The 57,671-nt window shown below is 43.8% G+C and carries 45 protein-coding genes (2 of these 45 only partly in view); 26 read left to right on the top strand and 19 right to left on the bottom strand.

The features are described 5' to 3' along the window. A protein-coding gene (locus DBK98_RS20505) for an alpha-L-fucosidase (RefSeq protein WP_005807843.1) crosses the window boundary here: on the top strand, window positions 1-1,252 show its 3' portion. Its footprint begins 53 nt before the window's first position; 1,252 of the gene's 1,305 nt are visible here — the last part of the coding sequence; its start codon lies beyond the left edge, outside the window; it ends in the stop codon at window positions 1,250-1,252. Between the two features lie 117 nt (window positions 1,253-1,369). Further along, window positions 1,370-2,056 (top strand): zinc metallopeptidase, encoded by a 687-nt coding sequence (locus DBK98_RS20500; RefSeq protein ID WP_005780840.1) that lies wholly within the window; start codon window positions 1,370-1,372, stop codon window positions 2,054-2,056. A gap of 151 nt (window positions 2,057-2,207) precedes the next feature. Here DBK98_RS20500 and DBK98_RS20495 read toward each other — a convergent pair whose 3' ends face one another. Then, window positions 2,208-3,596, bottom strand: a complete 1,389-nt coding sequence (locus tag DBK98_RS20495) for a transglutaminase domain-containing protein (RefSeq protein ID WP_032535610.1) — start codon at window positions 3,594-3,596, stop codon at window positions 2,208-2,210. Window positions 3,597-3,691: 95 nt separating this feature from the next. Between DBK98_RS20495 and hisS the strand changes: the two genes are divergently transcribed. Beyond that, window positions 3,692-5,056 (top strand): histidine--tRNA ligase, encoded by a 1,365-nt coding sequence (gene hisS, locus DBK98_RS20490; protein WP_005780834.1) that lies wholly within the window; start codon window positions 3,692-3,694, stop codon window positions 5,054-5,056. A 255-nt stretch (window positions 5,057-5,311) separates the two neighbouring features. Here hisS and DBK98_RS20485 read toward each other — a convergent pair whose 3' ends face one another. Both DBK98_RS20485 and DBK98_RS20480 read right to left on the bottom strand, forming a co-directional pair. Then, the gene (locus DBK98_RS20485) at window positions 5,312-7,849 is read right to left on the bottom strand and encodes a S9 family peptidase (protein ID WP_032535611.1); all 2,538 of its coding nucleotides are present in this window, start codon (window positions 7,847-7,849) and stop codon (window positions 5,312-5,314) included. A gap of 23 nt (window positions 7,850-7,872) precedes the next feature. Continuing rightward, window positions 7,873-10,056, bottom strand: a complete 2,184-nt coding sequence (locus DBK98_RS20480; RefSeq protein WP_032535612.1) for a GH92 family glycosyl hydrolase — start codon at window positions 10,054-10,056, stop codon at window positions 7,873-7,875. Window positions 10,057-10,460: 404 nt separating this feature from the next. On the opposite strand from DBK98_RS20480, the gene DBK98_RS20475 reads away from it, so the two are divergent. The 9 genes from DBK98_RS20475 (at window position 10,461) to DBK98_RS20440 (ending at window position 17,841) form a co-directional block, all read left to right on the top strand. Beyond that, window positions 10,461-12,047 carry a hypothetical protein gene (locus tag DBK98_RS20475; RefSeq protein ID WP_032530711.1) on the top strand — a complete coding sequence of 529 codons (1,587 nt, stop codon included), beginning with the start codon at window positions 10,461-10,463 and terminating at the stop codon, window positions 12,045-12,047. An 85-nt stretch (window positions 12,048-12,132) separates the two neighbouring features. Further along, the gene (locus DBK98_RS20470) at window positions 12,133-13,284 is read left to right on the top strand and encodes a glycosyltransferase (protein WP_005807832.1); all 1,152 of its coding nucleotides are present in this window, start codon (window positions 12,133-12,135) and stop codon (window positions 13,282-13,284) included. A gap of 26 nt (window positions 13,285-13,310) precedes the next feature. Beyond that, complete coding sequence (locus tag DBK98_RS20465) at window positions 13,311-14,330, top strand: lysylphosphatidylglycerol synthase transmembrane domain-containing protein (RefSeq protein WP_032535613.1); 1,020 nt, start codon at window positions 13,311-13,313, stop codon at window positions 14,328-14,330. Between the two features lie 82 nt (window positions 14,331-14,412). Beyond that, window positions 14,413-14,574, top strand: coding sequence for a hypothetical protein (locus tag DBK98_RS20460; RefSeq protein WP_005780825.1), 162 nt, complete (start codon window positions 14,413-14,415; stop codon window positions 14,572-14,574). A 626-nt stretch (window positions 14,575-15,200) separates the two neighbouring features. Then, window positions 15,201-15,431 (top strand): hypothetical protein, encoded by a 231-nt coding sequence (locus DBK98_RS23435; RefSeq protein WP_032542965.1) that lies wholly within the window; start codon window positions 15,201-15,203, stop codon window positions 15,429-15,431. Window positions 15,432-15,566: 135 nt separating this feature from the next. Beyond that, a complete protein-coding gene (locus tag DBK98_RS20455) occupies window positions 15,567-16,040 on the top strand; it encodes a sigma-70 family RNA polymerase sigma factor (RefSeq protein ID WP_005780820.1) in 474 nt (157 codons plus the stop codon). Window positions 16,041-16,049: 9 nt separating this feature from the next. After that, on the top strand, window positions 16,050-16,628 hold the full coding sequence (locus DBK98_RS20450; protein ID WP_005780818.1) for a hypothetical protein: 579 nt from the start codon (window positions 16,050-16,052) through the stop codon (window positions 16,626-16,628). A 129-nt stretch (window positions 16,629-16,757) separates the two neighbouring features. Further along, the gene (locus tag DBK98_RS20445) at window positions 16,758-16,919 is read left to right on the top strand and encodes a hypothetical protein (protein WP_005780817.1); all 162 of its coding nucleotides are present in this window, start codon (window positions 16,758-16,760) and stop codon (window positions 16,917-16,919) included. A gap of 40 nt (window positions 16,920-16,959) precedes the next feature. After that, complete coding sequence (locus DBK98_RS20440; protein ID WP_005780815.1) at window positions 16,960-17,841, top strand: polyphosphate kinase 2 family protein; 882 nt, start codon at window positions 16,960-16,962, stop codon at window positions 17,839-17,841. Between the two features lie 91 nt (window positions 17,842-17,932). On the opposite strand, the gene DBK98_RS20435 is transcribed toward DBK98_RS20440, so the two are convergent. From DBK98_RS20435 to DBK98_RS20405, 7 genes are read right to left on the bottom strand one after another with little or no spacing between them, the layout of a single operon-like run. Beyond that, window positions 17,933-18,475 carry a DUF3575 domain-containing protein gene (locus DBK98_RS20435; protein WP_005807828.1) on the bottom strand — a complete coding sequence of 181 codons (543 nt, stop codon included), beginning with the start codon at window positions 18,473-18,475 and terminating at the stop codon, window positions 17,933-17,935. Between the two features lie 3 nt (window positions 18,476-18,478). Next, the gene (locus DBK98_RS20430) at window positions 18,479-20,515 is read right to left on the bottom strand and encodes a M48 family metallopeptidase (RefSeq protein ID WP_032535616.1); all 2,037 of its coding nucleotides are present in this window, start codon (window positions 20,513-20,515) and stop codon (window positions 18,479-18,481) included. Window positions 20,516-20,539: 24 nt separating this feature from the next. Beyond that, a complete protein-coding gene (locus tag DBK98_RS20425) occupies window positions 20,540-21,472 on the bottom strand; it encodes a hypothetical protein (protein WP_032535617.1) in 933 nt (310 codons plus the stop codon). Further along, entirely contained in the window at window positions 21,439-22,521 is a 1,083-nt protein-coding gene (locus DBK98_RS20420) for a hypothetical protein (protein WP_005821335.1), read from the bottom strand. The genes DBK98_RS20425 and DBK98_RS20420 overlap by 34 nt, the downstream gene beginning before the upstream one ends. Window positions 22,522-22,535: 14 nt before the next feature. Next, window positions 22,536-23,669 (bottom strand): DUF5031 domain-containing protein, encoded by a 1,134-nt coding sequence (locus DBK98_RS20415; RefSeq protein ID WP_032535618.1) that lies wholly within the window; start codon window positions 23,667-23,669, stop codon window positions 22,536-22,538. A gap of 13 nt (window positions 23,670-23,682) precedes the next feature. Next, window positions 23,683-24,816: a hypothetical protein gene (locus DBK98_RS20410; protein WP_005807822.1), complete on the bottom strand. Its 1,134-nt coding sequence runs from the start codon at window positions 24,814-24,816 to the stop codon at window positions 23,683-23,685. Window positions 24,817-24,849: 33 nt separating this feature from the next. Continuing rightward, a complete protein-coding gene (locus tag DBK98_RS20405; RefSeq protein ID WP_032529987.1) occupies window positions 24,850-26,049 on the bottom strand; it encodes a FimB/Mfa2 family fimbrial subunit in 1,200 nt (399 codons plus the stop codon). A 678-nt stretch (window positions 26,050-26,727) separates the two neighbouring features. On the opposite strand from DBK98_RS20405, the gene DBK98_RS20400 reads away from it, so the two are divergent. From DBK98_RS20400 to DBK98_RS20380, 5 genes are all read left to right on the top strand, one after another. After that, complete coding sequence (locus DBK98_RS20400; RefSeq protein ID WP_005780804.1) at window positions 26,728-27,000, top strand: co-chaperone GroES; 273 nt, start codon at window positions 26,728-26,730, stop codon at window positions 26,998-27,000. A 42-nt stretch (window positions 27,001-27,042) separates the two neighbouring features. Further along, the gene (gene groL, locus DBK98_RS20395) at window positions 27,043-28,680 is read left to right on the top strand and encodes a chaperonin GroEL (protein WP_005780800.1); all 1,638 of its coding nucleotides are present in this window, start codon (window positions 27,043-27,045) and stop codon (window positions 28,678-28,680) included. A gap of 145 nt (window positions 28,681-28,825) precedes the next feature. After that, the gene (locus DBK98_RS20390; protein WP_022011761.1) at window positions 28,826-29,983 is read left to right on the top strand and encodes a 6-bladed beta-propeller; all 1,158 of its coding nucleotides are present in this window, start codon (window positions 28,826-28,828) and stop codon (window positions 29,981-29,983) included. A gap of 21 nt (window positions 29,984-30,004) precedes the next feature. Further along, window positions 30,005-31,288: a carboxypeptidase-like regulatory domain-containing protein gene (locus DBK98_RS20385; RefSeq protein ID WP_032535619.1), complete on the top strand. Its 1,284-nt coding sequence runs from the start codon at window positions 30,005-30,007 to the stop codon at window positions 31,286-31,288. A 155-nt stretch (window positions 31,289-31,443) separates the two neighbouring features. After that, entirely contained in the window at window positions 31,444-32,022 is a 579-nt protein-coding gene (locus DBK98_RS20380) for a flavodoxin family protein (protein WP_032535620.1), read from the top strand. A 107-nt stretch (window positions 32,023-32,129) separates the two neighbouring features. On the opposite strand, the gene DBK98_RS20375 is transcribed toward DBK98_RS20380, so the two are convergent. Next, a complete protein-coding gene (locus tag DBK98_RS20375) occupies window positions 32,130-33,869 on the bottom strand; it encodes a thiamine pyrophosphate-dependent enzyme (RefSeq protein ID WP_032529991.1) in 1,740 nt (579 codons plus the stop codon). 240 nt (window positions 33,870-34,109) lie between these two features. Between DBK98_RS20375 and DBK98_RS20370 the strand changes: the two genes are divergently transcribed. Next, window positions 34,110-34,328: a winged helix-turn-helix domain-containing protein gene (locus tag DBK98_RS20370; protein ID WP_005780792.1), complete on the top strand. Its 219-nt coding sequence runs from the start codon at window positions 34,110-34,112 to the stop codon at window positions 34,326-34,328. Window positions 34,329-34,396: 68 nt separating this feature from the next. Here the strand turns inward: DBK98_RS20370 and DBK98_RS20365 are convergent, their stop codons facing one another. Next, window positions 34,397-34,822: a DUF6249 domain-containing protein gene (locus DBK98_RS20365; protein ID WP_005807813.1), complete on the bottom strand. Its 426-nt coding sequence runs from the start codon at window positions 34,820-34,822 to the stop codon at window positions 34,397-34,399. A gap of 134 nt (window positions 34,823-34,956) precedes the next feature. Here DBK98_RS20365 and DBK98_RS20360 point away from each other — a divergent pair, with 134 nt between their 5' ends. The 3 genes from DBK98_RS20360 to DBK98_RS20350 all read left to right on the top strand — a co-directional run bounded on the left by DBK98_RS20360 (window position 34,957) and on the right by DBK98_RS20350 (window position 37,171). Next, a complete protein-coding gene (locus tag DBK98_RS20360; RefSeq protein WP_032535621.1) occupies window positions 34,957-35,508 on the top strand; it encodes an RNA polymerase sigma factor in 552 nt (183 codons plus the stop codon). Further along, window positions 35,508-35,879 carry a hypothetical protein gene (locus DBK98_RS20355; RefSeq protein WP_050496807.1) on the top strand — a complete coding sequence of 124 codons (372 nt, stop codon included), beginning with the start codon at window positions 35,508-35,510 and terminating at the stop codon, window positions 35,877-35,879. The genes DBK98_RS20360 and DBK98_RS20355 overlap by 1 nt, the downstream gene beginning before the upstream one ends. A 278-nt stretch (window positions 35,880-36,157) precedes the next feature. Beyond that, window positions 36,158-37,171: a low specificity L-threonine aldolase gene (locus tag DBK98_RS20350; protein WP_032535622.1), complete on the top strand. Its 1,014-nt coding sequence runs from the start codon at window positions 36,158-36,160 to the stop codon at window positions 37,169-37,171. Between the two features lie 114 nt (window positions 37,172-37,285). Here DBK98_RS20350 and DBK98_RS20345 read toward each other — a convergent pair whose 3' ends face one another. Beyond that, window positions 37,286-39,502, bottom strand: coding sequence for a TlpA disulfide reductase family protein (locus DBK98_RS20345; protein WP_032535623.1), 2,217 nt, complete (start codon window positions 39,500-39,502; stop codon window positions 37,286-37,288). 881 nt (window positions 39,503-40,383) lie between these two features. After that, complete coding sequence (locus DBK98_RS20340; RefSeq protein ID WP_032535624.1) at window positions 40,384-42,894, bottom strand: glycoside hydrolase family 9 protein; 2,511 nt, start codon at window positions 42,892-42,894, stop codon at window positions 40,384-40,386. 284 nt (window positions 42,895-43,178) lie between these two features. On the opposite strand from DBK98_RS20340, the gene DBK98_RS20335 reads away from it, so the two are divergent. The 5 genes from DBK98_RS20335 to DBK98_RS20315 all read left to right on the top strand — a co-directional run bounded on the left by DBK98_RS20335 (window position 43,179) and on the right by DBK98_RS20315 (window position 49,207). Further along, window positions 43,179-44,399, top strand: coding sequence for a BamA/TamA family outer membrane protein (locus tag DBK98_RS20335; protein ID WP_032535626.1), 1,221 nt, complete (start codon window positions 43,179-43,181; stop codon window positions 44,397-44,399). After that, the gene (locus DBK98_RS20330; protein WP_032535628.1) at window positions 44,386-46,086 is read left to right on the top strand and encodes a phosphoethanolamine transferase; all 1,701 of its coding nucleotides are present in this window, start codon (window positions 44,386-44,388) and stop codon (window positions 46,084-46,086) included. Before DBK98_RS20335 ends, DBK98_RS20330 begins: the two co-directional genes overlap by 14 nt. Window positions 46,087-46,227: 141 nt before the next feature. After that, a complete protein-coding gene (locus DBK98_RS20325; protein WP_032535629.1) occupies window positions 46,228-47,865 on the top strand; it encodes an ATP-binding protein in 1,638 nt (545 codons plus the stop codon). Window positions 47,866-47,938: 73 nt separating this feature from the next. Continuing rightward, the gene (locus DBK98_RS20320; RefSeq protein ID WP_005807793.1) at window positions 47,939-48,880 is read left to right on the top strand and encodes a DnaJ C-terminal domain-containing protein; all 942 of its coding nucleotides are present in this window, start codon (window positions 47,939-47,941) and stop codon (window positions 48,878-48,880) included. Window positions 48,881-48,895: 15 nt separating this feature from the next. Beyond that, the gene (locus DBK98_RS20315; RefSeq protein WP_005780772.1) at window positions 48,896-49,207 is read left to right on the top strand and encodes a chaperone modulator CbpM; all 312 of its coding nucleotides are present in this window, start codon (window positions 48,896-48,898) and stop codon (window positions 49,205-49,207) included. 142 nt (window positions 49,208-49,349) lie between these two features. On the opposite strand, the gene DBK98_RS20310 is transcribed toward DBK98_RS20315, so the two are convergent. The 5 genes from DBK98_RS20310 to DBK98_RS20290 form a co-directional block, all read right to left on the bottom strand. Further along, window positions 49,350-53,375, bottom strand: a complete 4,026-nt coding sequence (locus tag DBK98_RS20310) for a glycoside hydrolase family 2 TIM barrel-domain containing protein (protein ID WP_005807788.1) — start codon at window positions 53,373-53,375, stop codon at window positions 49,350-49,352. Between the two features lie 235 nt (window positions 53,376-53,610). Next, window positions 53,611-55,314 carry an acyl-CoA dehydrogenase family protein gene (locus DBK98_RS20305; protein ID WP_005780768.1) on the bottom strand — a complete coding sequence of 568 codons (1,704 nt, stop codon included), beginning with the start codon at window positions 55,312-55,314 and terminating at the stop codon, window positions 53,611-53,613. Window positions 55,315-55,317: 3 nt separating this feature from the next. Next, a complete protein-coding gene (locus DBK98_RS20300) occupies window positions 55,318-56,337 on the bottom strand; it encodes an electron transfer flavoprotein subunit alpha/FixB family protein (protein ID WP_005821312.1) in 1,020 nt (339 codons plus the stop codon). A 15-nt stretch (window positions 56,338-56,352) separates the two neighbouring features. Then, window positions 56,353-57,225, bottom strand: coding sequence for an electron transfer flavoprotein subunit beta/FixA family protein (locus DBK98_RS20295; protein ID WP_005780764.1), 873 nt, complete (start codon window positions 57,223-57,225; stop codon window positions 56,353-56,355). Window positions 57,226-57,375: 150 nt separating this feature from the next. Next, on the bottom strand, window positions 57,376-57,671 hold the end of the coding sequence (locus tag DBK98_RS20290; protein WP_032535631.1) for a 6-bladed beta-propeller. It continues 916 nt past the right edge of the window; the window shows 296 of its 1,212 coding nt (coding positions 917-1,212); the start codon falls outside the window, past its right edge; the stop codon is at window positions 57,376-57,378.

Below are 57,671 nucleotides of genomic sequence, written 5' to 3'. Positions count from 1 at the left end.
GACAGCGCAACAAAATTACCAACCGACAGAGGCTAACCTGAAAGCCCGGAGTGAATTTCAGGACAATAAGTTCGGAATCTTCCTTCACTGGGGACTCTATGCCATGCTTGCTACCGGCGAGTGGACGATGACGAACCATAATTTGAATTATAAAGAGTATGCCAAACTGGCCGGAGGATTCTATCCCTCTAAATTTGATGCAGATAAATGGGTGGCGGCTATCAAAGCCTCCGGTGCCAAGTATATCTGTTTCACTACCCGTCACCATGAAGGTTTCTCGATGTTCGATACCAAGTATTCCGATTATAATATTGTAAAAGCCACTCCTTTTAAACGTGATGTGGTAAAGGAACTGGCTGATGCATGTGCCAAACATGGCATCAAACTGCATTTCTACTATTCACATATAGACTGGTATCGTGAAGACGCTCCTCAGGGAAGAACCGGACGCGGAACCGGACGTCCCAATCCGAAAGGGGACTGGAAGAGCTATTATCAGTTTATGAATAATCAGTTGACAGAGTTGTTGACTAATTATGGTCCGATCGGAGCCATTTGGTTCGATGGTTGGTGGGATCAGGATATCAATCCCGATTTCGACTGGGAACTTCCGGAACAATACGCATTGATCCATCGTTTGCAGCCGTCTTGTCTGGTTGGTAATAATCATCATCAGGTACCTTTTGCAGGGGAGGATATTCAGATATTCGAACGTGACCTTCCGGGAGAGAATACCGCAGGACTTTCCGGACAGAGTGTCAGCCATCTGCCTCTTGAAACATGTGAGACGATGAATGGCATGTGGGGATATAAGATTACAGACCAGAACTATAAATCAACTAAAACTTTGATTCATTATCTGGTGAAGGCTGCCGGTAAGGATGCCAATCTGTTGATGAATATAGGTCCGCAGCCCGATGGAGAACTTCCGGAAGTGGCTGTTCAGCGTTTGAAAGAGGTGGGAGACTGGATGTCAAAGTATGGTGAAACCATTTATGGAACGAGAGGTGGTCTGGTAGCTCCTCACGATTGGGGAGTAACGACTCAGAAAGGCAATAAACTCTATGTGCATATTCTTAATTTGCAGGACAAGGCTTTATTCTTGCCTATCGTTGATAAGAAAGTGAAAAAGGCAGTGGTCTTTGCTGACAAAACGCCGGTACGCTTCACAAAGAATAAAGAAGGAATTGTACTGGAACTCGCTAAAGTTCCGACGGATGTAGATTACGTGGTGGAACTTACAATTGACTAATTTTTAGCTAATTCTTCATAAAAGCGATGTGTGGGAAATCTCCTCTCCGTCGCTTTTGTTTATTTTTGGCAAGCTATTTGTATATTAGCTATCATAACAATTTAATTAAGAAAGAATATGGTAATAGGAATTCAATGGATTATTTTTATTGGCATCGCTCTCGTTAGCTGGCTGGTGCAGATGAACCTGCAAAACAAGTTCAAGAAATACTCCAAGATACCCACAGGAAACGGCATGACAGGACGCGACGTAGCTATTAAAATGTTGCATGACAACGGTATTTACGATGTTCAGGTGACTCACACTCCCGGACAGTTGACCGATCATTATAATCCTGCCAATAAGACAGTGAACCTGAGTGAAGGAGTTTATGAAAGTAATAGCATCATGGCTGCTGCCGTGGCTGCTCACGAATGCGGACACGCTGTTCAGCATGCACGGGCTTATGCGCCGTTGACGCTCCGCAGTAAGCTGGTGCCGGTGGTTTCTTTCGCTTCACAGTGGATGACGTGGTTATTGCTTGCCGGTATTTTGTTACTGAATTCGTTCCCGCAGTTATTGCTTGCCGGCATTATCCTGTTTGCTTTGACCACCTTGTTCAGTTTTATCACACTTCCGGTAGAGATTGATGCGAGCAAACGTGCATTGGTATGGCTCAGTGCATCGGGAATTACTAACTCGTATAATCATGCCAAAGCGGAAGACGCTCTCCGTTCGGCTGCATACACTTATGTTGTTGCTGCGTTGGGCTCGTTGGCTACGCTGATTTACTACATTATGATATTTATGGGACGCCGGGATTAATCTCTCCTTCCCATACGGAATAAAAAGAAAAGCTTCGCAAACTTTCTATATGTTTGCGGAGCTTTCTGTTTGTGTGCCGTTTACAGTATGTATTGTGTACAAACTGTAAACGGCACTATCATCATATTGTGTTTGTTCGTATTTCCGTAAGTTATTCTTGATAAGGCGATTGCCAGAAGTAAGAGTCATTATGTGAGTCGTAGGCGGTGGCACCGGGCTTTCCATTGGTACTGTATCCTTCCGGAACTAACGAGATATACATCGACCACTTTTTGCCCGGATAGTTTGTTTCTGCGTTATATTCGCTTTGCAGAGGGCAAGTTACGTAATACAGGTTCTTGGCCATATAGTAATCCAGATAATACTCTTTGGTCTGCTTATTTTTATTATTCCAGTTTGCGTCTTCGTTTAGTACAACGGGTTGATTGTTGCGGAGGCGTTCGCGCACTTCACCAATGCCCAGAAGGTTTCCTTTTTCATCTGTTACATAAGCGTTGAATGTCGGGTCCATCCATAACCATTTGTTGAGGGTGTTGGAGTAGACCGCATTGATGACGTGGCAATCATTGATCATCACTTTGGGCATACAGGTGATGAAACGGGATTTGAATCCCATAGCCAGATAGCACTCGTTCAGCATTTGTGCCATCATCCGGCAGTTTACGCCCCTGTTCTCCTTTTTGCAAAGTTCTACCATGGCTATTGTGTTCCGCTCTTCCGGATTACGTGAATTGCCATCATGTGGAACTATGTTGTGAACCCAGTAGAGAAGGTTTTTGATTTTGGAGATTTCGTCTCCGCTTCCGGCGATACTATCCAGGTTGAAATGTTTCCGTAACTGTACCAGATTACTGTCGTTAGGATTCATGTAGGTGAAGCGGGGTAGAGTGTCAGTTACTGATTCATTATAACATATCGGTTTTGTTTCAGTTCTGTTGTATCCTCCGGCTTGTTGCAGAATATACAGATAGTCACTGTCCAGACGCATTTTAGCCATTACTTCCAGATACTTCTTCTCTTTACGTAAATTGTCGATGTCACTGTCACCTTTAGCATGGTTGTAATCATTCCATCCGGAGTTGAAAGCCTTCTCAAAGTTTTTCAGGGCTGCCTTTTTCTTTCCCTGAAGTGCCTGATAGCAAGCAAGGTCGTAATAAACCAGTCCTGTTATATTTTTTGCTTTTTCCTGAAGTTGTTGAGGCAATCCTTGATACAACTTCAGTTTCTCCCAATTTAATTTCTCGGCCTTTTTGTAATCTTTCTGTTTGCGGGCGTTTGCTACTTCCTGAGTGAGTGCGCTGTACTTTCTCTCAAATTCTTTTTTTTCGTTGTTTTGTGCCATTCCCGGTAGTCCAAGGCATAACATTGTAATGATCAAAAAAACTGTTTTCATATGATTCCTGTTAGATAATGTGATTTCTTTGTCTTTCAGAAAGCAAATGGTATACCAAATTAATAAATATCTCTTATTGAGCAGAATGGCATTAAAAAGTATTGTCCGAAAATGAACAGTCTTAACGGAACCGGACACCGAATACATTTGCTTACAGATTCACAGAAAGTCTGTGGTTTCTGTTTTAATAATCAATTATTTCATCTAACTTTGCAACTCAATTCAATAAAACAGTTAAAACAATGGCAGCAAAACCAGGTATACCTAAAGGAACCCGTGATTTTTCGCCCGTAGAGATGGCGAAACGTAACTACATATTCAATACAATTCGTGACGTATATCATCTGTATGGTTTCCAGCAGATTGAGACTCCTTCGATGGAGATGCTTTCTACCCTGATGGGAAAATACGGTGAAGAGGGTGACAAATTACTTTTTAAAATACAGAATTCAGGTGATTACTTTTCGGGTATTACAGACGAAGAGCTATTAAGCCGTAACGCCGCTAAACTGGCCAGTAAATTTTGTGAAAAAGGGTTGCGTTATGACCTTACCGTACCCTTTGCCCGTTACGTGGTAATGCACCGTGATGAAATAACTTTTCCCTTCAAGCGTTATCAGATTCAACCAGTCTGGCGTGCTGACCGTCCGCAGAAAGGACGTTATCGTGAATTTTACCAATGCGATGCCGATGTGGTCGGTAGTGATTCACTGCTGAACGAGGTAGAATTGATGCAGATAGTAGATACGGTGTTTACCCGTTTCGGTATCCGTGTCTGCATAAAAATCAATAATCGCAAGATACTGACCGGTATTGCCGAGATCATCGGAGAGGCGGATAAGATTGTGGATATAACTGTAGCTATCGACAAACTGGATAAAATCGGTTTGGAAAATGTGAATAAAGAATTGGCTGAGAAAGGGATTAGTGATGAGGCTATTGCCAAACTGCAACCTATCATTCTTCTGAGTGGAACCAATGCTGAGAAGTTGGCTACACTGAAGACTGTACTTTCCGGTAGCGAAACAGGTTTGAAGGGAGTGGAAGAGAGTGAGTTTATTTTGAATACCCTTCAAACGATGGGACTGAAAAACGAAATAGAGCTTGACTTGACATTGGCACGTGGATTGAATTACTATACAGGTGCTATTTTTGAGGTAAAGGCGCTTGATGTGCAGATTGGCAGTATCACCGGTGGAGGTCGTTACGATAACCTGACTGGTGTATTCGGTATGGCAGGAGTATCGGGCGTAGGTATTTCGTTTGGTGCCGACCGTATTTTCGATGTGCTCAACCAGTTGGAACTGTATCCGAAGGAGGCTGTTAATGGAACTCAGCTTCTGTTTATTAACTTCGGTGAGAAAGAAGCTGCTTTTTCTATGGGTATTCTGGCTAAGGCCCGCGCAGCCGGTATTCGTGCCGAGATATTTCCCGACGCTGCGAAAATGAAGAAACAGATGAGTTATGCAAATGTTAAGAACATTCCTTTCGTTGCTATCGTAGGTGAGAATGAAATGAATGAGGGAAAAGCTATGCTGAAAAATATGGAAAGCGGTGAACAGCAAATGGTTACTGCTGAAGAACTGATTGGCGTTTTAACAAAATAAGGAAAATGCCCTTACCTTTTTAAAACCGGGGACTGTTGGCGTAAAAAAGGTAGGGAGATAAAAGGAACGGGACCTTGGTTTAAAACCAAAGGCCCCGTTCTTTTTTATAAGTCTTTTCAACGCCAATATTGATTGGATTGATGATTGCTGTTTTCATCGGATTCTACCGCCATAAAGATCACAGAGTTTTAACTGTTTTCAGATTAACTTCATAATAAATCAGTGCTCTCCCTGTCTTTTTCAGTGGAATATGTTTTATAAATGACGTTCCGGATACATATCTTCCCACCACTGAGGACTATCCTGCAACCAGCGGGCAAACCATGCCATAATACTGTTATGCCATTGCACGCGTTTCGGATAGTCGGCAATGAAGTGGTTTTCTCCATCTACAGTGATGAACTCTACTGTTTTACCCAATATTTTCAGGGCATTGAATAGCTGGATGCTTTCACCGATAGGTACATTGGTATCTACGGTGCCGTGCAGCAGTAAGAGTGGAGTGTTGATCTTATCGGCGTTGAAGAGCGAGCCTTGTTTGGTGAACAGTTCCGGATTGTTCCAGGGATAACTGTCTGCGGCGGCTATGGCATTATAACCGTATCCCCAATAGCCTTCACCCCAATAACTGGTCACATTGCTGATACCGGCATGTGAAACTGCGGCGGCGAAAATATCCGTCTGAGTCTGGAGATATTGCGTCATGAATCCACCGTAAGATGCACCGAGACAACCGATTTTCTTATCATTCACGAACGGGTGTTCTTTACAGAACTGTTTGGTACCTTCAATGATGTCGTCGGCAGTACGTTTTCCCCAGGCATTGACATGGCGTGCTGAAAACTCCTGTCCGAATCCGATTGTTCCGCTCGGCTGGATAACATATACCACGTAGTCACGTGAGGCAAACAGTTGTGCGCAGTACGGATTGCTGATGCCTCGTTCTGTCGGGGTCGTTCCTCCATAGTAATACACAATCAGCGGATACTTTTTATTAGGATCGAATGAAGGCGGCAAACACATCATACCTTTAATCTCAGTGCCATCTGAAGCAGTGAAATTCCATGGTTCCATTTTACCCAGTTCAATTTTTTCGAGGGTAGGCTTCATCGGGTCGGCTATCAGTCGAGAGGTTTTCTTTTTCAGGTCGTATACATAAGCAACTCCTGCATTGTAGCATCCTTGTCCGATATAAGCAGCCAACGACGGATTGTTTTCTGACAGGGCAAATGCACTGGTAACGTCAGTCTCCAGATTCAACTTCTCAAACTTACGGTCTTTGGGAGAGTAGCGATAGATGTTCCGGCAATCTTCGTCATTGGTGCTAAAATAGATGCACCCGTCACCTTTGTTCCATTGCAGGAAGTTGACAGACGGATTGAACTCTTTAGTGATCGGATCGATCTTGCGGGTAGCTAAATCCATGATGAATGCCTGAGAGTCGAAATCATTGGCGATCGGATGATTACCACAATTCTTGCCGATACCGTCAAAAGCTTCCGGGCTGGCGGTGAGCAGTAATTGTCTGCCGTCCGGTGAGTAGCTGGCTCCTCCGAGGAAACGGTCTTCAAAGAACAGAGTATCGACAGCCAATGTTTCAAGGTTCACTTGGAACAGTGAACTCAGAGAGAAAGGACGTTGCGTGATATTTTCCTTCGAACTGCTGTAAAGTAAATATTTGCCGTCCGGTGAGATATCCTGCATATACGTACTGTGATTGCCGTAGGTCAGTCGTTCGGAAGTTCCGTTGGCAATGTCATATCTGGCCAGAAAACTACGTCCGCGTGTATTTGGAATACGGTCGGCGGGGCTGACAATGCGTTTCAACGGCCCATCATCTTTCACGCCTTCTTCACGAGGATAGTATATCAGGAAGTCTTCGTTGGGCGACCAGTTGAAACCTTGCTCGGGAATGCCCTGCAGGAGAACTTCTTCCTTCAGCGTGATGGGATCGAGAGTGATGACGTCATTTCCTTCGGATGCCACTGCCGTATAATACAGTTTATTACTTTTCGGCATCCATCTCATGCCGTCCCTCAGATTGGTGAGGAGTACTTTTCCTGTTTTCAGTTCAGTCAGTTCACAGTAGGTGCGTGAACGTTTCAACGAATGATTGTCCCAATAGCGGGTCAACAGATATTTCCCGTCCGGTGATACGGAAACAGCAATGGCGCGGTTGCCGTATACGGTATTGTCGAGCGCGAAACGGTGTTTCTGATCGGGATCGGTGCTACATGCCACTTCTTTGAATTTATCATCTTTCACCAGTTCGCACTTCAGTGAAGGCGCAGTCTTATCGTCCGGGGTTGAAAGTAGTTTAATGGCAATTTCATAATCCATTTCCGGTTCCAGGCGTAGGGCAATTTCTTTGGTTGCTGCTTTGGAGATACTGTCTTCCGCAGCATCTTTCACCATTTTCGATTCGCCGTTGATGAAAAGCTCCCACCGGACCGGAGAGGTCACTTTCAGTTTGCCTTTCATGAAGCGTTCGGCCCGTAGCTGAGTCTTCAGCAGATAAAGCAGATTGTCTTTATCGGCTTTCGCAAAAGTGACCAAGCCTGCTGTATCGGCAGACAGCATTTGTGTCGGTGCATTGGCAAGGTCAAGCATTACCGGCGTTTGCAGCAGTGCTTTGGCGGTGTGTTTTTCTCCTTTGGGGTTGATACTGTCGTTCATGATCGGAGTGCGTACAGTAATGGCATTTCTTACCTGATACTGCGTCAGCCTCTCTTGTGCTTGTGTGGCAAGTCCTGTTGTCATCAACAGCGCCATCATCAGTAACTTTTTGTCCATTGTTTCTTTGAGTTTATAATTGGTTATTTCATTTTATATACCAGCGTACCACCCTTCACGATGTCTTCGTGGGAGATATAGTTTTTGGTATAAAGTTCACCATTCAGTGTGATGCTGTCGATGTACTTATGTTCTTTCGACAAATTTTCGGCAATGACTGTGAACGTTTTTCCATCCGGCAGGTGAAGTACTATTTTCGGCATCTGCGGAGCACCGAATATATAATGCCCGCTCACCGGATCGACCGGATAGAATCCCATAGCATTGAACATATACCAGGCTGACATCTGTCCGCAGTCGTCGTTTCCACAGAGACCATCGGGCTTGTTTTTGTATTGGGTATCAAAGATTTCACGTATCAACTCCTGAGTGCGTTCCGGCTTGCCGGCCAAAGCATACAGGAAGGTGACATGGTGGCTTGGTTCGTTGCCGTGGGCATATTGTCCGATCAGTCCGGTAACGTCTGCCAGTCCGCTTCCTTCCAGTTTGATAGTGAACAATGAATCCAGTTTGTTGAGGAAAGGCCCTTTACCACCGAATAATTCGATCAATCCCGGTACATCGTGCTGAACATGCCAGGTGTATTGCCAGGCATTTCCTTCAGTATAATCGCCTCCGCGGCTTTCGGCATGTGCCAGATCGCTGGGATTGAAAGGAGTTTTCCAGCGTCCGTCGGCATAGCGCGGGCGCATAAACTGTGTTTCCTTGTCGAACAGGTTCTTATAGAATTGTGAACGTTTACTGAAGTATTCCGCATCTTCCTTTTTACCCATTAACTCTGCCATTGTAGCTGCGGCGTAGTCATCGTAAACCGATTCAAGTGTACGTGAAACCGATTCGGCATCTACCTTGTCTGTCGGATAATAACCATATTTCATATAAGTTTCCCAGTCCGATTTCGGATGCGAAACAGTCAGTGTCTGTTTGATGGCATCGAATGCTTTCTCGGCATCAAAGCCACGGAAGCCCTTCTTATAAGCTTCGGCAATAACCGAAACAGAGTGGTTGCCGATCATAGTATTCGTTTCTTTGCCCCACAAGGTCCAGATAGGTAAGTAGCCTTGTGCCTGATTTTGTTCGATCATCGAATTGATGAAACCGTCTACTCGTTCGGGTACGGCCAATGTATAGAAGGGGTGGGCAGCGCGGTAGGTATCCCAGATCGAGAAGGTAGAGTAATAGACTCCTGATGCTGATTTTACTACCGAGTCTTTGGCGTTACGGTATCTTCCGTCTACATCGGCAATATTATTAGGCTGTATCAGTGCATGATAGAAGCTGGTATAAAAATTCTCCAATTCGTCCGGAGTACCTGTCACTTCGATACGGCTCAGGTAACTGTTCCAGATGTCCTTGGCTTTCTGTCTTGTACCGTCGAAATCCCAGTCTGCCAACTCTTGATCCATATTCTTACGGGCACCGTCTACACCGACTGTAGAAATGGCTACTTTCATCAGCAGTTGTTCGTCCGGCTTCATGTCGAAACTCATTAACAGACGTTTTCCTTTTTCAGTTTCTTCCATTGGCAGGGAGATGGAATCGGTCACCGGCTTGCTGAACTTCATTACAAAGTATAAATCCTGATTCACCCATACGCTGCTGCGCACGTGTCCTGTCAGTGTTTGAGCATCTTCCCAATTGATTTCGCAAGCTTTTACGTGCGATTTATATTGTTGGGGATTCCATACCAATCCGTGTTGAAGGTCGAGTAACAGTGAGGCTGAATCGGCATTCTGATAAGTGTAACGATGCAGTGCTACATGATCTGTTGCGGTCAGTTCTGCTTTTACTTTATATTTATCGAGTTCTACAGTGTAGTATCCCGGTGTTGCGCTTTCTGTCTTTTTAGAGAAACCGCTTTTGTAGTCATCCCGTACTCTTTGTCCGGTGACAGGCATTACAAGGAGGTCGCCCAGATCCATACATCCTGTGCCATTGAGGTGAGTTTGAGAGAAGCCCCAGATCAGTGAATCCTGATAATTGTATCCTGAGCAATACTGCCATCCGATGGCATTGGTTTCCGGGCTTGCCTGTATCAGTCCGAAGGGCAGGCAGGCACCCGGGAAGGTGTGACCGTTGTCGGCTGCTCCGATAAAGGTATTTACGTACTGAGTGTAGTCTTGGGGTGCTGTCGGAGTTTCGGGAGTGCAGGATGTGCAAAGACCGAGTCCTAACCATGCAAGCATAAAGGTTGATTTGAACTTCATAGAATGACCTTGATTAATTGTTTTGGTGACAAAGATAAGGAATAAAACCGAAAGATAGTAAAGAATAGAGAAAGAAGGCTGTAAACAAGAGGCTTAGATTTAATTTATTCGTTTCAAGAAGCTACCTGTCGTTATCCTAAATAAGTGAGATGCCGATGGATCGGAAATTAAGTTCTGAATAATGAAAGAGTATCTGTGAGGTATTCAAAAGAGAGCCTGTGAATGAAGTTACTGATATATTCGGGTGAATGATTGTCTATTAATCTATATATTTGTGGAACCGTATGTCGTGATAGTATTGAATACGGTCCGACGATTATGGCGAACTTGGGAATAAGGGAATAGGTATTCTCTATGTCATGGGCTATGATTGAGTAGAATACATTCAAAGAAAAAGAAGAAAAATGAAGAGAATGAATGCGTATCTGTTGACAATGATTTGGATTTTGGGAGCGGTATTGGTTCTGATGCTCTTATGTTATGTGATTTCCGGTTTTGATTTAGGGGCACTTGTCCTGGTATCAATATTATGGTGCATTCCGACGTTGCCGTTTCTCCTGTTTATAGCCTGTAGTTTTATATTTGGACTGAAAGGTTTGGACCATTTATATTGGGCGATAGGGTCGTTGTGTGTGTATGGGCTGTTGACCTATATGTTGCTGACTTCGTGCCAGATGGCTGCCGATCCTAAAATTGTTCACGGAACTTTGAAAGTAGTTCTATTTTTTGCCATTGCTTTCGGGTGTGGCTGTTTGTGGCGCCCGACTGTATGCAATTTCTCTGTTGTACTGGGCATTGCAAAGATTCCTGCAACTTTGTGTGCTGTGTTGCTATTGGGTTATGTTATGCTTGCAAATATGCGAGAAATGGGTGGAGTCAATGATTTATACTGGGCAGGACCCCAATATAATGCGGATAAAACACTGTTTTATGATTATAAGATGCGCCTTTCTCCTTTCCCTGCCCGGGTTGTCGGTGTGCGCTATTTCAACAAATATGGGCATTACGTTGGAGGAAGTGCCGAGCAACCGTGCAATAATGTCCTTATGGATATGCGATTGGGGGACATCCCTGACGGGAGTGCCGATATTCTGCTTCACAAACGGTATAAACCCACTGTGGTAGGTTTACTGGCTGACTGCAAAAATGCCTTTTGTTACGATCGGGATCATACCACCATTTATTTATTTTACAAGAGTGATTCTTTGCGTCGTGTGGAAGTAGACCATCACGAAAACGGTATTATTTCGAAGATTCGCAAGTATCAAGCAGGAACTGTCGATGAATATGATACGGTAGAAATGTTCGACGAACTGGGTGTGCCACAAAAGATGTTTTATAATAACAATTCGTGGTTTCGTCTCTGGCGTATAAACGATTTTCAGGTAGAGCCCGAGGTTCCTTGTTTCAAGTATGGATATGCCAGTCCGGATCATCCGGCAATAGATGAACGGCTTCGTAAAGTATTGGACTTCAGTAGACAAAAGGAGCAAACACGCGATTCACTTCGGATGCTGGGAGAGTCCGGGGATAATCTAAACATCGCTCTTCTGTTAGAAGGATTTATAATTGACAACCATACTACGATCTCGGTTGCGGTTGATGCTGATTCATATTACGGGGAGAACCATAATAGTGATTTTGAGAATTTGAAAACCGTTCGGCAGATGGAGACCATCTGTGATGCATTGTCTTTATGCCGTCTGGAATCGGGAATAACCGAACGCATTGTGCACTATTACGATGAATCTATTAAGTGTCCCCGAATCAGGATCAAAGAGAATAGTAAGCGTAACAAGTATATCATTTTCTATCTATTAGAGAATCGGGTTGTCAGTTCTGATTTTAAGCTTTCTTTTGTTTTTGACCCTTCGGCTCATATGGACAAGGTTAAACGGAGAGATGCGGTTGATTATTGGGAAAAGATGCATCAATTAGTGGATAAGTCTGCTGATGATAATGGGGATATGCCGACGATCGAAAGTGAATGATTTAGAAGAAAAACATTCTCGTCACAAGTCCGTCAAACAATTGTAATACGTAAGCTGTTTCTTTGCAAACAGATAATGGAATGCAATGATAGGTCTTTTTAACGATTGTTTCCCTCCGATCATGGATGGGGTATCACTTACTACACAGAACTATGCCTACTGGCTGCATAAGAAGACGGGGAATGTTTGTGTAGTGACTCCTAAGTCGCCTGATGCGAGAGATGCGGAAGAATACCCGGTTTACCGGTATTCATCCATTCCCATTCCTATGAGAAAGCCTTACAGATTAGGTTTTCCGCGCATCGACTGGCCTTTTCACGAGCGTATCAGCCGGCTTTCATTTGAACTGGTACATGCGCATTGTCCTTTTTCTTCGGGAGCACTGGCCATGCAGATTGCCAGAGAACAACATGTTCCGGTTGTAGCTACGTTTCACTCCAAGTACCGGGCGGATTTTGAGAGGGCCATTCCTTCCCGTCTGTTGGTAGACTATCTGATACGAAAGGTGATTCGTTTTTACGAAGCTGCCGACGAAGTGTGGATTCCGCAGGCTGCCGTAGAAGAAACTTTGCGGGAGTATGGGTATAAAGGTAGGGTGGAAGTGGTGGATAACGGAAATGATTTTGCGGGTGTCCCTTCATTGGAGTCCATGCGGCGGGAGGCACGTCGCGAACTGGGACTCTGCTCCGGGGAGTTTATGTTTCTTTTTGTCGGTCAGCATATTTGGGAAAAGAATTTGGGCTTTTTGCTCGATGCACTTGCACTATTACCGGATGTTCCTTTCCGGATGTACTTTGTAGGTTCAGGTTATGCAAATGATGAATTGAAACAAAAAGTGGCGGGGTTGGGATTATCTTCCAAAGTGACTTTTGTCGGTAGTATTGTAGAGCGTGAAGTCTTGAAACGCTATTATGTGGCTACCGATCTTTTTCTTTTTCCTTCTTTATATGATAATGCCCCGTTGGTAGTGCGTGAAGCTGCCGCTCTGGGCACTCCTTCGATACTTATCAAAGATTCGACTGCTTCGGAAATTATTTCCGATTCGGTAAATGGTTTTCTGAGTTTTAATAGTACGGATGCCTATGCCGGTCGGATACGTGAAATATTGCAGGCCCCTGCCGTGATCAGACAAGTGGGAGAGGAGGCGTCGCGAACCATTGCCCGTTCGTGGGAAGATGTCACCGAGGAGGTGTACGACCGTTATAGCCGGTTGATAAAACGGAAAGAAAACCGGTAACTTGTAATATCCCAATTCTTTTAATCATGTCAGATTCTATTAAAACCTTTAAAGCCGGCTATATCCTGCTTCCCGTCCTGATAGGGCTGTCAGTGGTAGGGTGGCTGTTCTACCGGGAGTTCAATCCGGAACTTTTCAGTGATATTCATTTCTCCTGGCGTCTGGTAGGCGGATTGCTACTTGCCATACTTTTTATGTTTGGGCGAGACGGTGGGTTGATGTGGCGTTTCCGCTTTATTACTGACAGGGAATTGACTTGGCGTCAGGCATTTCGGGTAAATATGCTTTGTGAATTCACATCGGCAGTGACTCCCTCTGCAGTGGGAGGGAGTAGTCTGATTGTGTTATTTTTGAATAAAGAAGGCATTAATGCCGGACGCAGTACAGCTTTGACTATCTCCTGCCTGTTTTTGGATGAATTGTTTCTTGTATTGGGCTGCCCGCTGGTTTTACTCTTATTTTCGTTTGATGATTTGTTTGGTAATGTGGCTATATTATCGTCAGGAATTGAGATTCTGTTTTTCCTGATTTATGGGGTCGTTACGATCTGGACTTTCCTGTTGTATCTTGCTTTGTTCCGGCGTCCGGAATGGGTAAAACGTTTGTTACTCACTATTTTCCGCTTGCCACTGCTCCGACGTTGGCACAAGGCCATCGAGACACTTACGGACAATCTGGTATTAAGTTCCAGAGAGATGAGTCAGAAGTCTTTTACCTTTTGGTTGAAAGCTTTTGGGATTACTTGCTTGGCTTGGATTTCACGTTATCTGGTAGTCAATGCTTTGCTGATAGCCTTTACCACTTCGGGCAGCCAACTGTTGGCCTTTGTACGTCAGCTGATTCTATGGGTAGTTATGACTATCAGCCCTACTCCCGGCGGCAGCGGAGTGAGCGAATATATGTTTCGTGAATATTATACCGATTTTTTTGATGTGGCAGGCATGGCTTTGGTTGTTGCTTTCGTTTGGCGGATTATTACCTATTACATGTATTTGCTGATAGGTGCTATAATTATTCCCGGTTGGGTGAAGAAGTTGAGAGATTAAACAATGTTGTCACAAGCCTGTAAAAAGAACGTAAATTCTTGCCGCTATCTTTGTCCTGTCAAAATTAAAAGAGAAAAGCCTTATGAGTAGAGAAGAATTACAGCAGAAAAGTCGTTTCGCCATGATAGGAACATTGATGACCATTGTCAGTCTGGTGTTTTTGTTTTATGTAGGCAGTTCGCTGCTCAATACAACCAAGAAATATAAAGAACAAGCCATTGAGATAGCGTGTATGGACAGATAGTTAGTTACTTAGTATCCGGTGACTACTTGATCAGTTCTTAGGCTGATGAGATTTTTTGGACCTCCTTTTCTACATGCGGATTATTAATAAAACAACTCGATTTTGTGCTGCTTATAATGCATTGTAAATAAGAATATTACTGTTCTTTTCGATGTCTTTATCTCAGCCCGGGTACGAGGTTCCATGGGTTTGTGTACCCAGGACAGGATAATACTCAAACCATTTTTGCTTAATATACTAAGGAGAATAAAATGCTTTATATGATACAAAGAGATAAGTAATTAATGTCATTTTCTTGTTTATTAGGACTTTATAACGAATAAATCCTCTTAAATGAAGGGTGGAAGATGGAAGATCGAAGATCGAAATGCATTTTCTGAGTTCTTCTTCAAATTTGGTGGTAAGTTTTCTTTTACTCATGGAATTTAATTCCGTTTTCGGAAGTGTAAGCCCTCGTTTATAGTTGACAAAAAAGCAAGTATCCCGGCTTTCCCCCGAAGAGTCCATCCATGAGGTGAAGAAGCAAATTTTAAAATAAACCATCTGAAAATCAATATCTTTAAAAAGTAAGATTTCTATCCTCAAAAGCTTTGTTTTAACACAGAGTTAAAGCTTGTTCTTTGGATGTGAATAACAAGTTCTTTAAATGCAAAAGACTCGTTATTTGCGCACAAGAATCTGACAAACTGCAAAAGGCGTTAACAATGTTAATTGAAGAAAGGTATAAGGATGAAGATACCGGTCCGGACGGCGCAAATTCACTTCCGAAACTTGCGTTATCTTATTCAGCCGGTGTCTGTTTTTTCTTATTAAAGCAAGCAAAAAGGACAATTATCAACTTGAAAATAAAGAAATAAAGAATTTACCACCAAATTTGAAGAAGAACCATTTTCTGTATGAGAGGAAGCAAGTAATGTATCTTAATTTATTTCTCTTTTCTCTGAAACTATTTTCTTCTTTTACCGACTAATGGATTAAAAGAGACAAGAAACATGGAAATAGAAAAGGATTTTATAAACCTGTTGACTTTACACAAAGCTCTTATATATAAAGTTTGTTTTATGTATACTTCCAACCAGGAAGATTTGAACGACCTCTATCAGGAAGTAGTAGTAAACTTATGGTGCTCTTATCCGGGATTCAGGAATGAAAGCAAGTTGTCTACGTGGATATATCGTGTAGCTTTGAATACTTGTATTTCGGATTTACGAAAAAAGAAAGCATTGGATTATGTGCCGTTGAGTATGGAACTCGGAGTGTATGATGATTGTTTGCGCTATGAGTCGTTGAAGGAAATGTATCGGTTAATACGTCAACTGGATAAATATGAACGAATGTTTGTCTTATTGTGGCTGGATGAAAATAGTTATGAAGAAATAGCAGCCATCACCGGAAGTAACCGGAATACTGTGGCTGTAAGGTTACACCGGATCAAAGAGAAATTAAAGAAGATGTCGAACCAATAAAAAACAAATATGGAACTGGATGAATTAAAACAAAAATGGATGGAACTCTCCGAACAGGTGGAGAAAAATGAATTGCTCAACCGCCAGATAATTATAGATATGATACAGTCAAAGAAAGAAACCTATTTGCAGCAACAATTGCGTGTGGAAAAGATCGGTTTCGGTGTCTTAGGTATCTTTCTGGGTGTGGTATGTTATACCTTTTGGAGAAATGTAGCTCCCGACTGGATTTCATGGTATTTGCTGGGAATGGTGATATGGCTTTTGGTTATGCAAAGTCTCATGTTTCGGATTGTATATACCTTAAAGACTGTAACAGAACATGTAGAGCAACAATACAGGAGGTTACAATCTTACAAGGTGTTGATGAATCTGACATATATTTTTGCGTATGTGGCAATCACTCCCGTCATAATTGCCTTTTTCTGTATATGGCATAACCCTCTTTTTAGAACAACATTGTGTGTGATGATACTGGCTGGCTTTTTGGGAGACTATTTTATTTATCATAAGACCAGTGACCGGTTAAAAGGGTTTAGGGAAGCTGTCCGTTCGTTGCAGAATTTAAAGTCAGGAGGTAAAGAATAGAATTTAAGCCTCCTTTGGTTTAATTAGCTAATCGGATGAAACTTTTTTGCCCGATTCTTTGTATCTTTATTACCGGATTATAACAGGTGTCACTGTAAAAGGTTGCACTCTAAAAAGAAAGGATCAGAAATGGATACAAACGAGTTAAAACAAAGACAGCATTTCATTCTAATCAGGACGTTGCTGGTTGTCACTGCTCTTGCCCTGTTGGTCTATATCGCTTTCTCAATGGCCTATTCATCCAGAAGATTTCAGGAAAGTACTTCAATTATCGAATTGGTTAGTGATTAGCTAAATAACGTCCGAAGAAGATAATAAACAGATTGGCGAAATGAAAAAAGAAATCTTGAAAAGGCTGTTGGCTACTCCCGGAGCGGAACATACCGTTTCGGAATTTGATACTCACTTTACAGGCGATTTGACCAAACAGGAAGCTGGGGCATTACTGGCTGAAGATATTGAGAAACTTTCTGCTTTGCAGGGGAAACTGTATGCACAGGACCGATATTCGGTCCTCGTCATTTTTCAGGCAATGGATGCTGCCGGAAAGGACGGAACAATTAAACATGTAATGTCCGGTATCAATCCGCAGGGTTGTCAGGTATACTCTTTCAAACAACCATCAGCCGAAGAACTCGACCATGATTATCTTTGGCGTATCAACAGATGCCTGCCGGAAAGAGGGCGTATCGGTATATTCAATCGTTCGCAGTATGAGGATGTGTTGATTGCCAAGGTACATCCTGAGATTATTTTGTCTAATAAGTTGCCGGGTGTCACCAGTTTGGAAGATGTCACTCCGAAATTCTGGAAAAAGCGCTATCGTCAGATAAATGATTATGAACGCTATCTGACGGAGAATGGTACGATTGTTATCAAATTCTTCCTGAATGTTTCGAAAGATGAACAGAAGAGACGCTTTTTGGCACGGCTGGAAGATGAGGCAAAGAACTGGAAATTTTCTACTTCCGATTTGAAAGAGCGTAGCTATTGGGATGATTATATGAAGGCTTATTCGGATATGCTGACTCATACTTCGACGGAAGATGCACCGTGGTATGTGATTCCGGCTGATAATAAATGGTTCATGCGTTATGCTGTGGGGCGGATTCTTTGTGAACGCATGGGTGAACTTGATTTGCATTATCCGGAAATGCCTGTTGAGGCACGGCATAAGATTGATGATTTCAAAAAAGCTTTGCTGGATGAATGAATAAAAAGCGGATTATCCGTCACAGACAATCCGCTTACTTTTTAACATTAGATTTTTAGAGAACTATGAAATTATTTATGGAAAGTACTTGCTATTTGAGTATATAAATAAGACTGAATCCGAGCTTGGTTAATCCGAAGTAGTTGGAATGGTCTTGTCCAAGGAATAATCCACATTTGGGACGTTCATATTTATCATAATTTATAGATGCATATCCTATTCCGGCGGACACTTCAATGTTCCATCGTTTTTTCCAGATCCATTGGTAGCCATAAGATATCCCGATCCTGTATAAATCTCCCTGATAGCGATATTTACTGAATCCTCCATTGTACTGGCCATAATGGGCATGAAGTCCCATAAAGTGTTTATAGAAAGGGATGCAAAACCAATATTTGATTTCCGGTTGAACTAAGAAACCACCCATTTTACGATTGTCGGATAAAAAAGTCCACCCTTTATACATGATATCTGTTCCTGCAGTTAGCCGAGGTGAGATTTTGAATTCAGCTCCCAGGTTTACAGTGGTGGTTGCCCAGGAGAGGGCATTGGTTCTCAATGCTATTTCTTGTGAAAGTATGGAGGGCAGCGGAATAAGCAATAGCAAAAGTAGGAAGAAGGCTTTCTTTTTCATACATTATTTCTTATCTATATCTAATAAATCCAGTAAATCTAATACGTCTCCATCTTTTAAAGCAATTTCTTTTAAAGACGGTTTTTGGGCGATGGCGTTCCTCAGGTGAGTAACAGCTTCGCCTATGTTGTCCAACCTGTTTGCAGCGATTGCTCTGACATATTCGGTCTCGGGAGAAGTATCTTCTATGTTTTTCAGGATTTCCCAGGCTTTTTGGTTTTGCTTCATGCTCAGCAGTAGGATGACCTGATTGATTCCCCCTTGTTTCTCGAAAGTGGGATAAGCTTCCTGATACTTTCCATCCATGGCGGCAGCAAGTGCTTTCACCATTTCGGTCTCTTTATTATCAGGCAGAAGTCCTGCAAAATGGTTTGCTTTTTTGAAATCCCGCTTTTGTAGATAGGATACAGTTTGGTTGACCAGTATGGCCGAAGGGGCATCCTGCGTGATAAAGGGTTTCAGTAGAGTTGTATCGGCACGGTTTTGTTTTATTAAGAGTGATGCCAGATTGTTGGCTGCAATCATTAGGTCGGGATGTACCGAGAGGGCTTCTCTGTATAAAGCTTCTCTTTTTTCGTCAGTGATTTCTTTTTGATTCATGATGTAACTCCAGAACTCACTTGCCGTTAATTTTTTGGGGTCTTTCCGATAGAGAGCATTGATTTCATCTCTGTTGAGTGTACGCAGTTCAGAATACTCGTAGAAATATTCGACTCTTCGCAAGCGGGGTAGGTAGCGGTCGCGAATAAGCGGATAAATTTTCATTCGTCTGGCCCCCCAGGATATTTCATTATGGTTTCCCCGGGCGCGTCTGATCAGATCTTTGAGTTGGGTAACTTCTTTGATGCTGTCTTTTTCCATTAGTTCGCAAATCGTATTCCATGATTCTACTATGGCATCATTTTCAACTTTGGCCTTCCTGATTGTTTCTTCGGAAATATTTTCGAATACTTTCTCTGCTGCGTTTTTCATTCTTTTTTTAGCCAGTTTAAGATTGTATTCATACGTTCCTTCGGGAGAAGTGTATCCTGTGATCTGAAAAGTTGTCAGTGTTTTAGTACGATCTTTATCGATATCATCCAGTGCTTTTCTCATTTTCCTGAGTTCTTCAGCGTTTCTTCCTTCATTTTCGTAAATATTCGCATCTTCAGGACGGAACCGGAGATGCATTTCTCCTTTCTCATTGAAGTTGAGAGGGGTTTGTTTGGGTATATAGCTGTTGTCCAAATCCATTGCACTCAGATTATAGTTGAAAAAACGCATCGGATAAATAATGCCGTTTGTGATACGGACTGTGTCCCGATATTCGTCTTTACAAAAAGTACTTATCTTGATATGCACTTCTGTTGTGTATAAGTCATTGATGTTATCTACTGTGCATGAATCGGCATAAGTCAATGTCTGATTACAGATCGAGTCAGGGTTTATGACTTGTGCGAAACGGGAATAATATTCTTTTTCTGACGGATCACCACAGATATTTCCACGGCGAAGCAGGATGTCGTAGTTTTTACCGTCGTATACAATGGGGGAAAAGTCTTTTCGGGTTCCCTGGCTACTGTTTACCAGAATTGGCTGAATGATAACCCGGGAGTCGTTTTGAAATCGTTTGGAAGGAATCTTATATCGGGTTTTAAGATAGAGCACATCTTTGATTAATTCCAGATCGGACGGAGCGAAAACAAATTTCATACTGCTCTTTAATGTGGATGTAACCATGATTTCGGGCAACAGGCTTTGTGATTCTTTGAGAATGATCTCCAGCCATTTTTCTTTACCGGAGTGAATAGTGACTGTTTCATAACCGACGGAGGAAAAAGTGATGATGGAATTTTGTGGGATCTCCAGTGTGAATTTTCCTTCTTTCCCCGTAGAGGCTTTCCATTTCTGACCATCTACCTGAATACTTACTCCTGAAATAGGAGCGGCTTCCTTGTCTTTCACGATACCACTAATGGTATGCGATGTTTGGGCTGATAGACGAACAAGCATGAAAGTTTGTAATAAGATAATAATCAGAGTTCGTATTCTCTTTTTCATGATTTACTGCGTTAATGTCTAAAGTTAGGGTATGATTGTTTCATCGTCATTATTTGTACCATCCCAGTCAGGATTGATGGTCACGGAGAAGCCGGAGTTCCCCAGAATGGTATAGTTAAAATCTGTGCTGATACGGGTCAGTTGGTTACGTAGAATGCGTACATTGTTTAGTGTGTTCTGGTAAACCGGAGAATCGGACTTACCATCGGCATATAATTTAAGGATAATGCTGGCATTCTCTGTTCCGGTTGTTGGGAAGGTACCTATATTGAAAGAAACGATACCTTCTGCGTTAGTGGCTTCTGTGACTGTGGTATGGTATTCGGCTATTGTTTCACCTTTATATAAAGTATCAATCTGACAGGTTGCCGCTACTTTATGCATTTCTACTGCGATTCCGGTAATGTTTTTGGGTAACTGTTTCAATTGGAATTGAGTTACGGCTTGAGTACGTCGAAGAATTACGAAGTCTTGATAACCGCATTCACAATCAACGGTAAAATCATAACAGGATGTAAAATAATCTTTTGTTTGTTCGGCTCCCGGATAGTTTAAATTGAGTGCCTCGGGGGTAGTCGTGTCAGAAAGTTCCTCTTCTGAAGCATTGGCAACAAGTCCCAGGCAATACTCTCCGAATGCCAGTTTGGGAAAGCTCAGTGGATGCGTATCAGTGTCCAGGTCAGTTGCATTGTCTATAATTCCGGACTGGACCAGTGTGTTATCTTTATAGAGATAATAACGGATGCTACTGATTCTGGCAGACAGATTATCTTCCAATTGCCCTTTATCGGTAGCCGGCTGCTGGAATTTTTCAGCTGCAATTGTCAAGGTAACGTCACCCATCCAGCAGTTTTTCAAATCTTCTTTCCAGCAACTGCTAAAAAGTAGAATGAAAGAAAGAAGGTATAAAAGACGGTTTGTTTTCATTTTGAGAAATTGAGTTCTATGTGTCCCCATGGAATATTATTAGGATCCCAATTATCGGGTGTACCTATTATGAGAGATTGACAGTTTAAAGCAGATCCTACTTTATTTAGGATAAGAGTCGTCACTTGATTGCGCATCGCTTGGGTTTCGACTTCAATAGTAGGCGGTGTTTGATCGTTGTCCTGGAAGATGGTTACAGTAATGTTTTTACCTTCGGGTGGGGTTAATATGTTTTTTAATTTATCCTCCTCTCTCACTCCAAAGTAAGTGAAAAACATGGTCTGATCACCGACTTGATACTGAAATGCTTGTCTTATAATTGTTTTTAATTTACCGAAAGATAACTCAGTATCTTTTGTGACAGTTTGACCAAGTAGATTTATTCCAGTAATGCTTTGTTCTTTTATGGAATAATTAATCTCTGTTTCTTTATCGAAGATTCCCCAGAAGTCGTCTCCTGTTGTAGATAGGCGTATTAATGAAGAATATCGCTTTAGAGTTAATTGTTCTGTTAATGGGTGGTGATGACCGGAGTCTTCAAGTTTTTCAGTTTTTTTAATCGTAACAATGTCTGATGTTGCAAAAAATATTTCATAACTGCAATAGTCTGTATCAAGGCTTGTTAGCCATGGAATATCGCTTTCTGTAAAGCTTTGATTAGGTTGTAATGTATTGTTTTTCGGACCATTAATGAGAAGTATAAATTTATAATTTCCCGGGCGTAGTGTCTTTTGGAGAGTATAGTTAAATGAATCGGAAGATTTTATGTATCCTTGGGGAATAACCTTATCTTCTATCTCTTCTATCACCCATGTGGAGTTATCTACTTCTTTTATAATGATCAATCGGCTATCGTTGATTGCTGTCACATTGTAGTCTGCTATGCTGTTGGTTCGTGTCCTCATCGGTACAATTTCGTTGTCTGTTGAGAACTCTTTACTGTTTATAGTGGCAGTTAATCGGACTGTAACCAGTTCATCCTTACTATCAGGGAATTCCACCTCATTACTACAGGAGGTATATAAGAATAATAGACTTATCCATCCTGATAGAGTATATAATAATCTATGTCTCATCATATTCTCATTATTTTTTAGTCCCATTTCCAGTCTATTCCGTAATTACCCGAAACAGAAAGATCTATGATACGATTGTTTCGAAGGCGTATATTGGTTACAGTATAATGGTCTTTCACGATAGTCAATGGTTTGTCGGTAAGAGATAGAGTGAGTTTTTTGGTATTGTAACTTCCGGGGGGAAATGGAGTTGTGTCATAATACGAAAATTTGAGGACAGCTTTGACTCCTTCTTCTATCTCTGCCACTCCTGTTTCCGGATTATCTAAAGTTATCTTGGAGAAGAGGTATGGACCACAGATGCGCGTTGCTCCATTTACGGCTTTATTATCAATATCCAACGGAGCATCGTTAAGTAACTCTATGATTCCTTTATTGCTTTCGAAAACAGGGAAGTATGTATCCTCTTTGAGAGTGACTGTTTTAGAGAAACAAATATCAATTCGTTCCGGCTTTTTCGTTTCGTTGGTTAAAGACACTTTGGGTGTCACTCCGCTTACCTCCATATCTATTTGAAATACTCTGTCTAAAGTTGAGGAGCATTCTGCGTCAATATCGATGGGATTACCCTTTTCATCGCACTTCATTACATCAAAAACCAGTTCACCCACTGCCCGTTTTAATTTGAACTCGATAGAAGTTTTTCCTTGTGTTATGTCTTCCGGGGTAAGAGCCTGGATGGCATAATAGTTATCTTTGGAAAGAGGAATATAGCTGTTATCGTTTTCTCTAACCATACTGATCTCTGAGTCTGTGAAAGTCATACCTTCTCCACTTAAGACTACAGACTCCGGTTTCTGTTTCGGAGTGGCATGGAGTAGTAACAGATAAAATCGATCAGTATATTCGGTCGGGATGGATAATGTGTAGTTTTGGATTTCTTCCAGATCGAGCCCTTTCTCTTCGGTCCGTTCCCAAAAGATATAATCGGAACCATCATTGGATGAAGGGGTAGAAGTTTCGGAACGGAAAATGAAAAGATGGTAAACCAATTGGGGTAATACTGTATTATCACCGGGGACTACCTCTCCGGCAGGAGGCACCAGACTAAGGCTGAAGGCTGAAGTTTCAGGGGCTCCTTCGGGTTGTTCACACGAAAAGACCCCCAACAATAGAATTCCTAAAATCAGAAAAAGTGTATGTGGTTTCATTGCCTGTGTGTTGTTAGTTCCAAAATCCGTCGTTACCGGCAACCTGACTATTGAATTTTAGTTCTTCTAAATTCAGTTCGGCGTCAGGGGAAATGGAAATATCAATATTTTCATTTAAAATCCAAAGGGTGAACAGGTACATCTTGTTGCGTTCTAAAGTGATATTTTTTAATGTGAAAGTTTTGCTCTTCAGAGTTCCTGTGTAATCGATATCGATGGTTATGCAAATCGTTTGATTGAGAGGGGCAGGGAATAGTAGCGGACCTTCGCAATAAGCTGCTCCTTGGTACTTTTGATAGTCTGCTTTTTCAATAGCCGGACTGAACAGAGAAACAAATTTGTCTACATCAAACTTTTTAAAAGAGAAATTTCCGTCTTGAAGCCGTGCCGAACAGTGGTAGGACATCGGATTTTTAAAGATTAATCCGGTTTCACTTAAATAGCAGCGGCTACTGCTTCCTTCTATTGTAAGATTGATGCCATCAATCTTTTTCAGTGCATTATCAAAGGTGTTTTCAGGTGAATCAATTGATATGTATTGTCCGTTTTCTTTTCTGGCTCTTTGCACAATAAAGCATAATTGTCCTTGTAAATGGTTTATTTTCCGGGAAATTTGTGCTTGATTCGTTGTTGATAAATCATATTCTGTCTGACTGTCTTGGATCTCTTCTTGGTCTGAGTCCGTAAAGAGGGCTGTTGTGCAGTGATTGAGTTCCGTTTGTTCGTTTACAACATGGGTAGGATACTGAAAATAATAGTTCCGGTCATATGAAGTTGAAATTAGATTTTCCGGATTATCTTCGGTCACGAATGAAATTTTTTCAGAACTTACCGCATTTTGAGAAAATCCTTTTGCCAACAGAAATCGATAGATTCCTGTTGGCAATAAGATGTTTTTTTGCAAGTGTTCTTTCTCGGTAAACCATGGACTCTCTTGGATACTTTCTGTTTTGGTAAATTGGTTCTCTTCTTTTTTAAATATGAGAACTGACATTTCGTCGTCATCTCCTCCTTTGGTGGAAGGTGACTGTTGGGCCTTAAATGTGACATTGACGGAAGTATCTCCTTCGATTATTTCCCGGTGGTTAGTACAGGCACTTCCCAGCACAAGTGTTCCCAAAAGTAATTGTCCGATGTAGTGTTTCATCATATTAGGCTCTGCAGAAGGATTTTAGTGGATTTATTCGACATCAACATCCGTTTGATGGATACCGTCATAAGTTTTTTCTATTTCTACAATGAAAGTAGATTTTGGGTTGAATAGATGTTCGTCATCATTACCTTCACCATTGTTTTCGGCTTCAGTCGAAGAATTTAATTTAATGGTAATCACAGAAACATAGTTTTTGGTGACTGTGAACGAAGGGACTTTGATCGTTCTTTCCTGATTTGCTTTGTTAAGTTGAATGTTGGCGTTCAGCGTTTGAGAAACAGATGGTGAAAATGGTAGTAAGTAAGATCCCATAAAGTAGGCTCCACCGTTTGCTATACCATTTTTGATATTAGTTTCCATATTTTGGTTGATTGCATCTGCATCTTTAGGGAATGGTTGGTACTCTGTTGACTTTACTGCATCCGCGCCGGATTCTCCATATCGAAATGTAGGAGTATTGTAGGTTACTTCACATGGGATGCCTGCTGTATAGTCCGGATTTTCTCCATAAAGGTTATATTTGAGAGGGATATTTGTTGGCTTGAAGATCAACGATGTCAATGGGTTCGCCTCTGTACTTCCAAATATATTACCTGTTTTATATGGTACTTCTATTGTGGGATTGTTTGACGCTACTTTGATAAACTTAATATCTATGCGTGATACAATACGTGCCAAAGTTAATTCTATTTTTATTTCATTGTCATCTCCGCCTACACCACTGGAAATATTTATCTCTTCCGTATTACCACAGAAAATTTCATTCATGTCCGTTTGGTATTGGGAAGTGGTAGAGGGGTAATGGGTAATTACGATACTTTTTAATACAGTCTCCCAACTTATATTTTTTATGTTTTCTATAATTTCATTGAGATTAGTTCGGTTGCTTTCGTCCAGATTGTAAAATGCAATAAATTTATAGGTACCTACCGGAAATGCAGCATTATATTTCCAGGTTTCCCCATTAATGGCAGCTGCTGGGTGTTTAGCCTCTTCATAACTAAAGTTACCTTCTCCGTTTTTTTTGAATGCATACAGCACGAAATGGTCCTCGTCCAGACTTGTTGGTGCGGATCCTCTTGTTTGGGCGGAAGAATGAGTTGTTAATTGAGTGGTACAACTGATGTTTCTCAATTCTGTTTCAGGAATTTCTGTTGTAGCTTTTTCGCTGCAACTTAGAGTCATTGCAGACAATGCAGTAATAAACAATAGTTTTAATGTTTTCATAATGTTGAGTATTTGTTATTGCTTTGATGAATAATCGAATGGGAGATACTCCCCCTTGTGTAAGTTGGCGTAATACAAAAACAGCAATGTTGAGGTTACAAAGCGTTTTGATAAGAAATTAAAAAATGATTTGTTGATAAGGCACGCTACGCTCTTACCTCTTACAGAGGCGTTATACGATAACGTAATAATAAAGATTAGGAAAAGACTTTTCTCATACTTAATAGGTAAGAGAATTTATTTTATGGACATATGCTCTTACGGGTAGTTTTGAGTTAAATTCATAATCTCATGGCAAGAAACAGTCATATAGATATATATTATTTTATAATAAGGAATTATATTTACTTTAAAAATCATTCATAGATAACAATTTAATAAAAAGAACTAGTGTAAAAGGCAAATATTAAATAGTTTCATTTAAAAAAAAGAAAAGAAATATTTTGGATACATTAAAAATAATCCATACATTTGCAACGATAAAATGAATGACTTATCATTCTCTTACCTATTAAGTAAGCGCCTGTTTTTCCAATGTCATCAGTCATTTTGGCAGTCCTTCTCTGACAAACAATCATTCTTCCCTTTTGGCACACTTTTCGCAATAGGTTATTCGTCCTGCTAAAAGGACAAAATATTACTATAATAAGTATAACATATAAAAAATAAAAAGTAACTATGAACATTAAACCATTAGCAGACAGAGTGCTGATACTCCCTGCACCTGCAGAAGAAAAAACAATTGGTGGTATCATTATTCCTGATACAGCAAAAGAGAAACCTTTGAAGGGTGAAGTTGTGGCAGTTGGTCACGGTACGAAAGACGAAGAAATGGTATTAAAAACAGGCGATACGGTTCTTTATGGAAAGTATGCCGGAACAGAACTTGAAGTAGAAGGTACAAAATACCTTATCATGCGTCAGAGCGATGTTCTCGCTGTTTTGGGTTAATAAACGTAGTGTTTAATCAATTAATTAAATAGTAAAATCATTATGGCAAAAGAAATATTATTCAATATCGAAGCTCGCGATCAATTGAAAAAAGGTGTTGATGCTTTGGCAAATGCGGTAAAAGTAACACTGGGCCCGAAAGGACGTAATGTAATTATTGAGAAAAAATTCGGTGCTCCTCACATCACTAAAGATGGTGTGACAGTGGCAAAAGAAATTGAACTGACAGATGCTTACCAGAATACCGGTGCACAGTTGGTAAAGGAAGTTGCTTCTAAAACAGGTGACGATGCCGGTGATGGTACAACTACTGCAACTGTTTTGGCTCAGGCTATCGTAGCAGAAGGTTTGAAGAATGTAACTGCCGGTGCAAGCCCTATGGATATCAAACGTGGTATTGACAAGGCTGTTGTCAAAGTGGTTGATTCTATTAAAAATCAGGCAGAGAAAGTTGGTGATAACTATGACAAGATCGAGCAGGTTGCTACTGTTTCCGCTAATAATGATCCGGTTATCGGTAAACTGATTGCTGATGCCATGCGTAAAGTTTCTAAAGATGGCGTAATTACTATTGAAGAGGCTAAAGGTACTGATACTACTATCGGTGTGGTAGAAGGTATGCAGTTCGACCGCGGTTATCTGTCGGCTTACTTCGTGACTAATACGGAGAAGATGGAATGTGAGATGGAGAAACCTTACATCCTGATTTACGACAAGAAGATTTCTAACCTGAAAGATTTCTTGCCTATCCTCGAACCGGCTGTACAGTCAGGCCGTCCTTTGTTGGTTATCGCGGAAGATGTAGATAGTGAGGCATTGACTACATTGGTAGTGAACCGTCTGCGTTCTCAGTTGAAGATTTGTGCAGTAAAAGCTCCAGGCTTCGGTGACCGCAGAAAAGAAATGCTGGAAGACATTGCCGTATTGACCGGTGGTGTGGTGATCAGCGAAGAAAAGGGTCTGAAACTGGAACAGGCTACTATCGAAATGTTAGGTACTGCTGACAAAGTGACTGTTTCTAAAGACAACACTACAATTGTAAACGGTGCCGGTGCTAAAGAAAACATCAAAGAACGTTGCGACCAGATCAAGGCTCAGATTGCTGCTACTAAATCAGATTATGACCGTGAGAAATTGCAGGAACGTCTGGCTAAGCTGTCAGGTGGTGTAGCTGTTCTTTACGTAGGTGCTGCTTCTGAGGTAGAGATGAAAGAGAAAAAAGACCGTGTGGACGATGCTCTTCGCGCTACTCGTGCTGCTATTGAAGAAGGTATCGTACCGGGTGGTGGCGTAACTTACATCCGTGCAATCGATGCTTTGGAAGGTATGAAAGGCGACAATGCCGACGAAACAACCGGTATCGAAATCATTAAACGTGCTATTGAAGAACCGTTGCGTCAGATTGTAGCCAATGCCGGTAAAGAAGGTGCTGTAGTAGTTCAGAAAGTTCGTGAAGGTAAAGGTGACTATGGCTATAATGCCCGTTTGGATGTTTACGAAAACCTTCATGCAGCCGGTGTGGTAGATCCTGCTAAAGTAACACGTGTTGCTTTGGAGAATGCCGCTTCTATCGCAGGTATGTTCCTGACTACCGAATGTGTGATTGTAGAAAAGAAAGAAGATAAACCCGAAATGCCGATGGGCGCTCCCGGAATGGGAGGAATGGGTGGAATGATGTAATTTATTCCCAGGATTGAAAAAAGAAAGCTGCTTTCGGAAACGGAAGCAGCTTTTTTTGTTGACCTTTGCGGATATTGCGTGGAACGCTTTGCCGAGATTATATATTTGTGTACATTCGTATATTCAAACCAAAACAAACTTATATATGAAGGCACATCTTATATTTCTATGGTTCGTTGCTTTGGGGGTGATAGCTTGTACTTCTCAGCCGGGGATTGATACCGGTGGCCACAAAATAAAAGGAGATACTATACCTGTATTGGATTTTGCTTCGGCAATCCATAAACAAGTTCCTGATACGTTTATGTGGAATAGTGTGGCCAAAAAGATTACTTATATACCATTGTCCTCTTCTCATCTGATGGACGGTCATCCTGTAATAGAGTATCTCGATGATGATATGTGCATTATTTCGGAAGGGAAAAGTCAATGGATAAATTGTGTCGATTATAAAGGTAATTTCTTAAATAGCTTCAGGCATGTAGGCAATGGGCCCGGAGAATATGTTTATTTATCTTCAGTCGTATACCATCTAAAAGATTCCACTATTCGTGTTTTTGATAATGGCAGTTATAAACATATCATCTATAATAAGCAGGGGAAGTTCTTCCGGGAGATTAATTTGGCCGATTCCGAATTTAATTATTTATTGCACATGCAGGGCGATTCTTATTTTTTTCGTGGTAGTTTCAGTAAAGGTAAATCAGAAGTTATTGTGACGGATACGGCGTTGCGGGTGAAGTCTTCCATTTTACCTTTTGATTCGACGGCCGATTATATTACACGGGGAGCTACTATGTTGAATAGCAGTATAAAAGCGTGCAGTCCTGATCTTTGTTTGTTTAATCACATTAATAGCGATAGTGTTTTTCTTTTGACTCCGGACGGATTGAAACTTGACTTTATCCTTCGTAAAGGCAAATATGCGCCGTCTTCGGAAGATGTAAAGCAATTCATGAAGTGGAATCAATATGATCCATTTATTAAAGGATTATCTATTAGTACTTTCCCGGGATATTATTATTTGCAGTATGCATACAAAGAGCAAGTTCTGGGCGAAATATGGAGCCGGAAAACGAATCAAATCGTGTCGAGAAGTATCTTGACCCGTCCCAATCAGTTTACAGTGTTCCGTGGAATCCAATTTCGTTTACCTTCGGGTACAATCATCAAATTATTACCTGCTTATATAAGTGGAAATAAACTTGCTTTTTTTATTCCGGCGGATGAAGCTATGGGTGAAATTCCGGGAGTAAAGATAAGGGAGGATGATAATCCGATATTGATGGTGATGGAGTTGTAGCTCATATTTTGGGGGATCAATATGTTGACAAAGTATTCGCGTGCGGCTTTATTTCTATGTGCTCTCTTTTTGGGGGGACCAGTTGTTGATGCTCAAACTAAAGGAGTTGTTGTGGATGGTGTAAAGGGACGGCTCTTGTCCGGTGTGAATATTTACTTGCAGAAAGATTCCGTTGGAATCGGATCGACAGACCGAAAAGGAGAATTTTTCTTTAGCTGTGATATGATGACGAAAAGTGATACCATCGTCTTTTCGCATGTCGGCTATTTGCCGTTGAAGTGTACATTACCCCAATTACAGCGTCTCGAATATAAAGTGACTCTATATGAGCATCCCCAATTGCTGCATGAGGTAGTGGTTAGCGGAGAGCGTCCGCCATTCTTCCTGGAGTGGACTTCACTAGCTCCTTTACCCAAGCCTTTATACTCTTACGGCGGATTTCTGCATGCAGGGAAGATTTATGTGGTTGGCGGTGATGAAACACTGGTCCGAATGGCATCCAATAAATACAGGCAAGGTACTGAAGCCTGGGAGTATCGTTCTTCCAATATGTATGTGTATGATATTGCAACCGATATGTGGAAGAAATGTGCTAAAGGCTTTATACCGCGTGCCGGCCATGTTGCCCATTTCTATAATAGCAAAGTTTTTGTTTTAGGAGGGAAAAGATTTTCCACTAACCGGCAGTTGGAGTATACAGATGCTACAATGGAAATTTATGATTTGGATAAGGATACGTTGTATGTCGATCCCGTCAATCCCCATCAGGCAGTTGATTTCACTTCTTTCATTTACGGTGACTGTTTGTATGCGATGGGAGGGGCTATAAAAGAGAAAGTTTTTTCTAATAAAATACACATGCTCGATTTGAAACGAGGTGTCTGGTATGAACTGGAAGATACCATTCCTGCCGGGCGGTGTGGCAGAATGAATGGCATTCTGGTGAGAGATAAGGTTTATTTTTGGGGTGGTTACCATACAGCACCTATGTGGACAGCTGCGAGTTACGATTTGCGGACGGGGGAATGGCAACGATTGTGTGACCTGAAAGATGGAGTTTCCTATCCCGGACTGGCTTCTGATGGCAGCTATATTTATATTTTTGAGAATCGCAACTTACAGGTTTACAATATTGAAACAGATACAGTGCGTATTTACGAACTGGCTGCTTTGGACGTGGAAAATGCAGGGCTTTTCTACTGGAAAAATACGCTTTACATAGTGGGTGGATGTAACCGTCAAGGGATATATGTAACCCCTCTTAGAGGCGTGATTGCTGTTGATGTAAGTCAGATTAATCCCTAAGGAGTCATCGTACGTTAACTGCGGTAAATTGTGTTAAATTGTGCTTGTGTATCAATAATAAAACAAAATAGGAGGGCCGGAACCAAGGGCACTTTTACTCTAACATATTTTACTAATTTATATTTGCATTTTAAACCTATAAAAGAACAGACAAAATGAAAATTGTGGCGTTTAACGGAAGTCCCCGTAAAGGTGGCAATACAGAGATGCTAATTAATGAAGTGTTTAAACCTATACAGGAAGCCGGTATAGAAACCGAATTGGTACAGTTGGGTGGGAAGTTGCTGCGTGGCTGTGCTTCATGTTATACTTGTTTCAAGACAAAGGACGGACAATGTGTCATCAAGACCGACCCAATGAATGAGTTTATCCGAAAAGCCCAGGAGGCAGACGGAATAATTCTGGCATCACCTACTTACTATGGTAGTGTGAGCGCGGAGATGAAAGCTTTTATGGACCGATTGGGGTTGACCACTATCGGACAAGGGCGTACACTGACACGTAAAGTTGGAGCTGCCGTGATTAGTGTCCGCAGAGGTGGTGCCGTAACGGTTTATGATGAACTTAACCGTTTTATGCTCGGAAGCGGAATGATTGTTCCCGGATCTACTTACTGGAACTTCGGTATTGGTGAAATGCCGGGAGAAGTTTATGATGATGCAGAAGGGTTGAGAAATATGAAAGACCTGGGAGTACAATTGGCGTGGTTGTTAAAGGCTGTATATGATAAATGATGAACGCTGAATGGTGTACGATGAACGCAAGGTATGGATCATAAGGCAGTATCCATTATTTACCGTTCATCGTTTACCATTCATCATTCAACCAACCCTGTTCATCATTAAAATACCTCTCTGATATGTTTAAAGTTCGAATTGATCGTATCGATAACTTCCTGTGAGCGTCCGTTGATCAGTAGTTTATACATGGATTGGGCGAAGCCTACCATTTGGCCTAATTCTATTTTCGGAGGCATGGCCAAAGCATTCGGGTCGGTCATGATATTTACCAATACGGGACCTTCCAGTTCGAATGCATTACATAATGTATTTAATACCTCTTCCGGATCGGAAACATTGAAGCCTGTCATACCCATTGCTTCGGCTACTTGTGCGAAGTTAGGATTCAGCATATTCGTCTGCCAATCCGGCAGTCCGTCCACTTCCATTTCCAGTTTTACCATTCCCAAGGACCGATTGTTGAACACAATCACTTTTATAGGAAGTTTATATTGTACCACAGTCTCCAGATCTCCCAATGTCATGGATAATCCTCCGTCACCACAAAGGGCGATTACCTGTCTGTCCGGGCAAGCCAACGCTGCTCCTATAGCTTGGGGCAGGGCATTTGCCATCGAACCATGATTGAAAGAGCCCAGCATGTGCCGCTTTCCGGTCGCTTGCAGATAGCGGGCTCCCCATACACACGTCATACCTGTATCTACCGTATAGATGGCGTCATCGGATGAAATCTTATTGATTTCGGACATCACATATTCCGGATGAATCTGATCCATTTTGCCTTTATCTTCCGTATAGGCAGCCAGATCTTTCTTTACTCCTTCGTAGCGTTTCAGCTGTTTGCGTAAAAAAGAGTCATCCTTTTTCTGTTGTAGCATGGGCAATAAGGCACGGAGAGTAGAGCGTATATCTCCACAAAGCCCCAGATCCACTTTGGCACGTCGTCCCAGTCTTTCGGGTTTAATATCCACCTGGACGATTTTTATATCATCGGGTAAAAAGGCGGAATAGGGGAAATCGGTTCCGAGCATGACAAGCACTTCTGCTTCGTGCATGCTGTAATAGCCGGAAGGCATACCCAGCAGTCCGGTCATACCTACTTCATAGGGATTGTCATATTGTACTTCCATTTTTCCTTTAAAAGTATACGCGACAGGAGCATTTAGAATCTCGGACATCCGGATGATTTCCTCATGTGCTCCTTTACAGCCTATACCACAAAACAAGGTGATGCGTCCGTAGTGATTCAGCATGCCGGCCATCCGGATCAGGTCTTCTTCGGCCGGACATACGGACGAAGCTAACGGATAAATCTGTTCAGAGGACTCTACTTGGGCTGCCGGTTTCTTTGCCAAGTCACCGGGAAGCCCGATTACGGCTACTCCTTTTCGGGTAGTGGCTGTTTGCAAGGCCGATTGCAGCATGCGGGGAAACTGTTGGGGAGTAGTAGCTACTTCGTTATAGAAACTACAGTCATTGAATAGCTTGATCGTATTGGTTTCCTGAAAATATTCAGTTCCGAATTCTCCGGTTGGAATAGTTGATGCAATGGCTATCACAGGAGCTCCCGAACGGTGAGCATCGTAAAGCCCATTGATTAAATGGACATGTCCCGGTCCGCTGCTTCCTGCACAACATCCCGGCAGTCCGGTCAGTTGTGCTTCCGCACCTGCGGCATACGCACCGGTCTCTTCATGACGTACATGTATCCACTTCATTGCTTCGTTTTGCCTGACGGCTTCATTCACTTCGTTCAGGCTGTCGCCTGTTACTGCATAAATTCTTCTGACGCCTGCCTCAATCAGAGTGTCGACAAGCTGTTCTGCTACCTTCTTTCCCATATCTATCATTCAGTTTAGGTTATTCAATGATGCAATAACAGGTGATTATATCAAAAAGTTGTATATTTAACGTATGCTAATAACCTTGGTATATTGGTATATAAGATAGATTTTATGTTAAAAATATCGTATGTAGTATGTTTTTAGTGTTTTTGTAGTAACAATGCTTACATAATTTTGTTAACTTACACCGCGTAAATAGTAACTTTATGTGTTTTAACCTTTAAACTTTTGTATCAAATGGATAAGAATGAAATTGGCTTGAATGCCGGAAAAGTTTGGCAATTGTTGAGCAACAATGACAAATGGAGTTATGGCAATCTGAAAAGGAAATCCGGGTTGAAGGATAAGGAATTGGGGGCAGCTCTGGGCTGGTTAGCCAGAGAAGATAAGATTGAGTTTGAACAAGAAGAGGAGGAACTTTATGTTTACCTCTGTGTAAATGTTTATATTGGGTAGATGATGCTGCTTATTGTGAAAAAAATCCCCGGAACAGTCCATTGGTATTGTATTCCGGGGATTATTTTTTATTCCTCTTTCTTTTTATTGCAGAAATTCCGTTCTATCAAAAAAGAAGTCACTAATCCAGCTCCTCCGAAGAGAAGTGTGCATGATCCGTAGATAACTCCTATCATTTCGCGGGTATATCCCCTGTCGAATCTACCAAAGTCATATGGAGAGATGCTTACATAACTGATAATGAAACCGGTTAATAGCCCCAGTCCTACTCCCAATAGCAGGCAGCCACCTTTCAAGGTTCCGAATGACAATTGAGAACGGTTATAGTCAGGCAAACAAATCTTCCCATTCAGTTCGAGATTGCCTTCTGACATTTTCTCTCCTAACTTTTCAATAAGAGTGATGCGTTCGCGTCTGCACGCAAAAAGTTCAAACAATTTGTAAATACCTAAGGTAATGATACCCACAACTAAGGGGACTGTAATGAAATCCATCATAATCGTATGTTTTTAAGTGAATAATTCCGTTCTTTGCACAGTTTGACGCAATAGACTACGGAAAGGTTACAAAGAAAAAAATATTTTTTTGCCTGTAACCTTTCTGATTCGTTTGCGTCTAACCGAATATCATGGTACAGAACGAAGAAACACAATACATAGCACGGATACTGAACGGGGACACAGAAGCTTTTTCTGTATTTCTCGACCGTTACAGCCGTCCGCTTTATGTGCTGATTGTGCAGATTGTCGGTTGTCCCGAAGATGCGGAAGAGTTGGTACAGGATGTTTTTCTGAAAGCCTTCCGCTGTCTTGACAGTTATAAGGGAGAGTGCCGCTTCTCTACCTGGCTTTATCGGATTGCTTATAATGCGGCTGTATCCGCTACCCGCAAAAAGAAACAGGAATTTCTTTATATTGAGGAAGGTACCATAAATAATGTACCCGATGAAAAGGCCGACGAAATACTTTGTCCTACCGATGACGAAGAACGGACTGCGAAACTGATGCAAGCCATCGACTTGCTGAATGTTGAGGAAAAAGTCTTGATTACACTTTTCTATTTTGAAGAGAAGTCGATAGAGGAGATAGGAGAGGTGCTGAAACTTTCATCGGGAAATGTCAAGGTGAAGTTGCACCGTACCCGCAAAAAGATTTATTTATTAATGAACGGAGATGAGTAATTATGGAAGCAAATAAGAAATGTACGGAAAATGCATTGAAGCAGGCCCTTCGGAAAAGGCAACCTGGTAATCTGCCGTCCAATTTTAATTACCGGATGATGGAACAGGTTCGACTGGAGGCCGAAAAACAGCGGAAACGGAAAGAACGGACTATGCTTTGCGGCATGATTCTGGGTATATTGCTATTGATAGGGATGGCGGTCTATACACTCGTTTTCAAATTAGAATTCAACTTAAAGGAGTGTTTGTCCAGAGTCGATTGGTCTGATACCGCTTCTCCGATGATGGTTTTCTATAGCTATATTGCAACTTTGGTTCTGCTCCTGCTCGGATTGGATTATTGGCTGCGTAAGAAGAAGTTTCATTCCTGAGTGAGTTTGATTTCACTACAGATTACACAGATTTCCACAGATTAATAATTTATTCCGTTGATATTTAAAATTATTCGTTGATATTTAGGACTAAAGATTCGGTGAAAATTCGTGTAATCTGTGGTGGAACCGATTCATTCCTATTTTGGATTGTCCATTCATCAGCTGAGGATATAATATCAGAAAACCTCTGTGCCCTCCGTGTAGTCTGTGGGGAAATCTTTTCTTTTTCTGCGAATAATTTTCTTCCTTTGCAGAAAAATTTATCTTTATAGACTATGAGAAGTTTTGCCTCTGATAATAATTCGGGTGTACACCCTGCCATCATGGAAGCTCTGACACGGGCTAATCAAGATCATGCGCTGGGCTATGGTGACGATTCGTGGACAAAAGAAGCTGTCCGGAAAATTAAAGAAATATTTGTTGCCGACTGTGAGCCGTTGTTTGTTTTCAATGGAACAGGCAGTAATGTCATTGCTTTGCAACTGTTGACTCGTCCTTATAATTCTATTATTTGTGCTGAAACTGCACATATTTATGTAGACGAATGTGGTTCTCCGGTGAAGATGACCGGTTGCCAGATCCGTCCCGTAGCCACTCCCGACGGAAAATTGACACCTGAACTGATCGCTCCCTATCTGCATGGCTTTGGTGACCAGCACCATTCGCAGCCGGGCGCTGTTTATCTTTCGGAGTGTACGGAGTTGGGTACTATTTATACGCCGGAAGAGTTGAGAGCAATTACCTCACTGGCCCACCAACACGGGATGCGGGTACATATGGATGGTGCACGTATAGCCAATGCCTGTGCTGCCCTCGGCCTTTCACTGAAAGCATTGACCGTAGATTGCGGTATCGATGTGCTCAGTTTTGGCGGAACCAAAAACGGATTGATGATGGGAGAGTGTGTGATCGTATTTGATGATTCGTTGAAAGCGGAAGCTCGATTCGTACGCAAGCAATCGGCTCAACTGGCATCGAAGATGCGTTATCTTTCCTGCCAGTTCACGGCTTATCTGACAGAGGAACTGTGGTTGAAGAACGCAATGCATGCCAATGCGATGGCCAAACGTCTCTATGAAGCTTTGAAGCAGATTCCCGGTGTGCGTTTCACCCAAAAGGTGGAAAGTAACCAATTATTCCTGACCATGCCTCGCGCCGAAATAGATCGTATGCTGCAATCTTACTTTTTTTATTTTTGGAATGAAGAGGCGGATAAAATTCGTTTGGTTACTTCGTTTGACACAACGGAGGAGGACATCGATACGTTTATCCGGATATTGAAAAAATAGGATTACATCCAATAGCGCCAGATGCTCACCACGGAGTAGCACAGAGTCTCACAGAGGGAGAATGATAGAAATTAAATTCTTTGGGATTCTGTGTTACTCCGTGGTGAAGTCTTCTTATTCTTTTCTTATTTTAGATTCTTTCAGGAATTGTTCGATGTTGTACATCGGAAAATCCCCGTTCAGCAGTTTTCCGTCCCGGTCCAGTAATACGTAACGGGGGATACCGTTAAAGTGGAATAGCTCCCTCAAATAGTTATAGTCGCTTTGCGGAAGGCGGAATATGACTTCTTCTTTCAGATTCTTCTCTACATAATCGTTGTAAGCTTTTTCAGGTGATTCACTGTCACTGGTGATGAAGATGAACTTGATATCCGGACTGTTCCGGTACTCTTTTCGCAAATCTGCATGATGCTCGATGCTGGCACGGCAAGGCCCGCAAGTAGTTGCCCAAAAGTCAATGACCACCAATTTTCCATGATAAGGTGCTACGATTTTGCGGATGATATCCGTTCCTTTCCCTGCCGGAAGTTCTTGTGGCTGGTTCCCTTGTGGCGGATAAATCTGACGGTACATACGTTCGGACTCTGCCATAAGGAATGGCTCGTGCAAATAGTTTTTCAGGATATTGAGTAGTGTGAAAGCTTTTTTCCCATCCTTGAGAGTTCCGGCCAGGAAGGGGTAAGAACGGGTGAGAATGAGTTCTCCGGCCATTGGGAATGGGATTCCTGTCGTGTCCTCCAATATCTCCTTTTTCTTTTGCCAGCTTTCCGCATATTTTTTCACATGGTCGTCTGTGCCGATCTTGATTTGCCAACTTGCCCGGTTTAAAGGGTTCATATACTCAAGTCGGTTGATGAAGGTTGAAAAAGAACTGCAACCGATGGCACGGACGTCATCGAGCGGCATTTCTTTCAGGAAATCATAATAGTCCGGAGCCTCTTTTATTTTTAATATCGCGTTGGTGGTATCTTTGTGGGCATTCATGTCTCTTTGCAGGATAAAATCGAGAAGCCAGCTGCCGTACATCATTTTCACATTATTCTTCAGCATTTGCATTCCTTCGGGTTGCAGCGTTTTTGATTGTTCCAACGAGTCGAGCCGATGCATCCACAGGTCGTACATCGGCTTTTGCTGTGCTTTAAATTCATCGGGAGTCAGCGTGCCGCATGCTTTCAACAGGATGTTGAAGTCTCTTGGGAAGAGCGGTTCACAAGGCATCAATTCTTGGTTGAAAGTGCTTGAAGCCCCCATATATTGAGTTTCTGTCAGCATGGGTTTCAACCTTCTTTGCCGGTTGTAGTCCAGCAGGTCTTCCCAACTGAGGTAAAGGATCAGTGTTTCGCCCGGTTTGACATAAAACCCTATCCAACAGCTGCCCAGACTAAGGTGATGTACCCCAGGATAATTGACAATGAAGTCCGACTCGAAACGTCCGTCCGGATGGATGGTCACCAGGGCGGGACTACTCTCGCGGGTGATATGATTGTCTGTATAGATCAGGGCGGTGGTAAATCCTAACTGCGGGTTGTATCCATCCAGAAAACCACGTATGTGAGCCGTATCTTTCCGGAAAAAATCAGTCCGGGGAGTAGTGGAAGCAGTTGTTACCGATGCGTAATTTCGATGGGGCAGTCCGGCGCGGATATACTTTTTCTCTTTTTCACCGTTTTTGCCGATGCGTATGTTGCCGTCTTTTTCTTGTGTTATTTCAAGTTGGCACTGTCCGTCAGTTTCATTCCTTAAATTCAGTTTGAGCTTTTTCCCCTGTTTCCGGCAAAGTTCATATTTCCAGAACCGGTTATCCATGATGGCAAGTGAATCGTAAATTCCGATGTCCCATCCGTTTCCTGCATCTGTCTGCTGCCAGTTTCCACGGATTTCGCGAAGGAAGGCCTGCTCTTTGGTCTCCTGCGGTTTCACCAGCAGAATGCCATAGGTGTTGGTTTCCGATTTAAGATCGTCCTCCATCCAATCTATCCGGGTTGTGCCTTCGGGCAGGGGAGGATAGGTGATGACACAGTCGTTTTCTATTATTCCTGAGGCGGGAGTCGTTACGCGTTCGCCAAATTTGCGCCCTTCTATGCGGAGAGGATAAAATTGCTTTCTGCTTTCGGGGGCATAAATATAAGTCAGGCTGTCGATGCTGGTCCACCATTGGGGGCGGAATACCGTCCGTATCGTGAGCCGGGTTTCTGTCGGAGATAGTTCTATCTTCGAGATGGTGTGTGCACTTCCCTGGCGTGTTTCGAAAGAAGGGTTTTCAATTACGGTTTGTGCTGCGGCATACGTACTTCCCAGAAGTAGCAGTAGCGGGAGTATCTTGTTTTTCATATCCGTATGATTAAAGTTGTGACGGTAAAGATAAATATTTCATGGGAGAAACCTTACTGTATAGCGTTTTATTTTTGTCCGGGAGGCAAATTCCTTCTCTTTTAGGAGATATGGCATACCAGTTGTGCAACTTGGCAAACAGATGTCTCGGAGAAACGGAGCCGGTCTTGGAGGGAAGGCATAATCACGGCTCTTTCATTTAACAACCGTCTTCCTCCCTTGCCCCCACAAAACCTTCCATTCGCACACAGCGATGCGGAAGCAGTGCTTCGTTGTTTCTTTTTTAAGAAAGAATCCGGCCGACTATTACCGAAGAAATCCAGCAGATTAACCATTATCATATAACTCTTTATCCCAGCCCGCATACCCGGGCTGATGAGCCCGTATACCCGGGCCGATGAGCCCGCATGCCCGGGCCGAGATAAGGATCCGACCATTTGCACTAAAGAGAGTAAGGGAAATGAAATGCTTTTAGAGAGATAAACGGATAAGAAATTGGACATATCCATTTGTTTTCCAAACCGTTACTACTGAAATATCCCCTAAAACAGCGGGTGGAAGATGGAAGATGGGGGTGGAAGATAAATGGCATAAAAACCGCATCTTCCACCAATCTATACATCTCACAATCAACGGAATGCACTCTAAAAGGTGGAAGATGGAAGATCGAAACGTGTTTTTTGTATGAGAAGAAGGCTGAGTATGAAAGAGCCGTGAGGGCATAATAAAGGTCCGGACCTTCGCAGGCGCGGACCTTCGCTTATTCAAACCACGCTCCTTGGGGGTGGAGGGGTTTGTTTACTGAAAACAATCCGGTCGATTGTCTACCTTAAATACCTATTATGATAACCTTCTTAACTAACCTTTATCTTGTAACTGAATTATATGCCAACGGCTTCTCGCAGTGGGACAAATTTATATCCTTTATTCTTCAGGACTTTAATCAACCGTTCAAGGTGACCTTTATAGAATTTATCCGTGCGGCGGGCGTCCGTCCCGAAATGGATCAGCATCAGGTGACCGTTCAATCCTTCGGCAGCTTCTACCGAAAGGATTTTATCGTAGATTGCCTGGCTGCTCCGGTAGTTCTTCATGTCCGGTGTGGTATAGTCGGCATTGCTGGCTGTGCCGGCGGTGAAGTTAACCACCTGGATGCCCATATTCTTTGCCCACGCTGCAATCTGCCGGTTGTAATATTCGTAAGGCGGTATATAGAGCGGAGCATCTTTAAATTCAATGCCGGCCTTTCGCATCACTTCGTAGCTTTTCAACAGATCTTTTTCAAACTCTTCGCGCGTCACCAGCAGCGAATCGCGGTTTTCCCACGGGCTGTACAGCAAATGTCCGTAACTGTGACTGCCGACGTAGTGCCCCTCTTTCAGCAGGCGTTGCACTACGTCCGGATAGAGTTCGTAAAATTCTCCGGTAAAGAAGAATGCCCCTTTGATACCTTGCTTTTTCAGGGTACTGATGATGGTGTCCGCTCCGTCCGCTCTATCGGCGGCGGTGAATACGAGCGTGATTTGTTTTTTGGAGGGGTCGGTACGTACAATGCCGCCATTGCTGTAGATGTTCTTATCTGCTGCTGCGTTTGCCTGCTTCATTCCGTCTTTCTGCAAAGAAGATAAGTAGTAGGTCAGGCAAGCGGTTCCGTCCATGGTCGGTTCGTTGGTCGAATAATCGTGAAGGGCGTCGTGATAGACCATTAAGTCCGGTTGGAAACGTTCGTAATCCTGTCCGGGCATTCCCGGAATGCCCTCCATGTTCACTCCCCGGAGACTTTCGAAAATGGTGCGGTATACCGGGCCGTCCACCAGTCCGCCGGTAGTGTTGCCTACTCCTGCGTTCAGCAATGAAGAGTGAGGCTGTATCGGATAATCTCCGGATAAAGGTAGCTCTACAATCATGCTGGTTCCCCACGGGTTGCACCCCAGGAGCCAGTCGCGCAGAGAGGCTTCCATCTCTTCATAAGTCGTGTCGCCTGTCAGCTCACGGTAAAGCCGGCATTGCGTAAGCATGGCGGTGGTCAGGTTATTCGAACACCAGATATAAGGTATGCCGTGCAGGAAAGGACTACCGACGGCTTTTTCATACGTTCGCTGTATTCCGGTTCGCAGGTTCCGGATAAATTCGTCGCGCAGGCGCTCGTTGCCCGAAGCTTTGGCTACCCAGTAGTGTCCCATGTTCATAAACGGATACCATTGGTAGTGGCGGGCACTGTCGGCACCCATCCACGGTGTCACCGGTTCACGCCTTCCGTATTCTACTGCCTGCTCCAGATATTTGGGGTCGCCGGTAGCTTTGAACAGTTCCATGGCTCCAAGTTCCATATCGTCCACCCAATTGTCTTCTTCATAAATATAAGGTGACTTTACCGAGGCCGTCTGGCAGGGACCGGGTTTCTTTATACCCTCCTGATAGGCGTTATCTGCTTTAGAGGCTATTTCTTGGGCGAAGTCCGGATAGAAATCTTTCAGTACCTTTGCCCCCAGTGCAAAGCAAGAGGCGAATTTGCCTGCGGTACTGGCCACTCCGGTGGTTGCATTCTTGAATTTGCCGCGAACCTGAGGCTCACCACTGCAAAAGTAAACCGGGCGCCCTTGTCCTCGTCCGTAGCCGTAGTCCACCGAATCTTTGCCGGGCAGGCGCATCCCTGCATGGTCCCGGTCATCGGCAACCTGGTTGTAAAGTTCTCCTTGGGCAGGGTTCATCCGGTTCAACCAGTCGAGCCCCCATTTTATTTCGTCCACAATGTCCGGGATGCCGTTAGCTCCAGGGTGTCCGGCAGCATCGTAAGCATCGCCGAAAGCTTCCGGGTTTTGCAGATAGGCAAACATCATCTGGTAAATGGCATTGGCCGAGGTTGTGGTATATTGCAGATAGTCGGTCGCGTCATGCCATCCTCCCCGGACATCGGTGTGCTGTCCGGTCTTTGTGGGATGATACACGATAAAGCCGTCATGTACATGGCAACTGTCTTTCAGGAAGGGGTTGTAACCGCATCGCTGCTGGCGCATGTAATTCAGCAGGAAGTCGGCCGTTCCGTTGTATACGCGGTGGTTGATGGGGAAGTGGGGCGATACTGCTTTTCCGGCTTTTAGATAGTAGGTTCCGGGTGTATCAAAGGTACTGAAGTCCAGCCGGTAGGTTGATTTCATTTGTCCGATCGGGCCTGTCTTCCGGGGAGATGTGAAAGTGCGTACCGTTTTTCCGGTGAATACATCGACCAGTGAATAGTTGTTCACTTCAACCGGTACTTCACTCATAAATACGGCTACCTTTTTAGATTGGGGGAGGTAGCCCAGTTGGTTGATCCGTATCCATTCACCTGCCTGAGCGTGCAGGGTGGAAAGCAAGAAAACAATGGCCAAAAGCCAGTAATTCCGTTTCATAATGGAAGCATTGTTTAAGGTTGGGGAATGTGTTAAGTTGTATAATGCAAATAAAGCGGATTTAATTTACTTAAAGAATAATAGGGTAGTTTTATTAGCTGATATTATGTGTCGTTTACAAGTTTTTAGAATTTGATGTTGCTTTATATGGCATATTCTGAACTTTTTTCGTTTATTAAGTGTTAAATGGAGGCAATAAATGATAAAAGAGAATGTAATATGATTGTAACAAGGAATGATAAAACTACTTTTGTAGATTGAGTTTTCTTAAGAGGGAACAATATATGAAACCTAAACACAAAAACTGGCTATTACTTGGATGCTTTTCCGCACTGTGGACTGTATCTTTGGCACAGGGGGAGAACTGCAACGATAGTCTCTCACCGATTACGTATATTCCTGTTGCGGAGGATTCCGCCTCTACTGCTGTCGTTGCCGACTCTACTGCGGTGAAGCGTAGTTTTTTAAAGAAATTCCTTGATTACTTCAATGATGCCAATAAGGAGAAGAAGAACAAGAAGTTTGATTTCAGTGTAATCGGCGGTCCGCATTATTCCAGTGATACCAAGCTTGGGCTGGGACTGGTGGCTGCCGGATTATACCGTACCGACCGTGCCGATACACTTCTGCCGCTTTCCACCGTATCATTGTATGGCGATGTGTCCACTGTCGGATTCTATCTGCTGGGCGTTCGGGGCAATCATATCTTTCCGAAAGATAAATACAGGCTGAATTATAACCTTTATTTTTATTCTTTTCCCAGTTTGTATTGGGGAATAGGATACCGGAATGCGGTGAATGACGAAAATGAAAGCAGTTACAAGCGCTTCCAGGCACAGGTGAAAGTTGACTTTATGTTCCGTTTGGCAAAAAACTTCTATCTGGGACCTATGGCAAGTTTCGATTATATCGACGGACGCAACTTTGAGAAGCCCGAACTTTGGCAGGGGATGGACGCCCGTACGACCAACGTCAGTGCAGGGCTTTCCCTTGTGTATGATTCTCGGGACTTCCTCACGAATGCCTATAAGGGGTATTATCTGCGCATAGACCAGCGTTTCAGTCCTGCGTTTCTGGGGAATGACTACGCATTCAGCAGTACGGAGCTGACCACAAGCTACTATCGTAAGGTGTGGAAAGGTGGAATACTTGCCGGACAATTTCATACGCTGCTGACTTACGGCAATCCGCCCTGGGGATTGATGGCAACATTGGGAAGTTCGTATTCCATGCGCGGATATTACGATGGCAGATTCCGTGACAAGAATGTGGTGGATATGCAGGTTGAACTCCGGCAGCATGTATGGAAACGTAACGGAGTAGCTGTCTGGGTGGGAGCCGGAAATGTTTTTCCCGACTTTTCTTCGTTCGAGGTGAAACATATACTTCCCAATTATGGATTCGGCTACCGGTGGGAGTTCAAGAAGAGAGTGAATGTACGATTGGATTTAGGGTTTGGAAAAGGCCAGACCGGATTTATATTTAATATCAATGAAGCTTTTTAATAAGATAAAGAAATGGTTCGATAATCAGGAGAACTTGTTCTACCTGTTTTTGTTTGTGCTGATTGTGCCCAACATAGCACTGTGTTTCACGGAACCTTTACCGCTTGTGGCCAAGGTTGCCAACGTTCTGTTACCTTTGGGTTGTTATTATCTGATTATGACCCTGTCCAGGAATTGCGGAAAGATGCTCTGGATATTGTTTCTTTTTGTATTCTTCGGGGCCTTTCAGATCGTGTTGCTCTATCTGTTCGGGCAGTCCATCATAGCGGTGGATATGTTCCTCAATCTGGCTACGACCAATTCTTCCGAAGCCATGGAGTTGCTCGATAATCTGCTGCCGGCCCTCGTTACGATCGTGATACTGTATATACCCGCCCTGATACTGGGTATGATTTCCATAGTTCGTAAACGCAGGCTCTCTGTCGACTTTATCCGTAGGCAACGGAAACGTGCGTGGGGAGTACTTGCCGTTGGCTTTCTTTCGTTGGGAGCTGCCTACTTGCTGGATAAGAAATATGAGATGACCACCGATTTATATCCGGTCAATGTGTGCTACAACGTGGTGCTTGCCGTAGAGCGCAACGCGCAGACCCTTGACTATGCAGAGACTTCGAAGGATTTTACTTTCCATGCTGTTGCCACCCATCCGGCGGAGGACCGCGAGATATACGTGCTGGTTGTGGGGGAGACATCCCGTGCTCTCAACTGGTCGTTGTATGGCTATGACCGCGAAACGAACCCCAAATTGTCGGAAACACCCAATCTTACGGCTTTCACGAATGTGCTGACCCAGTCGAACACAACCCATAAGAGCGTTCCGATGCTGATGTCCGCCGTTTCGGCAGAGAATTTCGACTCTATCTACCATCAGAAAGGTATTATTACGGCTTTCAGGGAGGCAGGTTTCAAGACGGCTTTTTTCTCCAATCAGCGTTACAATAATTCTTTTATAGACTTCTTCGGAAAAGAGGCCGATCATTGCGATTTCATCAAAGAAGATTCGCTGACCGCCGGTCAGAATCTTTCGGATGACAACCTGCTGGCATTGGTGAAAGAGGAACTTGCCAAAGGGAACCGCAAACAATTCATTGTGTTGCATACCTATGGTTCGCACTTTAACTACCGTGAGCGCTATCCTGCCGGGGCTGCGTTTTTCCAGCCCGACAGTCCGGCGGATGCCGAATTTAAGTATCGGGACAATCTGATTAATGCCTATGACAACTCCATCCGCTATACCGACGATTTCCTGGCAAGGCTGATCGGCTTGTTGCAGCAACAGGATGCCGGTTCGGCCATGCTCTATACTTCGGACCATGGAGAAGATATTTTTGACGACGACCGTCACCTTTTCCTGCATGCGTCGCCTGTGCCTTCGTATTATCAGTTGCACGTGCCGTTTATTGTCTGGACTTCGGATAAATACCGGGAGAAATATCCGGAGCATATCGCTGCTTTACAGCAAAACCGTCAAAAGTCTGTCGCTTCGAACCGGGTAGTGTTCCATTCGGTACTCGATCTGGCCGGAGTGACTACTGCCTATGTGAACGACTCGCTGTCCGTGGCAAGCCCGTCCTATACGGAGTTCCCCCGCTTTTACCTGAATGACCACAACGAGCCGCGGGCTTACGACGATATCGGATTGCGTAAGGAGGACTTTGAGATGTTCAGGAAAATGAATATTCGCTGAAAACGCATTTAAACTATAGACTTGGGGATATAAGTGTAGTATCTCGAAACTTTGTTCCCTACAGGTGCTTTTGTTTCATATTGTGGTGAAAGTCGGAGAATAATTTCTATATTTACCGTCAATTCATCACAATATGCAATTATGGCAACCAAACTACTATTGGTAATGGGGGTAACCGATAATCTATGGCTTTATGTGTTATCCGTATTTTTGTTTCTGACCGTTTGCTTCCTGCTCTTTCAGAACTTCCGGCTTCGTAAATCGGCTTCGGCAGACGATGACTATCGTCGCTTCCTGTTTGAGATATTAGATAATCTTCCGTTTCCTATTATGGTGAAGGATATTCAGGAACAATTCAAGTACACGTACTGGAATAAGGAGGCCGAGTTGCAGTCGGGCATCAGCCGCAAAGATGCCGTCGGCTTTTCAGATGCCGATATTTTTGGTGAAGAACGGGGTAAACAGTACCGTAAAATAGATGAAGATCTTGTCAAGGCCGGAAAACCCTATAAAGCGGAAGAGAGGTATGTGACTGCCGATGGAAAAGTGCATGATACCCTTGTGGTGAAATCAATCATATCTTCGGGCAAACTGGGCAAATGGTTACTGGTGGCCCGTTGGGAGATCACTCAGCTTAAGATGTACGAAAGGGAGCTTTTGGCTGCCAAAGAGCAACTGGAGGGAGCCGTTCGTAAACAGAAACTGGCTTTAAGAAGTATTGATTTCGGCCTGATTTATATTGACCGAAATTATAAGGTGCAATGGGAAGAGACCAGTAATATAAAGAATCTGGTTGTCGGACGTCATTATATTCCCGGCACTACTTGCTACCGGACAACGGGGCGAGGGGACAAACCGTGTAAAAGATGTGCTTTTCAGGAGGCCATCAGTACCGGCAAAATGGTGAGGCATATTACCCATGTGGATCATGTAGACTTTGAAATTACCGCTACCCCCGTTTATAGTGATACGGGAGGTGAAATTATCGGTGGATTGCTGCGCTTTGAAGATATCACCGAGAAACTGAAAGTAGACCGTATGCTTCAAGAGGCCAAGGAGAAAGCAGAGGAGTCCAATCGGCTGAAGTCGGCCTTCCTTGCCAATATGAGCCATGAAATACGTACACCGCTCAATGCCATCATCGGTTTCTCCGACCTGATCTGCCAGACAGATGATGCCGAAGAGAAAGAGGAGTACATCCGGATTGTCACTTCGAATAACGAACTTTTGTTGCAGCTTATCGACGACATTCTCGACCTGTCGAAGATAGAAGCCGGAACGATGGATTTTTCCTATGCCCTGACGGATATCAACGAACTGATGGAGGACATCTGCCTGCAAATGCAGCAGAAGAACCAACGCCCGGGGGTACAGATTCTGTTTACAGAAAAGGAGCCCTGCTGTGTGATCAATACGGATCGTTTGCGTTTGTCGCAGGTTATCATCAATCTGATGAATAACGCAATGAAGTTTACCGCCGAAGGTTCCATTACGTTGGGATACCGGCTGAACGGACAGAAGAATGAACTTTATTTCTTCGTGAAAGATACAGGCATCGGCATTCCCGCCGATAAAGCAGAAAAAGTCTTTGAACGTTTTGTCAAACTGAACTCCTTCGTTAAGGGCACGGGGCTGGGACTCGCCATCTGCCGGGTGATCATAGAGCGCCTGGGAGGAACGATCGGGGTCGATACGGCAGTAGAAGAGGGTGCCTGCTTTTGGTTCCGTCTTCCTGTTCAAGAGGACATACCGCTCGATATTCCTATTAATTTGTGCTAAAAATTGAACCTAAAACTCCGGTTGGCGTGTTGTTTGTATACACTTAATATAGAGGTTTAAATATATAAAAAACATGGCTTATATAGATTATTACAAGATTCTCGGAGTTGATAAGAATGCTTCTCAGGATGATGTCAAGAAGGCTTTCCGCAAATTAGCCCGTAAATATCATCCCGACCTGAATCCGAATGACCCAAGCGCCAAGGATAAGTTTCAGGAGATTAATGAAGCCAACGAAGTATTGAGCGATCCGGAGAAAAGGAAAAAGTACGATGAATACGGCGAACATTGGAAACATGCGGACGAATTCGAAGCGCAGAAGAAGGCCCGCCAGCATGCCGGTGCGGGTGGAGGCGGCTTCTCCGGCTTTGGCGGAGACGGTGGTTCCTATTGGTACTCGTCCGATGGAGAAGGATTCTCGGGTGGTGATGCCGGAGGATTCTCGGATTTCTTCGAGTCTATGTTCGGGCATAGGGGCGGAGGCGGACGAGGCGGCTCAGGTTTCCGCGGACAAGATTTTAATGCGGAACTACACCTGTCTCTTCGCGATGCGGCACAGACCCATAAGCAGGTGTTGAATGTGAATGGAAAGCAGGTTCGTATCACAATACCGGCCGGTGTAGCCGACGGACAGGTGATTAAACTGAAAGGATACGGTGGTGAAGGTATTAACGGTGGTCCGGCAGGCGATCTGTATATCACTTTCCGGATAGCCGAAGATCCTGTATTCAAGCGTCTCGGAGATGATCTGTACGTGGATGTGGAAGTCGATCTCTATACTGCCGTACTGGGTGGTGAAAAGGTGGTTGATACGCTGGAAGGTAAAGTGAAACTGAAGATAAAGCCCGAAACCCAGAATGGTACGAAAGTACGCCTGAAGGGTAAAGGTTTCCCCATATATAAGAAAGAAGGACAGTTTGGCGATTTGATTGTCACTTATTCAGTCAAGATACCTACGAGTCTGACAGATAGGCAGAAAGAACTGTTCAGAGAGTTACAACAGAGTATGAACTAATAATGAAAGAGCGCTATGCAGACCGAATTAATAATAGTCAGTGAATACTGTCACAAATGTCATATTGAGCCTTCATTTATCGACCTGTTAGAAGAGGGTGGCTTGATTGAGGTACGCACCGAGGGCGGCGAGCACTATCTGCTTGCGTCGCAACTTCCCGATGTGGAACGATACAGCCGTATGTATTACGACCTGTCCATCAATATGGAGGGTATCGATGCCATTCATCATTTGCTGGAAAGGATGGAACTGATGAGACGTGAAATCAGTACTCTCCGGAATCAGCTTATCGTCTTTAAAAGGGAAGGTGTAATGGAGGACTGGTAAAAGGTTTATTTTGTTGGATAAAGAGGCTTTTCCGGTTTCTATCAGAGCCTCTATATGATATAAACAGAACCTTTATCAAGGGTGGACAGAGTGTCTGTTCCGCCCCGATAAAGGCTCTGTTTTTTTATGCTTGGCCGTACTCTTATTCAGCCAGAATCGTCAGTTCGGCACCCGAAGCGTAGTCTTGTCCGCGTTGTTCACTCAGAGCGGTGAAGCGGATGTAACGGGCTTTTACAGGTTTCTCGAACATTACTTTCTTCTCTTTCAGGTCTCTTGCGAAAGTACCTTTCAGGATTGGTTCACCCCATTCTTTGCCATCCTGGCTTACGTGTATGGTGTAATCTTTCACATTACCGTTGCTGCTGTCCTGACGTGGAAGGTAAGTGAAACCTTTAATTGTTTTCACTTCACCGGCATCCAGGTCTACCCAGTGCGGGTGTTTAGCCACGGTTACAGAGAACATGGTGTGCCAGATGGTATTCGGGTCACCGTCGGTCAGGTTCTTGGCTTCGCCTCCATCCGATTCTTCGCTACTTGCATAGATCACTTCCGTCTGGATGCTTTCGATCTTGTCGAATGTCATGGTTGCTTTGATGAAAGGTGCATCTTTGAACCAGGCAGTCACTGTACCGCCATTGCGTAATGCGATCGGTTCGGTGTAAGTTTTGGGTTTACTCTTATCTACTGTGTAGAGGATAACCGCATCCTTTTTCTGTGATGATACAGATACTGCACCGGCACGGTTGCGGGTAATGGACAACGGCACCTCTCCGGCAGGGGCTACATTGGCTGTTGCAGTCAGGTCTTTACCCGCAGGGCGGATGATGAAACCTGTGTTGTGATGGCTGGCGAAGACACGGTCTTGTTCCAGCGGGCCACCTTGGCCGCAACTGTTGCCACCCAGGCCGGTTACGGCTGCATCCAGATGAAGATAAGTATCACCGGCTTTCGGCAACTGATACGGATGTGAAGCCAGGATCAGGTCGAGTGCGGAGTAGGGCAGAGCCGAAGCCGACAAGCGGTCGGTAGCTACAAACACAGCACCGTTGCCTGCGTTGTTGGTCAATGCACACCAGCGCACATCTTCGTGGTTACCCATATCCTGTGGTTTGGGGAAGTTGACGAATTCTCCGGCAACCGTGTTCTTATGTTGCTCGATGAACTGTCCTACCTTGCGGTCGGCATAGTTGTCAATAGGTCCGCGTCCGTAGTAAGTGAAGTTATCATATTGCTGAGGCACGCGTATCATATATCCCAGACGAGGCAATACGAGGCTCGGCTGATTGGATGTGATACTTGCTTCCAGTTCGATGGAGCCGTCTTTATAGACAGTCCATACCTGATTGGTGGTGAACTTGAAATCATTGCTGCCGAACTTCTTGTCCGTCAGTTCTTCAATTTTGTTCTTGCCGGAGCTCGTTCCACCCAAAATCTTAGCTGCGTTTGGAGCTTGGGATTTTACTGTGAATGACAATACGACTGTGCCATCTTCTTTGGTAGTCATATCGAAGCCGGTAGCTGAGTGCTTCAGGTTGTGCAGTCCGTTGTCGAACCACTGAGAGTAGAACCAGTTATCATTGTTCGTGAACGCGCGGAGCGCATCCAGTTTCGGACCGTTACCGTCAGTAATTACTTTTTCGTTTCCGTATGTCAGGCTGTAGATAGTACCTGTTTTGATATCGAATTGAGCTGTGTAGCCATTGCCTTTAATGGTAATGATATCGCTCGCTTTAATCATAATTATTTCCGGTTTGTCGCTTCCGGATGCTACAGTGTTGATGGCAGGACGTGCAGTAGCTTCTTTAACGAGTATCTGTTCTTCTGCCTGCGCAAAGTTCTTGTCAGCCCAAGGCATGTTGTCTTTCAGCAGGAACTGAATCTTCACGAAATATTCCGAATCGGCTTTCAGTTTACTGAACTGATAAGGAACCGTGATCTGCGTACGGGTACGCGGAGCCACTTCACCCATAGACAATATGCCCGATTGTGCTTCCTTACCGTTTTCGTAAAGTGACCATTTAACTTCATAGTCCGAAAGGTTTTTGAAGTAATACTTGTTGAATACTTCGAACTGTCCTTTTTCTACATCGATTGGTTGTACGCCGATGTGTTGGTACACTTTCTTCACTTCATAATATTGTGGTTTCGGTTCCAGGTCACCGAATACGATACCGTTCATAACGAACTGTCCGTCATTCGGAGTATCACCGAAGTCACCACCGTAAGCCAGATAGCGCTCTCCGGTTTTCTTATCGTAATTGTACATCGATTGGTCTACCCAGTCCCAGATAGCTCCACCACAGAAGAAGTTAGTCGACTCGATAGCTTCCCAATAGTCCACCAGGTTACCGCAGGCGTTACCCATAGAGTGAGCATATTCCGAAACATGGAACGGATATTTGATATCATAATTACCTTTCACGGCACCACGCATCCAGCCGATGGAAGGATACTGGTTGGAACCCATGTCGACGATGTCGTTGTTACGTTCGTACTGAACAGGGCGTGACAAATCGAATGCTTTCAGTGCATCATAGGCTGCTACGAAGTTCTTTCCCGGTCCGGCTTCGTTACCCAATGACCAGATGACAATCGAAGGATTGTTTACGTTGGCATGAACCATTTCCATCACACGGGCTACGTGGGCGTTTTTCCATTCCACCGGATGAGACAGTGAAGCGGCTCCATAATAGTACTCGTGAGACTCGATGTTGGCTTCATCTTCCAGATAGAGTCCGTATTTGTTGCACAGATGGTACCAGTACGGATCGTCCGGATAGTGAGAGTTACGTACGTGATTGATGTTGGCACGTTTCATCAGCATTACCTCTTTCTCCATCATTTCGCGAGTGATGGCATGACCTACGGCAGGATTTGATTCGTGGCGGTTGACACCTTTCAGTTTCACGGTCTTGCCATTTACATAATAGTAACGGCCTGCCAGTCCGAATTCGTCTGCAGAAGCAGGGGTGTCTTTGATTTCCACTTTACGGAAACCTACAGTAGTTGAAACGGTTTCTATTGTTTTGCCTTTCTTGTCTTTCAATTCGGCAACGAGTGTATAGAGGTAAGGGAACTCAGCCGACCACTTGTTGGGTGACTGCACGTTCAATATCGCTTTTTCAGCCTCTACGGTTTCGTTCGGGTTCACCAGGTTCACAGTAGCATTGGCAACCGCATTGGCAACGGGGGTATTTTCGTCCGAATACAGTTTGTTTGCATAAAGTGTATAAGCCATCTGGTATCCTTTGGCAGCTTTTTTGCCATAGTTACGGATGTCAGCGCTGATAGCCAATGAACCATTGGTGTATGTCTCGTCCAGATCGGGGATTACAACAAGGTCGCGTACCTGTACTTTCGGAGTAGAATAGAGGGCTACGGTACGGAAGATACCCGGCAGGCGGAACATATCCTGTGCTTCAAGGAATGAGCCGTCCGAGCTGCGGTATACTTCGGCAGCAACGGTGTTCTTTCCTTTTTGCAGGTAAGGAGTGATGTTGAAGTTGGCTGTGTTGCGTGAGTTCTTGGAGAAACCTACATACTGTCCATTGATCCAGAGGTAGAAGAAAGAGTCCACGCCGTCGAAGCTGATAAATACTTCACGACCGTCCCAGTCCTGCGGGATGTCGAAGTCGCGACGGAACGAACCCACTTCGTTACGGTCTTTATAAGTAGTCCAATTGGTCGGAGGGGTACGCATCACACCTCCGCGCCAGTCGTCTACTTTCACTTTGTGCATGAAAATTACAGGTTGGTTCACGTAGATGGGTACTCCGTATTTCAGGCTTCCGTCCTTCTGGATGCCATAAATATTCCAGCTTGAAGGAACCGGGATATTGTCCCATCCTGAAACATCGAAGGTTGTTTGATAAAAATCTTTAGGGCGGGAGTCCGGATCGGGTGCCCAATTGAATTTCCAGTCACCATTCAGTGACAACCAGTATTTACTGTTCTCAGGCAACACCTTTCGTGCGCTTTCCACATCCTGGAAGGAAAAGAACCAGGCGCGCGGTTGTTCTTTGTTGAGTGCTAAGTTTTCCGGTGATTCCCATTCGTTGCCCACCGGGGCTTTTTCCGAGGCATACTTAAATCCCTCTAAAGGTCTTTGACCGGCAAAGCAAAGCGTAACCATGCTGCATAGTATCAGACCTAACGTGATTTTCCGCATAATTGTTTTTCTTTTAATAGATTATTTACTGAAGTTTTTTCGTGTTATATTGATCCGTAATCCGGTATCTCTCTAATTTTGTTGCAATATTCGTAAAAACCAGTCACATAGCCAAATCATTTGACATTAATTGGGTATTTTCGGGAGATAAAAATAACTCGCCTCTCTCCGGTAGTAGAAAAAGAAAAGGGATTCGGTTGTCCGAATCCCTTTTTTTAGTCTTGAAGTAAACTCTTTACTTTCTGTAGTAAGCCAGATCGTCTTTATCGAATTTGCGAATAAAGTTGATATGTTTTTCTACTTCAGCCTCAGCATAACGTACGTATACCTGAGCCGATTCGGAGAACAGATCGCTCTTCGAAGCATCTTGAACCATCAGGTGACCCATGATGATGTGGGCAGCCATTTCTACCAGACGGCGTGCGCAGAAGTCGAGCAGTTCCTGGTCTTTTGCTTCTGTGATTTGAGTCACGCAGGCTGCATATTTGCTTGCCATACTTTTCAGGCGGTTCTGCAAGCCTTCCAGTTCTGGAGCTACCGGCATGTTCTCGTATTCTTGGATACGTGCCAGATAAGCACCGGTCGTTACGTAACGGATAGCAGCCACAACCTGCAACTGGGTGGTACCTTCGTAGATGGAAGTGATGCGTGAGTCACGATAGATGCGTTCGCAGGCGTAATCTTTCATAAAGCCCGAACCACCGTGAATCTGAATGCAATCGTAAGCGTTCTGGTTGGCAAATTCACTGCCCATGCCCTTGCCCAGCGGAGTAAAGGCGTCAGCCAGTTTGGCGAATGTTTTCTGTTCGGCACGTTCTTCCGGAGTCAGTTTGCGCTCCTTGGCAATGTCGTCCAGTGCTTTGTAAATGTCTACAAAACGAGCTGTCTCGTACAGCAGTGAACGGGAAGCATCCAGTTTAGCTTTCATCAAAGAAAGTATCTCGGCTACGGCAGGGAATTCGATGATTGCTTTGCCAAACTGTTTACGGTCTTTGGCATAAGCCAGGGCTTCATTGTAAGCTGCCTGTGACAAACCTACCGATTGTGCGGCAATACCCAGGCGGGCACCGTTCATCAACGCCATTACGTATTTGATAAGACCCAGTTTACGGTCACCGCAAAGTTCGGCTTTGGCATTTTTATATACCAGCTCGCAAGTAGGGGAGCCTTTGATACCCATTTTGTTCTCGATGCGGCGTACGTTAACTCCGCCATTGCGCTTGTCGTAGATGAACATAGACAGACCGCGTCCGTCGTGTGTTCCTTCTTCCGAACGTGCCAATACGAGATGAATATCGGCATCACCGTTTGTGATAAAGCGTTTCACGCCGTTCAGATACCAGCATTGGTCTTTTTCACTGTAAGTGGCTTTCAGCATGACAGATTGTAGGTCGGAACCTGCATCCGGTTCGGTCAGGTCCATTGACATGGTCTCACCTTGGCATACACGGGTGATGTAGCGCTGCTTCTGTTCTTCGTTGGCAAACTCGTAGATGGTTTCGGCACAGTCCTGTAGTCCCCAGAGGTTCTCGAAACCTGCATCACTGCGGCTCACGATATCGGCAGCCATGATGTATGGAGTGATTGGGAAGTTCAGACCTCCAAAGCGGCGGGGCATAGCCATACCCATCAGCCCGGCTTTACGGCAGGCATCCAGGTTCTGGGCAGTTCCGCTGGCATAAGTTACGCGGTTGTCGGCACAAACCGGACCTTCGTGATCGACGCCTTCTGCATTGGGAGCGATGATGTCACCACAGATTTCCCCTACAATTTCCAGTACTTTATCGTAGCTGTCCATTGCATCTTCGAAGTCTACCGGAGCATAGTCGAATTTATCTTTATCAGCATAGTTGCGCTCTTTCAGCTCAACAATTCTCTTCATCAACGGATGGTTCAAGTGATGCTTGAGTTCCGGAGTATCTAAATAAAAGTTAGCCATTTCTTACTTACTGTTTTGTTTATAATACTTAATCATCTTCGGTACAACTTCTTCGATTGTTCCGTTGATCACATAGTCTGCAATCGTATTGATCGGAGCTGACGGATCGTTGTTGATGGAGATGATGATACCGCTTTCCTGCATACCGGCAATGTGCTGAATTTGTCCGGAGATACCGCAGGCAATATAGAGTTTCGGACGTACTGTAACACCGGTCTGGCCGATCTGACGGTCGTGGTCAACGAAGCCTGCATCTACAGCGGCACGGCTGGCGCCTACTTCTGCGTTTAACACCTTTGCGAGATCGAACAGCAAGTTGAAGTTGTCTTTCGAACCTACACCGTAACCGCCGGCAATGATGATCGGAGAACCTTTCAGGTTGTTCTTGGCTTTTTCTACATGGCGTTCGATGACTTTTACTACGTAATCGGTGTCGGCTACGTATTTCTTCACATCATGCTTAATGATTTCACCTTTGTAGTCGGCTGACAGAATGGCTTTTTTCATCACACCTTCGCGAACGGTTGCCATTTGGGGGCGGTGTTCGGGATTGACGATGGTAGCAACGATGTTACCTCCGAATGCCGGACGAATCTGGTAAAGCAGGTTTTTGTAAACCTTACCTTCTTTCTTATCTTCGTGGTCACCGATTTCCAGTGAGGTACAGTCCGCTGTCAATCCGCTGGTCAGAGCTGACGATACACGCGGGCCGAGGTCACGACCGATCACGGTTGCACCCATCAGGCAGATTTGCGGCTGTTCTTCTTTGAACAGATTCACGAGGATTGAAGTGTGGGGAAGTGAAGTATAAGGATAGAGTCCTTCACCATCGAATACATGGAGTTTGTCTACTCCGTACGGGAGAATCTGTTTTTCAATATCTTTGAGACCGGTTCCGGCAACAACTGCTTCAAGCTGGCAGTTTAACTGATTGGCCAACGAGCGTCCTTTTGTCAGAAGTTCGAGGCTTACGTCTGCGACGATGCCGTCTTCTATTTCGCAATATACAAATAAGTTATTCATATCTTTTCTCTCCTCTTACCCTATAGTGTGGTTCTCCAACAGTTCAACAATCAGTTCTTCCACTTCACGGTCGCTGCCGCTGATGGTTTTACTCTCTTTCGCCTGGAACACGATGTTCTGGATAGCTTTTACCTTTGTCGGCGAACCGCTGAGGCCGCATTGTTTCAGATCACCGTTTACGTCTGCTACACTCCATTCCACCAGGTTCAGGTAGTCGCGGGTGTCGTAAAGGTCGGTATAGTCCAGGTTGCCCTGTTGCTTCTCGGTAACGGTTTTGGCATGTTTGTACTTCTGAACCAGCTTTGCATTGCGCGGGCGGCAGGGAGCTGCACTTCCGTTGACAGTGATGACGATGGGCAGCGGGCCTTCTACGGTTTCCACACCACCGTCAATGTGACGCTTCACGGTAATGCTTCCGTCACCTACTTTCAGGATTTCTTCCGCATACGTAATCTGAGTCAGTCCTAACTTTTCTGCAACCTGCGGTCCTACCTGTGCTGTATCTCCGTCGATGGCCTGACGACCGCCGATGATGATGTCATATCCACCGATTTTTTTGATGGCTGTTGCCAGAGCGTACGAAGTAGCCAGCGTATCAGCACCGGCAAAAGCACGGTCTGTCAGCAGATAACCATTGTCGGCACCACGGAAAAGTCCTTCACGAATAATGTCGGCTGCACGTCCCGGTCCCATAGTCAGGATGGTAACGGTAGAGCCTGGGTGGGCATCTTTCAGTCGGAGAGCCTGTTCAAGAGCGTTCAGGTCTTCGGGGTTGAAGATGGCAGGGAGTGCCGCACGGTTAATGGTTCCGTCGGCTTTCATGGCATCTTTCCCAACGTTGCGTGTGTCGGGAACTTGTTTTGCCAATACAACAATTTTCAAACTCATGTTATTAATTTTAGTATTAGTATTTCTACAAGTTAGCAGCCAGTAGTCAGTAGTAAGGTTCTTGCTATTCACTATCCGGTTAACTATCAGCTTGCAAATTTAAGCAAACGCTTGGTTCTGACAAGAAATCCGTCTGAAAAATGCACAAGTTTAAAGATTCTGAGCAACTTGTTTGGTTCTTACGATCATGAATACCGGGTTATCGTCGGCTTTCAAATCTTTTAATTCGGGGATGTTTTTCAGTTCCGGATCTTCTTCTGCCAACTCCAGTATGTCACTTGCTTCCCAATAATACAATAAAACATCATCTGCCACACGCATTGCCGGGTAGAAAGGGACTTTGCCATACATATCGTTCTGTATCATTCCGTCTTTTACACCGAATAGCTGTCCTTTCTGTTTGTCGTACATAGCCAGGCGGGGAGCTTCCGACTTGTCCGTTACGT

This window comes from Bacteroides sp. PHL 2737 (genome assembly GCF_004115325.2).
GTDB lineage: Bacteria > Bacteroidota > Bacteroidia > Bacteroidales > Bacteroidaceae > Bacteroides > Bacteroides hominis.
The sequence above is the reverse complement of the archived record's forward strand: the minus strand, read 5'-3'. Positions and strand labels throughout refer to the sequence as shown.

Coding starts and splice junctions, on each gene's coding strand:
- DBK98_RS20465 (WP_032535613.1), top strand. CDS start 13,311: ATGTCAGATTCTATTAAAACCTTTAAAGCCGGCTATATCCTGCTTCCC.
- DBK98_RS20440 (WP_005780815.1), top strand. CDS start 16,960: ATGAAAAAAGAAATCTTGAAAAGGCTGTTGGCTACTCCCGGAGCGGAA.
- DBK98_RS20470 (WP_005807832.1), top strand. CDS start 12,133: ATGATAGGTCTTTTTAACGATTGTTTCCCTCCGATCATGGATGGGGTA.
- DBK98_RS20475 (WP_032530711.1), top strand. CDS start 10,461: ATGAAGAGAATGAATGCGTATCTGTTGACAATGATTTGGATTTTGGGA.
- DBK98_RS20390 (WP_022011761.1), top strand. CDS start 28,826: ATGAAGGCACATCTTATATTTCTATGGTTCGTTGCTTTGGGGGTGATA.
- DBK98_RS20360 (WP_032535621.1), top strand. CDS start 34,957: ATGGTACAGAACGAAGAAACACAATACATAGCACGGATACTGAACGGG.
- hisS (WP_005780834.1), top strand. CDS start 3,692: ATGGCAGCAAAACCAGGTATACCTAAAGGAACCCGTGATTTTTCGCCC.
- DBK98_RS20300 (WP_005821312.1), bottom strand. CDS start 56,337: ATGAATAACTTATTTGTATATTGCGAAATAGAAGACGGCATCGTCGCA.
- DBK98_RS20400 (WP_005780804.1), top strand. CDS start 26,728: ATGAACATTAAACCATTAGCAGACAGAGTGCTGATACTCCCTGCACCT.
- DBK98_RS20320 (WP_005807793.1), top strand. CDS start 47,939: ATGGCTTATATAGATTATTACAAGATTCTCGGAGTTGATAAGAATGCT.
- DBK98_RS20405 (WP_032529987.1), bottom strand. CDS start 26,049: ATGAAAACATTAAAACTATTGTTTATTACTGCATTGTCTGCAATGACT.
- DBK98_RS20350 (WP_032535622.1), top strand. CDS start 36,158: ATGAGAAGTTTTGCCTCTGATAATAATTCGGGTGTACACCCTGCCATC.
- DBK98_RS20375 (WP_032529991.1), bottom strand. CDS start 33,869: ATGGGAAAGAAGGTAGCAGAACAGCTTGTCGACACTCTGATTGAGGCA.
- DBK98_RS20340 (WP_032535624.1), bottom strand. CDS start 42,894: ATGAAACGGAATTACTGGCTTTTGGCCATTGTTTTCTTGCTTTCCACC.
- DBK98_RS20430 (WP_032535616.1), bottom strand. CDS start 20,515: ATGAAAAAGAGAATACGAACTCTGATTATTATCTTATTACAAACTTTC.
- DBK98_RS20345 (WP_032535623.1), bottom strand. CDS start 39,502: ATGAAAAACAAGATACTCCCGCTACTGCTACTTCTGGGAAGTACGTAT.
- DBK98_RS20330 (WP_032535628.1), top strand. CDS start 44,386: ATGAAGCTTTTTAATAAGATAAAGAAATGGTTCGATAATCAGGAGAAC.
- DBK98_RS20385 (WP_032535619.1), top strand. CDS start 30,005: ATGTTGACAAAGTATTCGCGTGCGGCTTTATTTCTATGTGCTCTCTTT.
- DBK98_RS20460 (WP_005780825.1), top strand. CDS start 14,413: ATGAGTAGAGAAGAATTACAGCAGAAAAGTCGTTTCGCCATGATAGGA.
- DBK98_RS20305 (WP_005780768.1), bottom strand. CDS start 55,314: ATGGCTAACTTTTATTTAGATACTCCGGAACTCAAGCATCACTTGAAC.
- DBK98_RS20500 (WP_005780840.1), top strand. CDS start 1,370: ATGGTAATAGGAATTCAATGGATTATTTTTATTGGCATCGCTCTCGTT.
- DBK98_RS20450 (WP_005780818.1), top strand. CDS start 16,050: ATGGAACTGGATGAATTAAAACAAAAATGGATGGAACTCTCCGAACAG.
- DBK98_RS20295 (WP_005780764.1), bottom strand. CDS start 57,225: ATGAGTTTGAAAATTGTTGTATTGGCAAAACAAGTTCCCGACACACGC.
- groL (WP_005780800.1), top strand. CDS start 27,043: ATGGCAAAAGAAATATTATTCAATATCGAAGCTCGCGATCAATTGAAA.
- DBK98_RS20310 (WP_005807788.1), bottom strand. CDS start 53,375: ATGCGGAAAATCACGTTAGGTCTGATACTATGCAGCATGGTTACGCTT.
- DBK98_RS20480 (WP_032535612.1), bottom strand. CDS start 10,056: ATGAAGTTCAAATCAACCTTTATGCTTGCATGGTTAGGACTCGGTCTT.
- DBK98_RS20325 (WP_032535629.1), top strand. CDS start 46,228: ATGGCAACCAAACTACTATTGGTAATGGGGGTAACCGATAATCTATGG.
- DBK98_RS20365 (WP_005807813.1), bottom strand. CDS start 34,822: ATGGATTTCATTACAGTCCCCTTAGTTGTGGGTATCATTACCTTAGGT.
- DBK98_RS20425 (WP_032535617.1), bottom strand. CDS start 21,472: ATGGGGACACATAGAACTCAATTTCTCAAAATGAAAACAAACCGTCTT.
- DBK98_RS20380 (WP_032535620.1), top strand. CDS start 31,444: ATGAAAATTGTGGCGTTTAACGGAAGTCCCCGTAAAGGTGGCAATACA.
- DBK98_RS20420 (WP_005821335.1), bottom strand. CDS start 22,521: ATGATGAGACATAGATTATTATATACTCTATCAGGATGGATAAGTCTA.
- DBK98_RS20410 (WP_005807822.1), bottom strand. CDS start 24,816: ATGAAACACTACATCGGACAATTACTTTTGGGAACACTTGTGCTGGGA.
- DBK98_RS20495 (WP_032535610.1), bottom strand. CDS start 3,596: ATGTATTCGGTGTCCGGTTCCGTTAAGACTGTTCATTTTCGGACAATA.
- DBK98_RS20485 (WP_032535611.1), bottom strand. CDS start 7,849: ATGGACAAAAAGTTACTGATGATGGCGCTGTTGATGACAACAGGACTT.
- DBK98_RS20335 (WP_032535626.1), top strand. CDS start 43,179: ATGAAACCTAAACACAAAAACTGGCTATTACTTGGATGCTTTTCCGCA.
- DBK98_RS20415 (WP_032535618.1), bottom strand. CDS start 23,669: ATGAAACCACATACACTTTTTCTGATTTTAGGAATTCTATTGTTGGGG.
- DBK98_RS20370 (WP_005780792.1), top strand. CDS start 34,110: ATGGATAAGAATGAAATTGGCTTGAATGCCGGAAAAGTTTGGCAATTG.
- DBK98_RS20455 (WP_005780820.1), top strand. CDS start 15,567: ATGGAAATAGAAAAGGATTTTATAAACCTGTTGACTTTACACAAAGCT.
- DBK98_RS20435 (WP_005807828.1), bottom strand. CDS start 18,475: ATGAAAAAGAAAGCCTTCTTCCTACTTTTGCTATTGCTTATTCCGCTG.
- DBK98_RS20445 (WP_005780817.1), top strand. CDS start 16,758: ATGGATACAAACGAGTTAAAACAAAGACAGCATTTCATTCTAATCAGG.
- DBK98_RS20315 (WP_005780772.1), top strand. CDS start 48,896: ATGCAGACCGAATTAATAATAGTCAGTGAATACTGTCACAAATGTCAT.